The organism is Natronincola peptidivorans, assembly GCF_900111615.1.
Taxonomy (GTDB): Bacteria; Bacillota; Clostridia; order Peptostreptococcales; family Natronincolaceae; genus Natronincola_A; species Natronincola_A peptidivorans.
The window spans coordinates 461,373-518,610 of record NZ_FOHU01000001.1 but is presented as its reverse complement, the minus strand read 5'-3'; the positions used below and the strand labels follow the sequence as shown (position 1 = coordinate 518,610).

Annotated in this window: 70 protein-coding genes and 9 tRNA genes (1 of these 79 running past the window's edge); 72 read left to right on the top strand and 7 right to left on the bottom strand. The window is 32.4% G+C overall.

The window, feature by feature from the left end:
- The 10 genes from BMX10_RS02735 to BMX10_RS02690 all read left to right on the top strand — a co-directional run bounded on the left by BMX10_RS02735 (position 1) and on the right by BMX10_RS02690 (position 2,404).
- A tRNA-Lys gene (locus BMX10_RS02735) sits at positions 1-76 on the top strand.
- 5 nt (positions 77-81) lie between these two features.
- Positions 82-170 (top strand) — tRNA-Ser (locus tag BMX10_RS02730).
- 22 nt (positions 171-192) lie between these two features.
- Positions 193-284, top strand: a tRNA-Ser gene (locus BMX10_RS02725).
- Between the two features lie 4 nt (positions 285-288).
- Positions 289-365: transfer RNA gene (locus BMX10_RS02720), tRNA-Pro, on the top strand.
- A 20-nt stretch (positions 366-385) separates the two neighbouring features.
- Positions 386-462: transfer RNA gene (locus BMX10_RS02715), tRNA-Ile, on the top strand.
- 27 nt (positions 463-489) lie between these two features.
- Positions 490-565, top strand: a tRNA-Trp gene (locus BMX10_RS02710).
- Between the two features lie 4 nt (positions 566-569).
- Positions 570-646, top strand: a tRNA-Pro gene (locus BMX10_RS02705).
- 23 nt (positions 647-669) lie between these two features.
- Positions 670-746: transfer RNA gene (locus BMX10_RS02700), tRNA-Ile, on the top strand.
- Between the two features lie 8 nt (positions 747-754).
- Positions 755-830: transfer RNA gene (locus BMX10_RS02695), tRNA-Phe, on the top strand.
- Positions 831-991: 161 nt separating this feature from the next.
- Positions 992-2,404, top strand: coding sequence for an S-layer homology domain-containing protein (locus BMX10_RS02690; RefSeq protein WP_090438860.1), 1,413 nt, complete (start codon positions 992-994; stop codon positions 2,402-2,404).
- Positions 2,405-2,507: 103 nt separating this feature from the next.
- On the opposite strand, the gene BMX10_RS02685 is transcribed toward BMX10_RS02690, so the two are convergent.
- Both BMX10_RS02685 and BMX10_RS02680 read right to left on the bottom strand, forming a co-directional pair.
- On the bottom strand, positions 2,508-4,010 hold the full coding sequence (locus tag BMX10_RS02685) for a sigma-54 interaction domain-containing protein (protein WP_090438857.1): 1,503 nt from the start codon (positions 4,008-4,010) through the stop codon (positions 2,508-2,510).
- A 407-nt stretch (positions 4,011-4,417) separates the two neighbouring features.
- Positions 4,418-5,410 (bottom strand): asparaginase, encoded by a 993-nt coding sequence (locus BMX10_RS02680; protein WP_090438854.1) that lies wholly within the window; start codon positions 5,408-5,410, stop codon positions 4,418-4,420.
- 417 nt (positions 5,411-5,827) lie between these two features.
- On the opposite strand from BMX10_RS02680, the gene BMX10_RS02675 reads away from it, so the two are divergent.
- The 4 genes from BMX10_RS02675 to moaC all read left to right on the top strand — a co-directional run bounded on the left by BMX10_RS02675 (position 5,828) and on the right by moaC (position 9,505).
- Positions 5,828-6,439, top strand: a complete 612-nt coding sequence (locus BMX10_RS02675) for a lactate utilization protein (RefSeq protein WP_090438851.1) — start codon at positions 5,828-5,830, stop codon at positions 6,437-6,439.
- 214 nt (positions 6,440-6,653) lie between these two features.
- Complete coding sequence (locus tag BMX10_RS02670) at positions 6,654-7,811, top strand: cysteine desulfurase family protein (protein ID WP_090438848.1); 1,158 nt, start codon at positions 6,654-6,656, stop codon at positions 7,809-7,811.
- A gap of 7 nt (positions 7,812-7,818) precedes the next feature.
- The gene (gene thiI, locus BMX10_RS02665) at positions 7,819-8,994 is read left to right on the top strand and encodes a tRNA uracil 4-sulfurtransferase ThiI (RefSeq protein WP_090438844.1); all 1,176 of its coding nucleotides are present in this window, start codon (positions 7,819-7,821) and stop codon (positions 8,992-8,994) included.
- Positions 8,995-9,022: 28 nt separating this feature from the next.
- Entirely contained in the window at positions 9,023-9,505 is a 483-nt protein-coding gene (gene moaC / locus BMX10_RS02660) for a cyclic pyranopterin monophosphate synthase MoaC (protein WP_090438842.1), read from the top strand.
- 23 nt (positions 9,506-9,528) lie between these two features.
- Here the strand turns inward: moaC and BMX10_RS02655 are convergent, their stop codons facing one another.
- Positions 9,529-10,029: a MogA/MoaB family molybdenum cofactor biosynthesis protein gene (locus BMX10_RS02655; protein ID WP_330387784.1), complete on the bottom strand. Its 501-nt coding sequence runs from the start codon at positions 10,027-10,029 to the stop codon at positions 9,529-9,531.
- Between the two features lie 241 nt (positions 10,030-10,270).
- Here BMX10_RS02655 and spoIIAA point away from each other — a divergent pair, with 241 nt between their 5' ends.
- From spoIIAA to BMX10_RS02610, 11 genes are all read left to right on the top strand, one after another.
- On the top strand, positions 10,271-10,606 hold the full coding sequence (spoIIAA, locus tag BMX10_RS02650; RefSeq protein ID WP_090438839.1) for an anti-sigma F factor antagonist: 336 nt from the start codon (positions 10,271-10,273) through the stop codon (positions 10,604-10,606).
- 14 nt (positions 10,607-10,620) lie between these two features.
- Positions 10,621-11,058 carry an anti-sigma F factor gene (gene spoIIAB, locus BMX10_RS02645; RefSeq protein ID WP_090438983.1) on the top strand — a complete coding sequence of 146 codons (438 nt, stop codon included), beginning with the start codon at positions 10,621-10,623 and terminating at the stop codon, positions 11,056-11,058.
- Positions 11,059-11,070: 12 nt separating this feature from the next.
- Entirely contained in the window at positions 11,071-11,841 is a 771-nt protein-coding gene (gene sigF, locus BMX10_RS02640) for an RNA polymerase sporulation sigma factor SigF (protein WP_090438836.1), read from the top strand.
- A gap of 141 nt (positions 11,842-11,982) precedes the next feature.
- Positions 11,983-12,141, top strand: a complete 159-nt coding sequence (locus tag BMX10_RS17900) for a hypothetical protein (RefSeq protein ID WP_170834647.1) — start codon at positions 11,983-11,985, stop codon at positions 12,139-12,141.
- Positions 12,142-12,145: 4 nt separating this feature from the next.
- Complete coding sequence (locus BMX10_RS02635) at positions 12,146-12,778, top strand: stage V sporulation protein AA (protein WP_090438832.1); 633 nt, start codon at positions 12,146-12,148, stop codon at positions 12,776-12,778.
- 11 nt (positions 12,779-12,789) lie between these two features.
- Complete coding sequence (locus BMX10_RS02630; RefSeq protein ID WP_090438829.1) at positions 12,790-13,200, top strand: stage V sporulation protein AB; 411 nt, start codon at positions 12,790-12,792, stop codon at positions 13,198-13,200.
- 19 nt (positions 13,201-13,219) lie between these two features.
- On the top strand, positions 13,220-13,378 hold the full coding sequence (locus BMX10_RS17895) for a hypothetical protein (RefSeq protein WP_170834646.1): 159 nt from the start codon (positions 13,220-13,222) through the stop codon (positions 13,376-13,378).
- Between the two features lie 4 nt (positions 13,379-13,382).
- Positions 13,383-13,838 (top strand): stage V sporulation protein AC, encoded by a 456-nt coding sequence (gene spoVAC, locus BMX10_RS02625; protein ID WP_090438826.1) that lies wholly within the window; start codon positions 13,383-13,385, stop codon positions 13,836-13,838.
- 14 nt (positions 13,839-13,852) lie between these two features.
- A complete protein-coding gene (gene spoVAD, locus BMX10_RS02620) occupies positions 13,853-14,869 on the top strand; it encodes a stage V sporulation protein AD (protein ID WP_090438823.1) in 1,017 nt (338 codons plus the stop codon).
- 21 nt (positions 14,870-14,890) lie between these two features.
- Complete coding sequence (gene spoVAE, locus BMX10_RS02615) at positions 14,891-15,247, top strand: stage V sporulation protein AE (protein WP_090438820.1); 357 nt, start codon at positions 14,891-14,893, stop codon at positions 15,245-15,247.
- An 11-nt stretch (positions 15,248-15,258) separates the two neighbouring features.
- Positions 15,259-15,822, top strand: coding sequence for a stage V sporulation protein SpoVABEA (locus tag BMX10_RS02610; RefSeq protein WP_090438817.1), 564 nt, complete (start codon positions 15,259-15,261; stop codon positions 15,820-15,822).
- 78 nt (positions 15,823-15,900) lie between these two features.
- Here the strand turns inward: BMX10_RS02610 and BMX10_RS02605 are convergent, their stop codons facing one another.
- Complete coding sequence (locus tag BMX10_RS02605) at positions 15,901-18,507, bottom strand: transglycosylase domain-containing protein (protein ID WP_090438814.1); 2,607 nt, start codon at positions 18,505-18,507, stop codon at positions 15,901-15,903.
- A gap of 305 nt (positions 18,508-18,812) precedes the next feature.
- Here BMX10_RS02605 and yunB point away from each other — a divergent pair, with 305 nt between their 5' ends.
- The 5 genes from yunB (at position 18,813) to BMX10_RS02580 (ending at position 22,851) form a co-directional block, all read left to right on the top strand.
- Complete coding sequence (gene yunB, locus BMX10_RS02600) at positions 18,813-19,487, top strand: sporulation protein YunB (RefSeq protein WP_330387783.1); 675 nt, start codon at positions 18,813-18,815, stop codon at positions 19,485-19,487.
- Between the two features lie 95 nt (positions 19,488-19,582).
- On the top strand, positions 19,583-20,866 hold the full coding sequence (hflX, locus tag BMX10_RS02595) for a GTPase HflX (protein WP_090438810.1): 1,284 nt from the start codon (positions 19,583-19,585) through the stop codon (positions 20,864-20,866).
- Between the two features lie 203 nt (positions 20,867-21,069).
- Entirely contained in the window at positions 21,070-21,510 is a 441-nt protein-coding gene (locus BMX10_RS02590) for an NUDIX domain-containing protein (RefSeq protein ID WP_090438807.1), read from the top strand.
- A 232-nt stretch (positions 21,511-21,742) separates the two neighbouring features.
- Positions 21,743-22,393, top strand: coding sequence for a YigZ family protein (locus BMX10_RS02585; RefSeq protein ID WP_090438804.1), 651 nt, complete (start codon positions 21,743-21,745; stop codon positions 22,391-22,393).
- A gap of 62 nt (positions 22,394-22,455) precedes the next feature.
- A complete protein-coding gene (locus tag BMX10_RS02580; protein ID WP_090438801.1) occupies positions 22,456-22,851 on the top strand; it encodes a CoA-binding protein in 396 nt (131 codons plus the stop codon).
- A gap of 21 nt (positions 22,852-22,872) precedes the next feature.
- On the opposite strand, the gene BMX10_RS02575 is transcribed toward BMX10_RS02580, so the two are convergent.
- Positions 22,873-23,226 (bottom strand): sulfite exporter TauE/SafE family protein, encoded by a 354-nt coding sequence (locus tag BMX10_RS02575; RefSeq protein WP_090438798.1) that lies wholly within the window; start codon positions 23,224-23,226, stop codon positions 22,873-22,875.
- Positions 23,226-23,585 (bottom strand): sulfite exporter TauE/SafE family protein, encoded by a 360-nt coding sequence (locus BMX10_RS02570; RefSeq protein WP_090438795.1) that lies wholly within the window; start codon positions 23,583-23,585, stop codon positions 23,226-23,228. Before BMX10_RS02570 ends, BMX10_RS02575 begins: the two co-directional genes overlap by 1 nt.
- Positions 23,586-23,894: 309 nt before the next feature.
- Here BMX10_RS02570 and BMX10_RS02565 point away from each other — a divergent pair, with 309 nt between their 5' ends.
- The 4 genes from BMX10_RS02565 (at position 23,895) to BMX10_RS02550 (ending at position 26,711) form a co-directional block, all read left to right on the top strand.
- Positions 23,895-24,611 (top strand): YebC/PmpR family DNA-binding transcriptional regulator, encoded by a 717-nt coding sequence (locus tag BMX10_RS02565; RefSeq protein ID WP_090438792.1) that lies wholly within the window; start codon positions 23,895-23,897, stop codon positions 24,609-24,611.
- Between the two features lie 71 nt (positions 24,612-24,682).
- Positions 24,683-24,889 (top strand): DUF3006 domain-containing protein, encoded by a 207-nt coding sequence (locus BMX10_RS02560; RefSeq protein WP_170834644.1) that lies wholly within the window; start codon positions 24,683-24,685, stop codon positions 24,887-24,889.
- Between the two features lie 51 nt (positions 24,890-24,940).
- Positions 24,941-25,399, top strand: a complete 459-nt coding sequence (locus BMX10_RS02555) for an S-ribosylhomocysteine lyase (RefSeq protein WP_170834643.1) — start codon at positions 24,941-24,943, stop codon at positions 25,397-25,399.
- A 175-nt stretch (positions 25,400-25,574) separates the two neighbouring features.
- Positions 25,575-26,711 (top strand): C40 family peptidase, encoded by a 1,137-nt coding sequence (locus BMX10_RS02550; RefSeq protein ID WP_090438787.1) that lies wholly within the window; start codon positions 25,575-25,577, stop codon positions 26,709-26,711.
- Positions 26,712-26,766: 55 nt separating this feature from the next.
- Here the strand turns inward: BMX10_RS02550 and BMX10_RS02545 are convergent, their stop codons facing one another.
- Entirely contained in the window at positions 26,767-27,318 is a 552-nt protein-coding gene (locus tag BMX10_RS02545; protein WP_208976096.1) for a lytic transglycosylase domain-containing protein, read from the bottom strand.
- A 126-nt stretch (positions 27,319-27,444) separates the two neighbouring features.
- On the opposite strand from BMX10_RS02545, the gene BMX10_RS02540 reads away from it, so the two are divergent.
- The 38 genes from BMX10_RS02540 to BMX10_RS02355 all read left to right on the top strand — a co-directional run.
- On the top strand, positions 27,445-28,344 hold the full coding sequence (locus BMX10_RS02540) for a V-type ATP synthase subunit I domain-containing protein (protein ID WP_090438784.1): 900 nt from the start codon (positions 27,445-27,447) through the stop codon (positions 28,342-28,344).
- Positions 28,345-28,369: 25 nt separating this feature from the next.
- Positions 28,370-28,726 carry a DRTGG domain-containing protein gene (locus BMX10_RS02535; RefSeq protein WP_090438781.1) on the top strand — a complete coding sequence of 119 codons (357 nt, stop codon included), beginning with the start codon at positions 28,370-28,372 and terminating at the stop codon, positions 28,724-28,726.
- A 34-nt stretch (positions 28,727-28,760) separates the two neighbouring features.
- Positions 28,761-29,183: an ATP-binding protein gene (locus BMX10_RS02530; protein ID WP_244272606.1), complete on the top strand. Its 423-nt coding sequence runs from the start codon at positions 28,761-28,763 to the stop codon at positions 29,181-29,183.
- A 209-nt stretch (positions 29,184-29,392) separates the two neighbouring features.
- Positions 29,393-29,734 carry a DRTGG domain-containing protein gene (locus BMX10_RS02525; protein ID WP_208976095.1) on the top strand — a complete coding sequence of 114 codons (342 nt, stop codon included), beginning with the start codon at positions 29,393-29,395 and terminating at the stop codon, positions 29,732-29,734.
- A gap of 2 nt (positions 29,735-29,736) precedes the next feature.
- Positions 29,737-30,444 (top strand): PHP domain-containing protein, encoded by a 708-nt coding sequence (locus tag BMX10_RS02520; RefSeq protein ID WP_170834642.1) that lies wholly within the window; start codon positions 29,737-29,739, stop codon positions 30,442-30,444.
- A gap of 137 nt (positions 30,445-30,581) precedes the next feature.
- Positions 30,582-31,127: an ATP-binding protein gene (locus BMX10_RS02515; protein WP_090438773.1), complete on the top strand. Its 546-nt coding sequence runs from the start codon at positions 30,582-30,584 to the stop codon at positions 31,125-31,127.
- Positions 31,128-31,468: 341 nt separating this feature from the next.
- Positions 31,469-32,800 carry an electron transport complex subunit RsxC gene (gene rsxC / locus BMX10_RS02510; RefSeq protein ID WP_090438771.1) on the top strand — a complete coding sequence of 444 codons (1,332 nt, stop codon included), beginning with the start codon at positions 31,469-31,471 and terminating at the stop codon, positions 32,798-32,800.
- Between the two features lie 18 nt (positions 32,801-32,818).
- Positions 32,819-33,763 (top strand): RnfABCDGE type electron transport complex subunit D, encoded by a 945-nt coding sequence (locus BMX10_RS02505; RefSeq protein ID WP_090438767.1) that lies wholly within the window; start codon positions 32,819-32,821, stop codon positions 33,761-33,763.
- Positions 33,764-33,766: 3 nt separating this feature from the next.
- Positions 33,767-34,336, top strand: a complete 570-nt coding sequence (locus BMX10_RS02500) for an RnfABCDGE type electron transport complex subunit G (RefSeq protein WP_090438764.1) — start codon at positions 33,767-33,769, stop codon at positions 34,334-34,336.
- A gap of 41 nt (positions 34,337-34,377) precedes the next feature.
- Complete coding sequence (gene rsxE, locus BMX10_RS02495) at positions 34,378-34,959, top strand: electron transport complex subunit RsxE (protein WP_408633560.1); 582 nt, start codon at positions 34,378-34,380, stop codon at positions 34,957-34,959.
- Positions 34,960-34,972: 13 nt separating this feature from the next.
- Positions 34,973-35,554 carry an electron transport complex subunit RsxA gene (gene rsxA, locus BMX10_RS02490; protein ID WP_330387781.1) on the top strand — a complete coding sequence of 194 codons (582 nt, stop codon included), beginning with the start codon at positions 34,973-34,975 and terminating at the stop codon, positions 35,552-35,554.
- A 12-nt stretch (positions 35,555-35,566) separates the two neighbouring features.
- The gene (locus BMX10_RS02485) at positions 35,567-36,553 is read left to right on the top strand and encodes an RnfABCDGE type electron transport complex subunit B (protein ID WP_090438758.1); all 987 of its coding nucleotides are present in this window, start codon (positions 35,567-35,569) and stop codon (positions 36,551-36,553) included.
- Positions 36,554-36,708: 155 nt separating this feature from the next.
- On the top strand, positions 36,709-37,227 hold the full coding sequence (locus BMX10_RS02480; protein ID WP_090438755.1) for a Gx transporter family protein: 519 nt from the start codon (positions 36,709-36,711) through the stop codon (positions 37,225-37,227).
- A gap of 28 nt (positions 37,228-37,255) precedes the next feature.
- Positions 37,256-37,504 (top strand): DUF4321 domain-containing protein, encoded by a 249-nt coding sequence (locus tag BMX10_RS02475; RefSeq protein WP_090438752.1) that lies wholly within the window; start codon positions 37,256-37,258, stop codon positions 37,502-37,504.
- Positions 37,505-37,512: 8 nt separating this feature from the next.
- A complete protein-coding gene (locus tag BMX10_RS02470; RefSeq protein ID WP_090438749.1) occupies positions 37,513-38,091 on the top strand; it encodes a Maf family protein in 579 nt (192 codons plus the stop codon).
- Between the two features lie 68 nt (positions 38,092-38,159).
- Positions 38,160-38,822 carry a RadC family protein gene (gene radC / locus BMX10_RS02465; protein ID WP_090438966.1) on the top strand — a complete coding sequence of 221 codons (663 nt, stop codon included), beginning with the start codon at positions 38,160-38,162 and terminating at the stop codon, positions 38,820-38,822.
- A 29-nt stretch (positions 38,823-38,851) separates the two neighbouring features.
- Positions 38,852-39,874: a rod shape-determining protein gene (locus BMX10_RS02460; protein ID WP_090438747.1), complete on the top strand. Its 1,023-nt coding sequence runs from the start codon at positions 38,852-38,854 to the stop codon at positions 39,872-39,874.
- Between the two features lie 15 nt (positions 39,875-39,889).
- Positions 39,890-40,726 (top strand): rod shape-determining protein MreC, encoded by an 837-nt coding sequence (gene mreC, locus BMX10_RS02455; protein ID WP_090438745.1) that lies wholly within the window; start codon positions 39,890-39,892, stop codon positions 40,724-40,726.
- A 17-nt stretch (positions 40,727-40,743) separates the two neighbouring features.
- Positions 40,744-41,235, top strand: coding sequence for a rod shape-determining protein MreD (gene mreD / locus BMX10_RS02450; protein ID WP_090438742.1), 492 nt, complete (start codon positions 40,744-40,746; stop codon positions 41,233-41,235).
- A 14-nt stretch (positions 41,236-41,249) separates the two neighbouring features.
- Positions 41,250-44,039 carry a penicillin-binding transpeptidase domain-containing protein gene (locus BMX10_RS02445; RefSeq protein ID WP_090438739.1) on the top strand — a complete coding sequence of 930 codons (2,790 nt, stop codon included), beginning with the start codon at positions 41,250-41,252 and terminating at the stop codon, positions 44,037-44,039.
- Between the two features lie 188 nt (positions 44,040-44,227).
- Positions 44,228-44,860, top strand: coding sequence for a septum site-determining protein MinC (gene minC / locus BMX10_RS02440; protein ID WP_090438736.1), 633 nt, complete (start codon positions 44,228-44,230; stop codon positions 44,858-44,860).
- A 26-nt stretch (positions 44,861-44,886) separates the two neighbouring features.
- Positions 44,887-45,684 (top strand): septum site-determining protein MinD, encoded by a 798-nt coding sequence (gene minD / locus BMX10_RS02435; protein WP_090438733.1) that lies wholly within the window; start codon positions 44,887-44,889, stop codon positions 45,682-45,684.
- Between the two features lie 21 nt (positions 45,685-45,705).
- On the top strand, positions 45,706-45,993 hold the full coding sequence (gene minE / locus BMX10_RS02430; RefSeq protein WP_090438730.1) for a cell division topological specificity factor MinE: 288 nt from the start codon (positions 45,706-45,708) through the stop codon (positions 45,991-45,993).
- Between the two features lie 16 nt (positions 45,994-46,009).
- Positions 46,010-46,411 (top strand): methylglyoxal synthase, encoded by a 402-nt coding sequence (gene mgsA / locus BMX10_RS02425; RefSeq protein WP_090438727.1) that lies wholly within the window; start codon positions 46,010-46,012, stop codon positions 46,409-46,411.
- Positions 46,412-46,714: 303 nt separating this feature from the next.
- Entirely contained in the window at positions 46,715-47,425 is a 711-nt protein-coding gene (locus tag BMX10_RS02420; protein WP_170834641.1) for a murein hydrolase activator EnvC family protein, read from the top strand.
- A gap of 25 nt (positions 47,426-47,450) precedes the next feature.
- A complete protein-coding gene (locus BMX10_RS02415) occupies positions 47,451-48,335 on the top strand; it encodes a site-2 protease family protein (protein ID WP_090438722.1) in 885 nt (294 codons plus the stop codon).
- Positions 48,336-48,529: 194 nt separating this feature from the next.
- Positions 48,530-50,368: a TIGR03960 family B12-binding radical SAM protein gene (locus BMX10_RS02410; RefSeq protein ID WP_090438718.1), complete on the top strand. Its 1,839-nt coding sequence runs from the start codon at positions 48,530-48,532 to the stop codon at positions 50,366-50,368.
- Positions 50,368-51,102, top strand: coding sequence for a TIGR03936 family radical SAM-associated protein (locus BMX10_RS02405; protein ID WP_170834640.1), 735 nt, complete (start codon positions 50,368-50,370; stop codon positions 51,100-51,102). Before BMX10_RS02410 ends, BMX10_RS02405 begins: the two co-directional genes overlap by 1 nt.
- Before the next feature lie 88 nt (positions 51,103-51,190).
- Positions 51,191-52,693, top strand: coding sequence for an Rne/Rng family ribonuclease (locus BMX10_RS02400; protein WP_090438712.1), 1,503 nt, complete (start codon positions 51,191-51,193; stop codon positions 52,691-52,693).
- A gap of 116 nt (positions 52,694-52,809) precedes the next feature.
- Positions 52,810-53,121 (top strand): 50S ribosomal protein L21, encoded by a 312-nt coding sequence (gene rplU / locus BMX10_RS02395; protein ID WP_090438709.1) that lies wholly within the window; start codon positions 52,810-52,812, stop codon positions 53,119-53,121.
- A 10-nt stretch (positions 53,122-53,131) separates the two neighbouring features.
- A complete protein-coding gene (locus BMX10_RS02390; protein ID WP_090438706.1) occupies positions 53,132-53,464 on the top strand; it encodes a ribosomal-processing cysteine protease Prp in 333 nt (110 codons plus the stop codon).
- Between the two features lie 3 nt (positions 53,465-53,467).
- On the top strand, positions 53,468-53,749 hold the full coding sequence (gene rpmA / locus BMX10_RS02385; protein ID WP_090438702.1) for a 50S ribosomal protein L27: 282 nt from the start codon (positions 53,468-53,470) through the stop codon (positions 53,747-53,749).
- Between the two features lie 224 nt (positions 53,750-53,973).
- Positions 53,974-55,257: a GTPase ObgE gene (obgE, locus tag BMX10_RS02380; RefSeq protein WP_090438699.1), complete on the top strand. Its 1,284-nt coding sequence runs from the start codon at positions 53,974-53,976 to the stop codon at positions 55,255-55,257.
- Between the two features lie 23 nt (positions 55,258-55,280).
- Complete coding sequence (locus BMX10_RS02375) at positions 55,281-55,463, top strand: hypothetical protein (RefSeq protein ID WP_090438696.1); 183 nt, start codon at positions 55,281-55,283, stop codon at positions 55,461-55,463.
- 16 nt (positions 55,464-55,479) lie between these two features.
- Entirely contained in the window at positions 55,480-55,776 is a 297-nt protein-coding gene (gene yhbY / locus BMX10_RS02370) for a ribosome assembly RNA-binding protein YhbY (RefSeq protein WP_090438693.1), read from the top strand.
- Between the two features lie 61 nt (positions 55,777-55,837).
- A complete protein-coding gene (gene nadD / locus BMX10_RS02365) occupies positions 55,838-56,578 on the top strand; it encodes a nicotinate-nucleotide adenylyltransferase (protein ID WP_244272605.1) in 741 nt (246 codons plus the stop codon).
- A gap of 32 nt (positions 56,579-56,610) precedes the next feature.
- Complete coding sequence (gene yqeK / locus BMX10_RS02360) at positions 56,611-57,189, top strand: bis(5'-nucleosyl)-tetraphosphatase (symmetrical) YqeK (protein ID WP_244272604.1); 579 nt, start codon at positions 56,611-56,613, stop codon at positions 57,187-57,189.
- Positions 57,190-57,218: 29 nt separating this feature from the next.
- Positions 57,219-57,238, top strand: the 5' portion of a protein-coding gene (locus BMX10_RS02355) for an LCP family protein (protein WP_090438687.1). It continues 1,126 nt past the right edge of the window; only the first 20 of its 1,146 coding nucleotides appear in the window; its start codon is at positions 57,219-57,221; its stop codon lies beyond the right edge, outside the window.

Sequence of the window (57,238 nt, the reverse complement as noted above, 5' to 3'; positions counted from 1 at the left end):
GACCCATTAGCTCAGTCGGTAGAGCACCTGACTTTTAATCAGGGTGTCCCGCGTTCGAGTCGCGGATGGGTCACCATTTATGGAGAGGTGTCCGAGCGGTTTAAGGAGCTGGTCTTGAAAACCAGTGACTCCGAAAGGGGCCGTGGGTTCGAATCCCACCCTCTCCGCCAATTAATTAAGTTTATAGAATTAGGAGAAGTACTCAAGTAGGCTCAAGAGGACGGTTTGCTAAACCGTTAGGTCGTGTAAGCGGCGCGCGGGTTCGAATCCCGCCTTCTCCGCCATTTTCCGGGTGTAGCGCAGTTTGGTAGCGCACATGGTTTGGGACCATGGGGTCGGGAGTTCGAATCTCTCCACCCGGACCATTAATAAACTTAAATAATAGGGGCCTTTAGCTCAGTTGGTTAGAGCGTCCGGCTCATAACCGGCAGGTCCGGGGTTCGAATCCCTGAAGGCCCACCATATTTCAATTAAATAAGCAATAGTAGTAGGGGTGTAGTTCAGTTGGTAGAACGTCGGTCTCCAAAACCGGATGTCGTGGGTTCAAATCCTATCGCCCCTGCCATTTTCCGGGTGTAGCGCAGTTTGGTAGCGCACATGGTTTGGGACCATGGGGTCGGGAGTTCGAATCTCTCCACCCGGACCATTACAAATTTGATATTACTATGAGGGCTCATAGCTCAGCAGGTTAGAGCGCACGCCTGATAAGCGTGAGGTCGGTGGTTCGAGTCCACTTGAGCCCACCATAAGATATGCCCAGATAGCTCAGTCGGTAGAGCAGGGGACTGAAAATCCCCGTGTCGGTGGTTCGATTCCGCCTCTGGGCACCATAACCTAAAAACTAGTACAAAAGTGCTAGTTTTTTTGATTAATGACAATAAGATGCTTGTTATGCTGAAGCATGGATATAAAGACTATATAATAGGTAAGTAAGAGATAATAAACAATATGACTATACTAAAATATGTTATGAAATAGGGGGGATATATTTATGAAGAATAAAATAATAATATTTTTATTAACATGTGTCTTACTAACTAGTTATTCCTACGGATTAGATTATTCGGATACTAAAAATCATTGGGGAAATGACTACATATACTGGGTCAGCAACGAGATTAATGCTTTACAAGGATATCATGATGGAACATTTAGACCTGATGAATATGTGACTAGAGGGGAGTTTATAAGTTTAATCAATAAAATTATACATATTCAGAATAAATACAATGGAACGATCATAAAAAAAGAAAACGATACCTATTCAGATATAGCCCTAGATTATAAGAGGTACGCCAACATCTTTTCATTAAAAGAGTACATTGACAATCACTCTACCACGGAGATTAAATTTGATGAAATTTTCTCAGGCAATATTTTTAATTTAGGTAGAGAAATTACTAGATATGAAGCAGCTCTTTTAGCCAGAGCTATTACCACACCTCCTTTAGTAACTAATTACATATCTACATATAAAGATTTACCACTAAACACGAAATATTATACTGAGATCAATGAACTTGTCCAGAATAATATCATAAAAGGTTACAATGATAATTCTCTAAGACTAAATAATAAAATTACAAGGGCAGAAGCTTCAGTATTGGGCAGAAAAATATATGATGACTTAGAATATCTTCGTATAAACCAACTAAAGATTACTTCTATTAAAGAAAGCATTAGTATGTTAGATTCCCCATTATTCCAAATAAATGATACTGATTTAGAACAAACAGATCTAAATCAGAGATTCATCAATGCTATTACATCATTAGAATATTTAGATTTTATAGGATATATACCATATAATGAAGAACATTTATATGATATAAGTCCTTTGGAGACACTTTGGGAACTTAAAAATAAAGACTATTATAATGTAATAGGAGTTAATTATTATTTATTAATTTGGGACAAAAACTTGGTTTTAGAAAGAAAAGAAGAACTTATTATAGAAGCTATAAACCATTATTATACAATAGACAGCAAAGAAGTTAATGACTTGTACTTATTTTTAAAAATAGCTAGTAAATACATTTCTAAAGATCAGTTTATCGAGATTGCAGAAAGTGTTTTTTATGATACAAAAAATGCAGAAGAAAAACTACATATCGGTGAAATACTGGTGCTTCAATATTTAGAAGAGAATAAAATTAGTGAAGCCATAGGAATTTATGAAAACATGTTAGAAATAGAAACGGATATAATAACCTCTGCAATTTTAGTAAAAAATTATGCCTATTTAATGTATAAAAATAGCGATTTTAATAGTGCAATACACTATATGAATGCTTCTTGGAGCCGTTTAAGAACCCATAAAGAATATGCAGCACATAATGAAGAAGTTGATTATATATTTACATCCTTTTTTAAACAACTCAAGATGAGAGAAAATCTATCATAAGTGCTTTTAGTTATGAATAGCTATGTTCTTAAAAACCTCGCTATATAGAGTTTCTTATGGCGAGGATTTTATTAAGCTAAGAAACTATCAATATTATGAACTATTACGAATCGGCATTATTATTGGAGTCATTAAAATCACCGTCAGTTATTTTGAATTTATTCATTTTTCTTACTATAGTTGGTTGACTTACACCTAATGCTTTAGCCACTTCTCTTGTAGTTTTATATTTAATTACTGCCTTATGAATAATTTGTTTTTCAATTTCTTCTAGAGTATCCTTAAGATTTCTAGTTGTTGAAGGAAAAACAATATCAGATGAACCGTCCCCTACATTTAAAATGTAGTTTGGCAGGTTTTGAGGTATAATTAGATCCTGGCGTGTAGTAATAATTGCTCTTTCAATAATATTCTCCAATTCTCTGACATTTCCAGGCCATGGATATTTCATTAAAATAGCTACACTATTAGAATCTAATCTTTTTGCCATATTAAACTTTTTATTATATTTACGTAGAAAATGGCGTATTAAAGGAAAAATATCTTCAGGTCTTTCTCTTAGTGGTGGAATATGAATAGGTACAACATTTAGTCGATAAAATAAATCTTCTCTAAACTTCTTTTCTACTACCATATTTTGCAAGTCTTTGTTTGTTGCTGCGATTATTCTTACATCAACAGGGATAGAAGTTAAGCCTCCAACTCTTTGGATTTCTTTATCTTGAATAACCTGCAATATTTTCACTTGCAGATTTAGGGGAAGTTCCCCAATCTCGTCTAAAAATATAGTACCCTTATGAGCCAATTCAAAAAGTCCTACCTTACCTTGTTTTTTTGATCCGGTAAAAGCACCATACTCATAGCCAAATAACTCTGACTCTAACAAGGATTCAGGAATTGCTCCACAATTTACTTTAATTAAAGAATGCTTTTTTCTAGAGCCACATTGATGTATGTACTTAGCTATTTCTCCTTTACCCACCCCTGAATCCCCAGTTATTAATACTGTCGAGTCAACCTGAGATAGGCGTTTCGCTAGCTGTAAAATATTTTTCATTTCTTGACTTTCTATGATAAAATCATTGAAGATAACTTGTTGCCTTTCTTTTAACTCTTCAAGTTCGTTTTGTATATCCTCTAAATCATTTTTTAAAACAATTAATTCTGTAATATCCCTAGAAGTACTAATCACTTGCTTTATAGTACCATCATTATCTAAAATAGGTGTACCAGTTGTTAAAATTCTCTTCCCTTTTTTGTTATTATGTAAAATAGAAACCTGTTGATTTTTTCTAAATACTTCTTTGGCAACGGAGTGGGAAAATACGCCCATTTTTTCAAGGGTATCAATATTTTTTCCTATTAAATCCTCTCGCTTAATTTCATATAACTGCTCGCATGCTCTATTAACCCAAACTGTATTTCCATTTTCATCATCAATAGTGATAGCTTCTTGAACAGAGTCTAATATTAATTTAGCATCTTGAAAATTCACATTAGATATAAAGCTACATATTTTCTCGCAGTCATATACAACTATGCCATAGATAATCTTATTACCTTGTCTTTCTAATACAAATGAATTTAACATATATTCCTTTGACATGTTTAGAGAAAGCTTGCTAATCTGCTCCTTTTCTGCAAGCCTTATAAAATCATTAATAGGATTAGTATTTTTATTAAGTCTAACATAATCCTCTAAAAAATCTATTGCCTTTCTATTTTTAAAGTAAACATTATCGTGGCTATCAAAGACAATGATCCCTATTGGAATGAGGTTTACTAAAGGTTCAATGTGTTTTAAAATAAAAAGCCCTCCTTATATTGATATGAAAACAATGAGATTACATGAAAAATGTAACAAAAAAACTAAATAATTGCAATTAACCTAATGCTATTAGAATTTCTATAAAATTCTAATAATTCCTGCAAAATTTTTACATAAAAATATACTTTATTAACTAAGAATAGCAATAAAGTATATCTCAAAATTATGTAAAGACAGCCTTACTATTACTGATACTGATTATTTTCTAAAAGACTTCTTAAGGTTTCTAAGTCAGAAGATATGCTTAGTGCCAGCATTAATTTAATACGTGCTTTTTGGCCAGGTAAATCTCCACCTAGAATAGCTCCTAAAATTCTTAACTGTCTGCCTCCGCCTTCGTACCCATAGGTATCTAACACTCGCCCAGTTGGACATCTGGAAACAATAAAAATTGCTACATTCTTTTCTAGAGCATACTGAATACCCTCTAACATTTTTGGAGGGACATTACCTCTTCCTAAAGCTTCAATAACAACACCTTTAGATCCAGAATCAACACAAAACTTCAGTAAAGCAGAGTCCATACCGGAAACACATTTGATTAAATTAACATTAGGAACAATGGTTGTAGCAGGTATATACTGCCTATCAACGATTTGTCGATGAAAAATAACTTTATCATTATCAACAATACCTAAAGCACCAAAATCTAAAGATTTGAATGTATCCAAACTCAAGGTGTTAGTTTTAGTAACCTCACTAGCAGCGTTAACTTCATTATTCATCACTACTAAAACACCTTTATTTTTTGCGTGGGGAGATATAGCAGTACACACCGCTGAGGCAAGGTTGCTTGGGCCATCATAACCAAGTTCTGAGCTATTTCGCATAGCTCCAACAACAACAATAGGTTTAGTACAATTGATTGTTAAGTCTAGCAAATAGGCTGTTTCCTCTAGTGTATCTGTTCCATGAGTTATCACAACCCCTTCAATGTCTTCTCTTTGAATAATATCAACCACAAGGTTACGCAAATCCATCATTAATAAAGGATCAATATGAGGACCTGGAAGCTTAGAAAAATTAATAGTTTCAATTTCAGCAAATTTATCTATATTTGTTACAAGAGACATTATTTCTTCATTAGATAACGAAGGAATAGCGGCACCAATTCTAGGATCAATAGACATAGAGATTGTTCCACCGGTAAAAATAATAGCAATTTTTGGCCTTGTCATATAGTACCTCCTAAAAAATTCTTATATATTTATTAAAACTATAATTAATCATGAAAAAAAGTTGGATAAACAATAAAATTATTGATATTCTTTTCTTAATTATATACTAACAGATATATTTTTTACATTAAAATAAAAAAAAATCCGGGTTATTCCCGGATACAATAAAATCATATAATTTGTTTAAAAGGGGTATTGGAATAGAGATAATATTTACGAGGTTATCAGGGGGATAACCATAGAAAGATTATAACAAATTTCGACATGGACTGCAACAGCAAATGAATATTTATTTAAAATAATTAGCAATAAATAAAAACTATCAATAAAATAAAAATTTTTTCAATCTCTTTGTTTGGAATAATTATCTATATAGTATATAATTAATATAAAGTAATTTTAAAGGTGGGATTATTGATGAATGATACAATAAAGACATTAATGAATAACCTAGAAAAAAGAAAGATAAAGACTAAATATTTTGCCACCAAGGAAGAGGCAAAAAAAGAAGTATTAAATGAAACTGACCTTTACACTACTATTGGAATAGGCGGTTCTATGACTATTAAGGAAATGAATTTATATGAAGAATTAGTTAATAAAGAGAAAAAAGTTATTTGGCACTGGTTAGTAGAACCAGAAAAGAGATACGAAGTAGGTAAACTTGCTTCAAATGCTGAAGTATACTTAACAAGTACAAATGCTTTAACAGAAAAAGGAGATTTAGTTAATATAGATGGTGTAGGCAATAGAGTCAGCAGCATGTTTTATGGACCTAAAAAAGTCATTGTTATATGCGGTGTCAATAAAATTTGTAGTGACTTGATTACAGCAATGGATAGAATAAAAAGAGAAGCATGTCCACCTAATGCAAAAAGACTAGGACTAAATGTCCCCTGTGGCATAACAGGAAACTGTAATGATTGTTTAAGCAATGAAAGAATGTGTAATGTAACAGTGATTATTAATCATAAACCAATGTCTGTAGATTTACATGTATATATTGTTGGAGAGACATTAGGATATTAATAATTTTAGCCTTACAAAGCACTCACTATCACTATGATAGTGAGTGCTTTGTAAGGCTGAATAAATGATGTTTAATAAAGAATTTTTACTTTATATTCAATATGCATTCCTTTGATTTATTAGGATACACTAAAAGTAGTAAAATGAAAGCTTTACAAAATGATTGTATTTATATATGATAATAGCTGTAAAAAACAAATGAGGGTGAAAGACAATGGAAACATATTTAGATAATGCTGCTACCACAAAGCCAACTGATAAAGTAATTGAAGCAGTAGTAAAATCTCTTAAAGAAATGTATGGAAATCCTTCTTCTCTTCATAGAAAAGGTATAGAAGTAGAAAAAGAAATTAAAAAAACACGAAGATTGGTAAGTAAAGCATTAGGTTGTAATGAGAAAGAGATAGTTTTTACATCAGGTGGCACTGAGGCCAATAATCTAGCAATAAAAGGATTTGTTAAAGCAAACAACAGGCTTGGTAATCATATTATTACATCTAAGATAGAGCATAAATCTGTTCTTAGTTTGTATGAAGATTTAGAAAAAAGTGGATATAACATTACTTATTTAGATGTGGATCAAGAAGGTTTTGTATCGTTAAAACAATTACAGGAAAGCCTATCAGATGATACTATATTAGTTAGTATTATGCATGTTAATAATGAGGTAGGTAGTATACAACCTATAAAGGAAATAGCAGAAATAATTAAAGAAAAGAATCCTAAAGCTAGATTTCATGTTGATGGTGTACAATCTATAGGAAAAATAGTTTACTGTGTAAAGGATTTACAGGTAGACAGCTTATCAATAAGCGGGCATAAATTTCATGGTCCAAAAGGGATTGGAGCACTATATATCAATAAAGATACAAGAATTTCACCTATTTTTTTAGGTGGCGGTCAAGAATTTAATTTAAGATCAGGTACTGAAAATGTTCCAGGAATTTTTGGCTTAGGAGAAGCTGTCAAAGAATTGATAGAGAATCAAGAGAACAATATTAAAACTTTAAATAATCTAAAAGCTTATTTAATAGATTTAATAGAAACAGAATTAGAAGATATTATCATTAGTAGTAAATTGGATGATAGATATGCACCCCATATTATTAATGTTGCTTTATTAGGTGTAAAAAGTGAAATAATGCTGCATAGCTTAGAGATGGATGGTGTTTTTGTATCTTCTGGTTCAGCATGTTCTTCAAAAGGAAAAGGCTATAGTCATGTTTTAGAAGCAATGCAGATGAAGAGAAGTCATATAGATAGTGCCATCAGAATCAGCTTAAGTCACTTTAATACAAAAGAAGAAATTTTTTTTGCTGTAAAAAGAATAAAATATCATGTAAATAGTTTAAGACAAATAATTAGGAGGTGAGTTTAGATTGGAAAAAGTCATTATAATACGTTACGGAGAAATAATGTTGAAGGGATTAAATAAAAGCTATTTTGAAAATAAATTAGTAAAACATATTCGACATGCTTTATCAGACTTAGGCAAGCTAAAGGTCTATAAGGAGCATAGTAGAATCTATGTGAATGTAGAAGAATATAATGAAAATCAAATTATTGAAAGGATAAAAAGGGTTTTTGGAGTTGTTTCAATTAGCCCTGCAAAACGTTTTCCTGTAGATATGGAGAATATAAAAAAGGTGGTATTAGGAGAGTTACAAGATAAACTTCAAAAAAAGGTAATAAAAACCTTTAAAATAGAAAGCAAAAGAGGAGACAAAAAATTTCCAATGAAATCTCCAGAAATTAGTAGGGAGATTGGAGGATTTGTTCTAGAAAACATAGATAGTATTTCAGTAGATGTACATAGGCCGGACATTGCTATAAATGTAGAGATACGTAATAATGCCTTTGTATTCAGTGAGAAAATCAATGGCTTTGGAGGACTGCCATTGGGAACTAACGGAAAAGGTTTATTACTACTGTCGGGGGGGATTGATAGTCCTGTAGCAGGATGGTTAGTTGCCAAAAGAGGTGTTGCACTAGAAGCTATTCATTTTCATAGTTATCCATTTACTAGTGAAAGAGCAAAAGAAAAGGTTATAGATTTAGCTAGAATGCTAGCTACCTATTGTGGAGAGTTTAAATTACACTCAATTAATCTATTACCAATCCAAAAAGAAATCAATGAAAAATGCCCAGAAGAAGAGATGACAATTCTATCAAGAAGGTTTATGATGAAAATTGCAGAAAGAATAGCATTAAAATCAAAATGTGATGCTCTTATAACAGGGGAAAGTATTGGACAGGTTGCTAGTCAAACTGTAAATAGTCTACAGGTAACAAATGAAGCTGTTAATTTGCCTGTGTTTAGACCATTAATCGCTATGGACAAAGTCGACATCATTCAGATAGCAAAACAAATTAATACTTATGAAACTTCAATACTACCGTTTGAAGATTGCTGCACCGTATTTTTACCTAAACATCCAGTAACAAAACCAAAGCTAGAAAAGATTCTATATTCTGAGACATTATTAAATGTTGAAGCATTAATAAATGAAGCAATAGAAAATATGGATGAAGAAATAATTGAATTAGAAATATAATTTTATAGGATATAAAGGAGGAGAACCAATGGATAAATTTACACATTTCAATGAAGAAGGCAGGGCTAAGATGGTAGAAGTAGGCAATAAATTAAATACAAATCGCGAGGCAGTTGCTAGAGGTAGTATTTATATGATGCCAGAGACTTTAACCAAGATTATTGATCAAAACATTAGCAAGGGAGATGTTTTAAGCGTATCTCAGGTAGCAGGAATCATGGCAGCAAAAAAAACTAGTGATCTTATTCCAATGTGTCATAATATTACTTTGACAGGTGCCGACATACATTTCAATATTGATAAAGAAAACAGCAAAATTGATATTAAAGCCACTGTTAGAACAACAGGGAAAACTGGTGTAGAAATAGAAGCTTTATCAGCAGTTTCTGTAGCAGCTCTGACTATATATGATATGTGTAAAGCGGTTGATAGGGGGATGAAGATTACAGAGGTCAGATTAGTGAAAAAGACTGGTGGAAAATCTGGTGATTATATAAATGAAGAATCATAAAAAACAAGCACTGATGTCAGTGCTTATTTTTTATGATTACCACATTCACCCTCAATACCTTTTAAAATGCCAATACCGTGCTGAAGCACAGGCAGAATAACTTCCAGGCTTTCCTTTACACCTTTAGGACTTCCAGGCAAATTAATAATAAGGGTTTCCTTTCGCATACCAGCTACAGCACGAGATAACATAGCCTTTGGGGTAATAGAAAGACTTCTCATACGAATAGCTTCTGAGATACCAGGTGCTAATCTATCTACTACATCCAGTGTAGCTTCTGGTGTGACATCTCTAGGAGAAAAACCTGTTCCTCCAGTAGTAAACACTATATCCAGCTTTGCTTCATCACACATGTATTTAAGGGAATCAGCAATCTTATTACGTTCATCTGGAATAATCAAATATTCTTTTAATACTCCTCCACTATCTTGTAGCATTTCAGCAATCAAAGGCCCACTTGTGTCTTTACGCTCTCCAATAGAACCTTTATCACTAGCAGTAATCACGCCAACAGTAAATATCATTATATATAGCCTCCTAACTATTTATGTATAATAACAGTATAGCTGATATTTAAATAATGTGTAAAGTCTAAAAGCAAAACCTATAAAATAAAACTAATCAGCATATAAATAAATCCATTGATACGCCTACAATATTCAACAAATTATATGTCAAAGTTACAAAACTAGTGTTTATTCTATGAAGGAGATAAGCTATTATGAGGCGAAGATGTTAGTATAAGATAATAAGGAGGGAAGTACTTTGCAATTATTCTATGAAACTAATGATAATACACTTATTGTAAAGCTGAAAGGTGAATTAGACCACCATGTAGCTGAAAAAATAAGGGTGGAATTAGATGAAATGATTTCAAATAAAAGAGCAAAAAACTTGATTTTTAATTTAAAAGAAATGAATTTTATGGATAGTTCAGGTATAGGAGTAATTATAGGGCGTTATAAAAATATCAATAAATTAGGGGGGAAGGTAGCCGTTGTTGCGGTGTCTGAAAAAGTAGATAAAATATTTAGTCTAGCTGGTTTATATCGTATTATAAGTAAATATAAAAGCGAAAAGGATGCTCTTAAATGCATGTAAAGGAGTGTAAGAATATGGAATACAAAAATTATATGAAGTTGGAATTACATAGCAAATCTCAAAATGAAGCTTTTGCAAGAGTTGTGGTTGCAGCTTTTGCTGCTCAATTAGATCCTACTATCGAAGAAATATCTGATATAAAAACAGCGGTTTCTGAAGCCGTGACTAACGCTATTATTCATGCCTATGAAGAAAAAAATGCCATGGTTACTATAATTTGTAGAATAATTGATAACGAATTGGAAATTATAGTAGAAGATAGAGGCAAAGGAATTGAAGATATAGAGAAGGCTAAAGAACCATTATATACATCGAAACCTGAACTAGAACGATCTGGAATGGGATTTACAGTAATGGAAACTTTTATGGATAAAGTAGATGTATATTCTGAATTAGGAGAGGGAACAAAAATTATTATGACTAAAAAGTTCAAAAGCCTGGATGCAGATTAAGGGGTAGATAAAATGAATATGCCAGCGTTTTCTGGGGAGTATAATGAGATATTAGAACATGAAAAAACAATGGAGCTTATTAAAAAAGCTCAAAATGGAGATATGCAGGCACAAGAAACTTTGGTAAGCCACAATCTTGGATTAGTGCGTAGTATGATTAACAGATTTGCTAATAGAGGTTATGAAAAAGAGGATCTTTTTCAATTGGGATGTATAGGCCTTATTAAAGCAATAAAAAAGTTTGACTCAAGTTACGATGTGAAATTTTCCACTTATGCAGTCCCTATGATAATAGGTGAAATCAAAAGGTTTTTAAGGGATGATGGTATTATTAAAGTCTCAAGAAGCTTAAAACAAACTGCATCTAAGGTAAAAATGACGAGAGAAAGACTATTTAAAGAGCTAGGTAGAGAAGCTACATTGCAAGAGATATCAGATGATTTAAATCTAGACAGAGAAGAAATAGTTATGGCATTAGATTCAAATGCTCATCCGGAATATTTATATGATATAATACACCACGATGATGGATCGCCTATATATCTAATGGACAAGATAAGCAAAGATGAATCATTAAATGACACAGATGTGATTGATAGATTATTGTTACAGGATACATTAGCTAAGTTAGATGCAAGAGAAAGACAAATAATTGTACTAAGATATTTTAAAGATAAAACACAAACAGAAATAGCAAAAACTTTAGGAATATCACAAGTACAGGTCTCAAGAATTGAAAAAAAAGTTTTGCAGGCAATGAAAGAATTAATGAAGAAGACCTAAATAAGGGTCTTCTTTTTTTATTGTCTATAAGAATATTGAGTCTTTAAGGGAAGGCTGTTTGGTGATACAAGGGTCTAGGTAATTTTTCCATAAGAATTAAAATGGAATTTTAGATAATAATATAAATAGGAGGATGATATTATGATGGACTATATAAGAAGATATAAAAAAGTCATGATAATTATTAGTATTATACTACTTACAATTGGATCTTGGTACTATTTAGCTACAAGAAAAATAGAAGAAGAGCCTCAAAAAGCAGATTTAGTTTTTTTTATAAATACTTGGGAAGATGTGTAGAGAAATGATAGAAAATATTGAAATATTTATACAATCAAAAGGAAAAGTACAATTAAACATTCAAAATGTAATCTCATTAAAAAATATTCTTAACATATATTCAGATGACTACAATATAAAAGTAGAAATCGAAAATTTAGTATACAATCTTAAAACAATAGGTAATAATAACACGTATGTAATAAATATTATATCAATCATTCCAATAATAAAAAGAAAATTTCCTAACTCTACTATAAATATAGTTGGAGAACCAGATATATTAGTAGAGTTTAAATCAGCAGAAATGAAAAATAATGATAATAAGCATTTTAGAAAAATTTGCAAGGTTACTATAGTTTGTTCATTGTTATTTGTAGGAGCAGCAACTGCAATTATAAATTTTCATTCTGATGTAGATATGCTTCAGACACAAAAAACCATATATCGTATAATTACAGGAAAAGAAACAGAAAACCTTTTGCTTATGCAAATACCTTATTCATTAGGTATTGGGGTAGGAATGTCAGTTTTCTTTAATCATATCTTTAAGAAAAAAATTAATAATGAGCCAAGTCCATTAGAGGTAGAAGTTCAATTGTATCAGGAAAGCTTAGATCAATATGTAAAAAAAACTAGCAATAATTACTATAAATAGAAGGGATGACAATGGAATATTTAATAGTTCCAATAATAGGCTTTTCTAATGGCATTATTGTTGGTAGCGGCATAGTTGCATTAATAACACTTTTGGATATTGTTCCAAGATTGACTCAATTAACAAAAACATATGATTCTATAAAAATCTATGAAAATATAATAATATATAGTGCAACAATAGCAGCATTTTTATCGTTGACTACACTAGGGATAAAACTAGGTATTATCATCATTGTTTTGACAGGGTTTCTAATGGGAATTTTCATAGGACTTTTAGCTTCTGCACTAGCAGAGGTTATGAATGTAATACCTGTAGTGATAAGAAGGTTTCAAATAGAAGAATATGTGATTTTTATAGTATATTCATTAGTATTAGGTAAAACCCTTGGGTCATTTTTACATTGGCTTTTTCTACATTAGAAAAAAGGAGAAAACTAACATGGAAAAAAAATATACCTACTATAAAAAAATCCAAAGAAGTCCTTTAGAGTTTGTAAATATTGAAGAAAAACAATTAATACACGAATTAGAAAATAAGGATTTAGAGATTAACTTAGAAAGACTAGAGGGCAAAAAGAAAGTAAATGAGATAAGGTGAAAGCATGGATAATAATCAATATCAACAAAAGGATAAATATCAGAAGTTAGTAGAAAAAAGAGCACCTAAGCCAAACTATTGGAAAAATGGTATCTGGGCTTTTGGTATTGGAGGTGCAATTTGCGTTATAGGTCAATGTATACATAATAAAATTGAGCTTATCATGAATCTTAGCCATTTAGATGCTACCAATGCAACAATACTTATTATGATACTAATTGGTGCACTATTAACAGGCTTAGGGTTCTATGATCTAATAGGTAAAAAAGCTGGAGCAGGTTCTATTATTCCAATTACAGGTTTTGCAAATTCTATTGTAGCTCCTGCAATGGAATTCAAAAGAGAAGGCTATGTTTTTGGTGTAGCAGCTAGAATGTTTATTTTAGCAGGACCTGTACTTGTTTATGGGATTACTTCATCAGTTATAGTAGGTATTATTTATTATTTTTATAATAGTTAGTGAGTGATTACAGTATGGCTAACAATAAAATTGGAATACAGACAATTAAGCTAACAAATCCTCCATCAATAATTGCTGCAAATGCTATTGTAGGACCGAAGGAAGGAAAAGGGCCACTGGCAAAAAACTTTGACATAGTTTTAGAGGATGATTTATATGGAGAAGCAAGCTGGGAAAAAGCAGAAAGCAAGATGGCAATAGAAACTGTTAAATCAGCTGTTTTAAAAGCTAAAGTATACTTAGAAGACATAGACTATTTCGTAGCTGGTGATTTATTAAATCAGTTAATGGCTTCATCTTTTGCAGCAAGAGAACTTCAAATACCATACTTCGGATTGTTTGGCGCTTGCTCAACAATGACTGAAGCCTTAAGCTTAGCAGCAATGATGGTTGATGGTGGCTATGCAGATTATGTAGTAGCAGCAACTTCCAGTCACTTTTCAGCAGCGGAAAGGCAGTTTAGATTTCCATTAGAACTAGGAAACCAGAGACCACTAACTGCTCAATGGACAGTGACAGGTGCTGGTGCTGCAGTGCTAACTAAAAATTCTGGGGGCCCTAATATAACCCATATTACAACAGGTAAAGTGATAGATTATGGTATTACTGATGCATATAATATGGGGGCAGCTATGGCACCTGCAGCAGTAGATACAATTAAAGCACATTTAAGAGATACGGGTTTTACCTCAGAAAGCTATGACTTAATCATAACTGGAGACTTAGGTATAATAGGTATGGATATTGCAAAGGAAATGCTAGTCAAAGAAGGTATTAATGTTAAAAATAATTTTAGTGATTGTGGAGTAGAAATTTTTAATCATTTTGAACAAGATACACATGCTGGAGGTAGTGGGTGTGGATGTTCAGCAGTAGTATTTTGTGGGTATCTTTATAGATTACTGAAGGAGAAAAAAATAAGGAAACTATTACTGGTCTCTACAGGAGCCTTATTATCCCCTACAAGCCTTCACCAAGGCGAATCAATACCAAGTATTGCTCATGCAGTAACAATTGAAAGTAATCTGTAGAGCAAGGAGGTGTATAAGTCCATGGGTTATTTCAATGCATTTATTGTAGGTGGATTTATTTGTTTAGTAGGACAACTTTTAATGGATGCTACAAAGTTAACATCTGCACATGTGTTAATTATATTTGTAACTTCAGGAGTTGTATTGACGGCAGTAGGGCTTTATGAGCCATTGGTAAAAATAGGTGGAGCAGGAGCAACTATTCCTTTGCCAGGCTTTGGGTACAGTTTAGCTAAAGGTGCATTTAAAGGAGTAGATCAAAATGGATTATTAGGTGCATTTTTTGGAGGAGTGGAAGCTACATCTGGAGGCATTACAGCTGCTATAGTATTTGGTTATCTTATGGCAATTATATTCAATCCAAAAACTAAACCATAAAGGAGTATAATATGAAAGAAAAGAGAAAAATCATATTAGTTACGGATGGAGATATGTGTGCGAAAAAAACAATAGAAGTAGCTGTTAAAAAAATAGGTGGACGATGTATCTCAAGGTCTGCTGGAAACCCAACGCCTATTACTGCACAAGAAATTATTAGTTTAATAGAAGAAGCGAAAAATGACCCTGTAGTAGTAATGGTGGATGACGAAGGTAACGAAAATATCGGGATTGGTGAAAAAATATTAAAAGAGCTAATAAATCATCCTTTTTTAGAGGTATTAGGAATTGTAGTAGTAGCATCTAACACAAAAGATGTAGATGGTGTACATCCAGATTTTTGTATTGATGCCTATGGAAATATTGTTGATGAAGCCGTGGATAAAGATGGTAATCCTACTAATGATAAAGTATTATATGGAGATACAGTAGATGTAGTAGACAAATGCAATGGTCCAATCGTAGTTGGAATTGGTGATATCGGAAAAATGAATGGTAAGGATGATCGAAGAAAAGGAGGACCAATCATTACAAAAGCACTAGAAGAAATACTCAATAGAAGTGAACGCTTTTAAGAAGGAAAGGATAGTGAAAGAAATAAATAAAATTAAAACAATAGAGCAGAGAGTTTTCTCTGCTCTATTGCTATATTATTAATAACTTAAGATGGAATCAATGATTAAGTCTTCATCATATTCTTCATAGTAATCTTCATAGTAGTCTTCATCTAAATTATTATCAGGCGGATAAGGCCAAAAATCATTAGGATAACCATTATCGATTGAACCATCTATAGAATCGTCCAAAAAAGGGGGCAAACTACCTCCGTCTTCCAATGGATCATAATATTCTTTGGGTAAATCATAAGCATAATCATCTGGAACAATACCACCATGCTCTTCAGGATAATAAGGTATAGGTCTATCAACAAAAATCCTAGACTCTATTTCCCAAGGCGGTGTATATTCTGTAGCCAGTTTGCCTGTAGGAACATGAATATCTGCCATAACATGCAGATCACAATATTCTGTAGGTTGTGTTCCGCGAATAAATATTTCAGAAATAACTGTATTTCCTTCAGGAGCTTCTAAACAGTACTCAGTGGGTAGTTTTCCTGATTTTCTACATATATTTGTTGCTATGATATTATCTGGTCTTTGAAAATTTTTAGCACTCAGTTCACTATGAATGCGATCCATAACACTTTGCCAAATTGGTGCTGCTGTTGATCCGCTAGTACCAGGAAGGGTTTTTTCATTGGTATCATAACCAATCCATGTAGCAGCTGTATAATAAGGCGTATAACCTACAAACCAAAAATCTTTAGCATCGTTGGTTGTACCAGTTTTACCCGCTACAGGTATCTGTCTATTGCTAAGATTAGCATTAGTACCAGTACCAGAAGTAACAACTGTACGTAACATGTCTGTCATAATATAAGCAACCTCAGGTGAAACAACACGATTCCTTTCAGTAGTATTTTCTATGATAAGATTACCATGACGATCTGTTACCTTTGTGAAGGTAATAGGCTGTGTATAAACACCTTCATTAGCTAATGTCCCATAAGCAGCAGTTAAGTCTAATGGAGATACACCGTAGGTCATACCTCCTAAAGCAGTGGAGTAGGTAGCATCATGGGTCCTACCACGACTATCAATATGGGGATTATCCGGAGTTACCACAGTAGATATCCCCATTTTTTGCATATAATCAAACATGATATTGAAGGCTGCATTATCGTTATAATTGCCCAATTGTTCTATAGTTACCACAGCCCCTACATTACTAGAATGGCGTACAGATTCTCTGATGGTTATTAGACCTCTATACCTATTTCGCTCAAAATTAGTAGGATAACGTCTTGTAGGGTCACCTCTATCAAAATATACTGGGACATCATCTATTACTGTACCAGCTGTAAAGCCCATATCAATAGCTGGAGTATAAACAGCGATAGGTTTAATAGCAGAACCCGCTTGTCTTGGGTTGATGGCCCTATTGTATATCCTACGATCTGTACTTCCCCGACCACCTACGAGAGCTTTTATCTCACCAGAAGTATGGTCTAAAACTACCATAGCTGATTGTGGTTGAACATTGCCATCTTCTCCAACCTCTAGTAATACTTCTCCTGTTCTAGGATTCTTAAAGTTATCTTGTTTTGCATACTCTTCATCTAATATACGTTGAAGATTAGGATCCATTGTACTATAGATTCTTAGCCCTCCTGAATGAAGCATAGTAGATGCTTCTTCTCTAGAGTAGCCTTTATTTACTAGAGACTTTAAAACATCAGATTGTATTAAGTCACCAAAATAACTAGTAAATTCCTCAGCAACCATTCGATTAGGCTTTAGACTAGATTTTATATCTTCATCTAAAGCGGCTTCATACGTAGCTTCATTAATCATACCTAATCTTTTCATATTATTTAGAACAAGCCTTTGTCTAGGCTGAAAACTATCTTGGTAGATTATAGTAACGATAGAATCTCTATCATCCAAGATATAGTGTTTTTCTTCATCAACGTTTTCTTTGTATATACTGATCATTGGTGAAAACCTTAGAGGATTCCTAGCTATACCTGCTATAAGAGCAGATTCAGCAACAGTTAACTCTGAAACATCTTTAGAAAAATATATTTGTGCAGCAGCTTGAACACCATCAGCCCCGCTACCTAAATAAATAGTATTTAAATATGCTTCTAATATTTGTTGTTTAGAAAGTTGTTTTTCAAGCTGTATACCATAATACATATCTTGTATTTTTCGAGTATAGGTTTGATCATGGGTTAGATAAATATTTTTTGCAAGTTGCTGGCTTATAGTACTTGCCCCTTGCCTAGAACCAGTACGTAAATTAGTCCAAATAACACCAAATATACGTCGGAGATCTAAGCCACTATGATTCCAGAATCGTTCATCTTCAATAGCAATAAAAGCATCTACCAAGTGACTAGGAATTTGATTGTAGCTAACTATGTCCCGATATCCAGTGCTTTGTACTTTTTCAAGAACTTGTCCTTCACTATCTAAAATAAAGGAGCTTTGGTCTAGTAAATCATAGATGTTGGATGCATCAATCGGTTCAGTATCTTTTATTATTCCTGCCACTATACCAATAGCAGCACCAGCTGCGATAAATCCTATCAATACTATGATGACAGTTAATAATAAAATAATTTTCTTTATATTTTTCTTTTTGGTCTTTTTATTAGATTTATTGTTTGTATTTTCTGGTTGTCTATTTCGTGACATCAATTTACCTCCATCCTTATACTTTATAAAGAAAATAATAATAGCAACAAAAGTCAATGAAAGCAATTCAATATTTTTTAATCTGCTGCTCCAACAACTAATATTATCTACCCAATTTATGCAAAGATTTTATGCAACTATACTGATGGCTCTGAGCAGATAATACTAACATTATACCACAAAAACTATTAATAGTTAAACATCTATCCTACTATACACAATTAAGATAAAAAAGTCAAAATTCCTATATAAAATAGCACACTATTCTTTGCATTACATATAATGTATAGAAGGAGATGATTATTTTGTACATAAAGAGAAGAAAAAAACATTTAAAGTACAAACTATATATAATAGTCATCTTTATTTTTATGATTCTTAGTGCAATATTTTTGTATATTGATAGCAAGATTATGCCTACAGTACAAGCAATAGGTGAACTAAGAGCACAGGATATAACTACTAGAGCTATCAACGAATCAGTAAGTATTGTAGTAAAACAAGATATTCGATACGAAGATTTGATTTCTATTAAAGAAGATGACGAGGGGAATATCACTTCTTTACAGGCCAATACCATGATGATGAATAAGGTGGCTTCAGATGTAGCATTAACTATACAGGAGCATCTTAAACAAATTCAAACAGCATCTGATCGTATTCCACTAGGAAATGCTTTAGGAAGTCAGTTATTAGCTCAATATGGTCCGAAGCTTAAATTAACAGTTACTCCCTTGGGAATGGTAAATGTCAACTTTGGGACCGAATTTGAACAATCAGGAATTAATCAAACGAGGCACCGTATTTTCTTAATTGTTAATACTAACGTACGAGTAATTATTCCTTTTAGTTCTAATACTATTGGAGTAACAACTCATATTCCAGTAGCTGAAACTATAATAGTAGGAAGAGTACCAATGAACTATATTCATGTTCCTAAGGATCAATTTTTAAATATAACACCTCTATATGGTCAATAAAGTCTAAATTGTATTTAAATAGAGTATTGTATTTTATATAGCAGTAGGATTATTATATAATAGGAAAACAGAGGATAAATATGGGAGTGGATAAAATGAAAACAGAATTACCAGTAGAAACTAATAAAGCTGTATTAGTTGCCCTTAATGTTAATAAGAGAGATATCAATGAGAAGTTAGATGAATCTTTGGAAGAATTAGAAGAGCTATCAAAAGCTGCTGATGTAGAAGTAATTGCGATTTCAATACAAAATAGATCAACTATTCATCCAGCCTACTACATTGGAAAAGGCAAAGCTGAAGAAATAGCTGAGTTGTGCAAAATACATGAGGCAAATTTAGTTATTTTTAATGATGAGTTATCAGGTGCACAAATAAGAAACTTAGAAGAAATAGTAAAAGTTGATGTTATTGATAGAACTGCTCTTATTCTTGATATCTTTGCCAAAAGAGCTCAAACAAAAGAAGGAAAGCTTCAAGTGGAATTAGCTCAATTAAAATATAGACTACCCAGACTAATCGGCCTCGGGAAACAATTATCTAGACAAGGTGCTGGAATAGGAACGAGAGGACCTGGAGAAATGAAATTAGAAACTGATAGAAGACATATTCTAAGAAGAATTGATGAGATAAAAAAACAGCTTAAGGAAGTGAAGAAAAATAGAGAGACACAGCGATCTCAAAGATTGAAATCAGAACTTCCTATTGTAGCTTTAGTAGGATATACAAATGCTGGCAAATCAACTCTTATGAATGCATTTTTAAAAATAAGTGAAAATCATGATGAAAAAAGAGAAGTTTATACGAAAGATCAATTGTTTGCAACATTAGATATTTCACTTAGAAAAATATCTTTATCTAATAATGAAGAATTTCTTTTAACAGATACAGTGGGTTTTGTAAGTAAATTACCTCATGATCTTGTTGATGCTTTTAAATCCACGCTAGAAGAAGTCAAATATGCAGATTTATTATTACATGTAATTGATGCCTCAAATGAAAATTATGAATTACAAAAAAATACTACTTTAAAAGTTCTCAAGGAGCTGGAAGTAGATGATAAAAATATGATTCATGTTTTCAATAAAAGTGATCTATTATCAAATACATATGAAATACCAAAAAATGAAAAAACCATATATATTTCTGCAAAAACCACCCAAAATTTAGACAAGCTTTTAGAAATGATTAGAGATGCTATAGGAAAAAGTACAATAGAGTTGACATTAGTAATCCCATATAATGAGGGACATATTGTCTCACATCTTCATGAGGAAGCAGAAGTAATAACTTCAGAGTATCAAGAAGAAGGAATAGTTTTAAAAATAAGAGTGGAAAATACCTATTATGAAAAATATGGAAAATATGAAAAAAAATGATAACCCTTCTATTTTACTAAAGAAGAGTTAAAAATGATGAACATTAAAAAAAAATGAATTATTTGACAATTTCGAAGTATACTATATAGCAAAGATACAAATACTTATCAAGATTATTTGAGTTAATATTCTGAAAAGAGATTGTAAAATATGTTAAATTAGTGTATTATATTAAGTAACAACAATTGAAGGAGGTTTTAGCCATGATTTTTAGAAATTGTGCAGGTGGAGTAGTCTTCTATGCAAACCAAGTTTTTCTCCTAAAAAATGAAAAAAATGAATGGGTATTGCCAAAAGGAAAAATTCGTGATGAGGATACTTCCATTGATGCGGCATTGAGTCGTGTTAAGATAGAAACCAGCATGGATGCTGAAATTCTATCAACAGCGGGAGAAACATGTTACGAATTTTTTTCTATTTCTAGGAAACAACCAGTATGCAATCAAATTATTTGGTTTATTATGACAACTAAAACCAAAGAGTTTGTAGTAAATAAAAAATTAGGTTTCAAGGAAGGCGGCTTTTATCCCATTGACGAAGCTTTAAATATGATAAGCTATAGTCAGGATCAATCACTTGTAAATTTGTCCTATAAAAAATATAAAGAAATGATGAAAGAACGAAAAGAAAGGGTAGCAGTATAGATAATAATAAGGAGGCAGTATAAACTGCTTCCTTATTACATTTTTTAATACATAGTGAATGTTTAAGCAAACAAGAAATCAATAAAAACTCTTATCTACAAAAAAAGTAAAATAATACTTCGCTGTATTAAACTAAAAAAACTAAAAAATTTATAGTGTTTGTTAATATGACTATAATAGAAAAATATGGTATAATAATTAATCATATATAATCAAAAGGGAATGAAAAAACATGCTAAAGGAATACCGAACTTTATACAAAAAAGGTTTGGATGAGACGATTATAGAAAAATCTAGATTTATTGGTTATGCGCAACCAGTTTTTTCTGAAGAAGCTGCCATACAATTCATTGAGGAAATAAAAACAAAGCATAAGGATGCAACACACAATGTTCCAGCCTATGTCATTGGAGACAATCATGAAATCCAACGATATAGTGATGATGGTGAACCCTCTGGCACTGCAGGTGTTCCAGTTCTAGAATTACTAAAAAAAGAGGATTTAAGAAATGTGGCGGTAGTAGTTACGAGATATTTTGGGGGGATTAAGCTAGGTACAGGTGGACTAGTAAGAGCTTATACTAAAACGGCAAAATTAGCACTAAATGATGCCAAAATAGTGGTGAAAAGGGCTTATAGACTTATGCATATCAAAATAGATTATAATTTATTAGGAAAAGTTCAAAATGAAATAATACAGAACGGATACTTAATAAAAGAGACGCAATATGATGACTCAGTACATTTTTATACATATATCAAGATCGATGAAGTAGACAGCTTTAAGAAATATATAATAGAATGGACCAACGGAAGATGTGTAATAGAAGAACAACAGCAGGATTATTTAGTTGAACTAGATGGAAAAATAATATATGAATAAGAATACTATTTAAATAAAAGGGTAAAAACATCATTAATATTATATTATTGGAGGTCAAAGATATGGATATTATAGAAAAAAATAAAAAGGAAATGCTACAAAAAAAAATATGGGCTGTAGTTGGTGCTACACCAGATACAGAAAAATTTGGGTACAAAATTTATAAAAAGTTAAAAAACCATAACTATACTGTATATGCTGTTAATCCAAAATACAAAGAAATCGAGGGGGATAAGGTATATGATAGCCTTAAAAATCTTCCGGGAAAACCTGATTGCGTAGATATGGTTGTGGGGCCCCAAATTAGCAAACAGGTATTAGAGGAAATAAAATCACTAGAGATTTCCTATGTCTGGTTTCAGCCTGGCACCTTCGATGAAGAAGTGATTGATAAAGCAGAAGATTATGGATTAAATATTGTTTACTATGATTGTGTTTTAGTAGCATTAGATGAGTAGAATAATTATTTATTCTACTCATCATTTTTTATCCTTACACATTATTTCATAAGTTCCCATGATAAATAAAAAAATACCGAATAGGCGCCTTAAACTAGCCGAAGGTATTGTTAAGGCCAATCTTGAGCCTGCCCAACTGCCTAGTAATCCAAATAAAATTATGGGTAGGCTAATTTTTAGGATAACATTTTTATTCTTAATATGAATTATCAAAGCTACAATGGCAACAGGAATAAAGGAAATTAGATTAATACTTTGAATTGTTTGTTGCTTAAAATTTGTTAGAAAAATCAGTCCTGGTATTAAAATAGTTCCTCCTCCAATACCCATACCACCAATAATGCCAGCTAAGAACCCTAGTATGATCATACTCATTATATCACCATCCTTATAGCAGCTAATATCATAAATAATCCAAAAATTTTTCTAAGCTTATTGTCGGAAAAATTAGTCAACAATCTTGAACCGAAATAGCTACCAATAATGCCTCCTAATGCTACCTTATAGGTCACATCCAAAGAAGTAAAACCATGCTTATGATAAATAAGGCTGCTAATAACAGCAAAAGGAAGAATAATAGAGATGGCGGTAGCGTGGGCCTTATGCTGTGGAACGCCAAATATAAAATTTAAAGCAGGGACAATAATCGTGCCTCCTCCTGCTCCAAATAATCCATTAATGACTCCAGCTAAAAACCCCACAAATAGTATTTTAAACCAATATAGGTGCTTCATTATGATAATCACCCCAACAAGGTAAAGGCTAATAAGATATAGATAGATATATTTAATTTAACCACATAAAATCAATCTATTCATTAGTGGGAATGATAAATAAACACTACTAATGTATTAGCCGAATAATATACATATAAGAATAGCCAGTTATAAACATGATAATCCTTCATAATATAAATAGAAAAATCTCTAAGTCCTTAGCAAGACAAACGCTATAGAAGAATTGATTAACTTAATTGGTTGTGTTAAAATTTATTTGACTATAAAGTCATATACAAGTTCATATGAAGAAGGAGAGATTATATCATGGGTCGGATTGGGAATATTAAGGATAGAAAGGCAAAACAAGATTCTAAGCGTGCAAAAATATATACAAAGCTTGCAAGGTTAATAACTGTTGCAGCAAGAGAGGGTGGAACTGACCCTGAATATAACGCTAGCTTAAAAAGCGCTATAGATAAAGCAAAGGCTGATAATATGCCTAATGATAATATAGATAGAGCTATTAAAAAAGCGGTTGGAGACTCCAGTGGAGATCAATACGAAAAAATAACTTATGAAGGATATGGACCTAGTGGTGTTGCTGTAATTGTAGAGGCATTAACAGATAACAGAAATAGAACTGCAGGTGAGGTAAGACATGCATTTGATAAATGTGGAGGAAATTTGGGAACAAGCGGTTGTGTATCCTTTATGTTTGACAAAAAAGGACAAATCATTATAGAAAAAAATGAGAATGTAGATGAAGAAACATTAATGATGATAGCTTTAGAAGCTGGCGCTGAAGATTTTATAACAGAAGAAGAAGCTTATGAAATTATTACATTGCCAGAGGATTTTCCCCAGGTAAAGGATAAACTTCTTCAAGAAAGATACTCATTCATTGGAGCTGATATTGTTTATATTCCACAAACTGAAACACAGCTACAAGTGGAAGATACTAAAAAGATGGAAAAACTAATCGATATGCTAGAAGACAACGATGATATTCAAGGGGTTCATCATAATTGGAAGGAAGAATAAAGAAGACTCTATTTTAATTATTTTAATAATACTAAAAAGATAGATAGATATGTTTTAGGAGGGTATCCTATTTGATTGTTTTAGATCGTTTAGAAGAAAATATAGCTGTATTAGAAACTGAAGGTAATTTTTTAAAAGTAAACATTAACATTATATCTACCAACGCTAAAGAAGGAGATGTTTTGGTATTCAATAATGGTTATTATACAGTAGATGCAATTCTTACTGAAAAAAGAAAGAAAATATTACAAAAAAAATGTGATTCTATTTGGGAATGAGTATAAACTATAAAGTTATACTTAAATAGATGATTGAAAGGATGAAAAAGATTGAAAATTGTTGTTGAAAGTTTCACTATGGACCATACCAAAGTAAATGCCCCCTTTGTTAGAAAGTGTGGACATATTACTACTCCTAAAGGAGATATTATAACTAAATTCGATCTAAGGTTTACTCAACCTAACGCAGAGGCTATGCCTACTGCTGCCGTGCATGCTATTGAACATTTATTAGCAGGATATATTAGAGAAGAATTATCAGACATCATTGATATTTCACCCATGGGTTGTAGGACTGGATTTTATCTTATTAAAATAGGTGAAACCTCAGAAAAAGAAGTTACCTTAGCCCTAATGAATGCACTAAAAAAAGTAATAAATACTGAAGAAATACCCGCTGTTAATCCTGTTCAATGTGGTAATTATAGAGATATGTCATTATTTAGTGCTCAAGAATATGCCAAAGAAGTATATTCTAAGCTAGAGGCAAGCGCTAAGGGTAATATTTAACAATTGAAAAATCATGCATTCCTCCAGAGGGATGTATGATTTTTTTATATATTTTTATATATTATAAAAATATATTTTAGAACTTTCCTGTAACTAAAAAAAGGATTTATAAGAAATAAGTAGAATATTGTATGGTATTAGAATTATTACTAACCTTAGGTGGTGAGAATGTATTATGAAGAGGCTAAAAATCAGTAAAATACCTGTAGTATTATCCATAGTTCTTGTTATTATTTTTATTTCAACATCTACAGCACTGGCAGATGGGAAATTAGCTATGGTGATTGCCAATCAAGGTATATTGAGAGAGAAACCAGAGGTTGAAGGAAAAGTGATACAATTGCCATCTATTGGGACTGAAGTTTTAATTAGAGAAACTAAGAATAACTGGAACAAAGTTGTGCTAGTGGATAATGGTGTTCAAGGATGGATGCATGAAGATTTTTTAGCAATAACAGGAGAAGAAAGTAAGCCTATTAAAAAAGGTATTGTTAACGTTAATAATGTACTAAACCTACGTTCAACACCATCTACAAGTGGAAGCATACTGTCGCAGTTAAGAAATGGTACAGAACTGATAGTTTTAAATCAAGCGAATGAATGGTACGAAATACAACTGAAGGAAGGAACTAAGGGGTTTGTGCACAGTGATTTTATCCTATTGATTCCTAACTATCCTCATGGTATCATCGTAGAAAACAATAGTAAAATTAAAGAAAAGGCAAATAACGAAAGCAAAACTATCATTACTTTAAGTAAGAATGATGATATATATATTAAAAAATATATGGATGGTTGGTATAATGTATTAACAAAGGATTTTCAAGAAGGTTGGCTAAAAAGTGACTCGGTTGATCTACAAATAAATATAGGCAGTCCTGTGAGCCGTTCTGGCACACGTTCTCATCCATTAAGTAACATAAAAGAACATACTGAGAAATATTTAGGTAAACCATACAGATATGCTGCTACAGGTCCCAACAATTTTGATTGTTCAGGCTTTGTTTACTATGTATTAAACAAATACTATCCTGATTATTTGAGGGACAAAGGTATAAAACTACAAAGGACATCTAGAGACCAAGCCACTATGGGAACACCTATTAACAAAAACGAACTACAGATAGGTGATTTAGTATTTTTTAATAATGGAAGAAGTAGTACTATAAGTCATGTTGGAATATATATTGGGAATGATGAATTTATCCACTCATCTTCTACTAATAATAGAGGGATTATAATATCTTCCTTAAAGGATGGTCCTGCTTCTTGGTCCTATCAAAGCAGGTACGTTTCAGCCGTGAGATTATAATTAAAAATATCGTTATGATAAAACAGGCCCACATCAATAGATGGGCCTGTTTTATTTAAGTGATTTTATGAAGTGTTTCATATGTTTTCAGTTGGTTTAATACATTTTTTATATAGTTTTGTGTCTCATTGAAGGGAGGAACCCCTCCATATCGCTGAACATTGCCAGGACCTGCATTATAGGCAGCTAAAGCCAAAGACAGGTCTCCGTCATATTGATCTAATAGTTGCTTTAGATATTTAGCTCCACCATCAATATTTTGCTGAGGATTCCAAACGTTTACAACCCCAAGCTCTTTTGCAGTAGCTGGCATTAGCTGCATTATGCCTTGAGCTCCTGCTCTTGATAAAGCCCTAGAGTTAAAATTTGATTCGATTTTAATAATAGATTTTATCAAATTAGCAGAAAGTGAATATTTTTCTGCCGCTGATTGAATATATTTATCAAAAGAGCCTGTATTTTTGGACTGAACTGTTAAAGCTGCATGATCTAAAGTTTCCAGAAAAGACATATTAGTTTTTGAGTAGGTGTGAAAAGGTACAGGAATACGACTCTGAACATCAGTAATTTTCTCGAAATATATCTGGTGAATTATATTTTTCATCATGATATCAACTCCAATTGTGGAATAATTTTCTATAGTCATAATTATATATATAATAAGACAAGTATTCAATACAAATTAAAGAAACATATTGAATTTGATTAAATATTACTATTTGGAGGTATCACTATGAGGAAGAGAAGGTTTAAAACAAAACAAACTAAAAGAAAGAATAATTATTATCTAATTTTACTATTTATAATTATCATCCCGATAACTGCTGTTTTTATTGGCTCTAGAATAACTGAAAGAGTAGTAATACCAGTATTACATTCTAACCCTACTTTGGAAGAGGGAGAATTAAATGCAATAATTAACGTCAATGAAGAAGAAGATCTATCTCAGGAGAACACAGAAAATCATCAAGAGGATGAGAGTAAAATAAGTACAACTCAAGAGACAGAATTAATAACAAATAAATTACATCCATTATCTATGTACATGATTCAGGTTGCAAGTGTATCTGATACATCTAACATTGAAGCTTTTGTAGAAGAATTAAATGAAAAAAATTTGCCTCATTTAATCTATAAACTAGATAATGCATACAAAATATATACTTTGGGTTTAACAAGAAGATCATTAGTTGAAAGCCAGTTACAAAAGATACGAGAATACTACCCAGATGCATATATTAGTGAAATCCATTTACCTTCAAAAGAGGTGAGCTATACCAAAGACATGGAAGCAGAAAGTAAAATCATCATAAAAGAAATAAATAGTTTGATTGAAATAATGGATAAACAAGCAGAAGAATGGTATAATTTTATTGAAAAAGAAAGTGAGCTAAATCAATATAAAGAACTACTAATTGAACAGCAAGAAATCATAGAACAATTAGCAGAAAATCTCAAGGAGGATCTTGTGATAGAAGGAATATCAGAAAAAAAAGAGATAGAAAAAATGATTTATCATCAAGAAAGCAATACTAAAAGAGCACTAGAATTATTAGAGAATGAAGACAACATATATCGAATACATAGTTTGTATTTGGATAGTATCTTCAGAACCCTGGAAACCATCAAATGATAAAGTAGCTATGGAGGTGTAAAAAATGACGTTAAAAGAGGTACAACGATTATTAGAGGCTGAAGTAGTATCAGGAGAAGAATTTCTGCAAAGAGAAGTAAAGACAGCTTTTGCTTGCGATTTAATGAGTGATGTATTGGCGTTTGTTGATGACAAAACATTATTATTAACTGGTTTGGTAAACTCCCATACCATAAGAACGGCAGAAATGATGGACCTCTCTGCTGTAGTTTTTGTGCGGGGTAAGAAACCAGACGACGAAACTATAGAATTAGCGAAAGAAAATAACATCGTAATCATGACAACGAATCACATTATGTATGTCAGTTCTGGCATACTATTCTCAAAAGGCCTTAAGGGAGCCAATATTGTACATAAATAATGAATGGTCTTATTTTGGATACTAGATAAAGGAAGTGAGTCCTATTAAATTAAGTTATCAAGTTGAAAAGGATGATTTTACAAGAGCTGGACAAGCGTCAAGCAGCATAAAAAAAGTTTTGAGACAGCTCGGCATTGAACCTCAAATTCTTAGGAAAATAGCTATAGCTACCTATGAAGCTGAAATGAATATCATAATACATTCAGAGGGTGGGTCCATTGATGTAGATATTAGTGCCGAGAAAATAACAATAATTATAAAAGATCGGGGTCCTGGAATTGAAAATATTGAGTTAGCCATGAAAGTAGGGTATTCTACAGCTTCTCAAAAGATACGAGAGCTTGGATTTGGAGCAGGTATGGGGCTGCCAAACATAAAAAGATGTTCAGATGAATTTAGAATCGAGTCTTCATATGGAGAATATACCAAACTAGAAATAGTTATATATATTAAGTAGAAAATATAGATTTATATTCTTACAGTGAATTCTGGTGGCACTGAAGACATTTTAACTTACCCACAGGAGAGGTAAAGGCATTATATGGATCAACTTAAGTTATAGATAAAGGAGAGAAAAACTTTCTCTAATACAATCTTGTTTTATTGGAGAAGGACGAAAATATTATTACTTTAATATTTTCTAATTTAGAAATAGGGAGATGGATTATGATCACTGTTGAAGAATTGAAAAACAAACTATCATTAGAGGTAATAGGAGGAGAAGGCAGTTTGTCCAATGTAATAAAAAATGTTTATATTGGAGATTTATTAAGCTGGGTTATGGCTCACATGAAACATCAAGATGCTTGGATTACCATTCAAACGAATACTAATGTTATTGCGGTTGCAGCTTTAGGAGAAGCCGCATGTGTAATTATAGCAGAAAACGCAGAAATAGAAGATGTAACTATAAATAAAGCAAATGAAGAGGGGATCCCACTTTTAAGAAGCAATCTAAGTGCTTATGAGTTAGCAATTGAACTTAATCATTATATTAAAGACAAATGATGATGGCTGCAGATTTACATATTCACAGTGGATTATCCCCGTGTGCCAATAAAGATATGACACCAAACAATATAATAGGAATGGCCAAGCTTAAAAGGTTAGATATAATTGCTATCACAGACCATAACTGTACAAAAAATTTACAAAGCTTCATAAAAGTAGCAGAAACACAGGACCTTATTTGTATTCCAGGAGTAGAAATAACTACTAAAGAAGAGGTGCATTTAATTGCTTTATTCAACAATTTGAATGCTAGTAATAAGTTTCAAGAAATATTAGATAATACATTACCTAAAATAAAAAACAACCCCAAACTCTTTGGGAATCAATACATATATGATGAAGAAGATAATATTCTTGAGGATTATCATATATTGACAATGAATGCTTTAGACTTATCTTTAAAAGAAGCAATCTCCCAAGTGAAAAAAATAGGGGGCATTTGTATACCAGCACATATAGATCGCCATAGCTTTAGCATACTTTCTAATCTAGGTTTTATAGAATCAGATCTGTGCTTAAATACTGTAGAAATTACTAAAAATTGCAATTATAATCTTTTACTAAAGAAACATCCATATTTAGAAAGCTATAATAAAATTATCAGTTCAGATGCTCATGAGTTAGGACAAATTTTAGAACGAGAATTCTTTATTGATACCAATAACAAAAAAATTGAAGATATTCTAAAATCTATAAATGAGAATTAGCATTATAGAAATATTTATCTCAATAGAATTGTGGGCCAATTATTTCATTGAGTGATTAGACTGCACCTATTAAAGTAAGAGGTCTTTCCAATACGTTAACAGTCTTTTATTATGCTTATGATATAGGAGGAAATAAATTGAAGGAATTAGCTTTACATATCCTAGATATTGTTCAAAATTCTGTTAGAGCAGATGCATCAATAATTGAAATAACAGTTAGAGAGGATATACAAAGAGATATACTAATGATAAGTATAAAAGATAATGGCAAAGGAATGGATGAGGAAACTCTAAAAAAAGTAGAAGATCCATTTTTTACTACAAGAACTACTAGAAAAATAGGGTTAGGAATATCTTTATTCAAAACTGCAGCACTTCAATGTAACGGAAGCTTTAATTTAGTATCCAAGCAAGGGGAAGGGACATGCCTGACTGCAGCTTTTCAATATAGTCATATAGATAGAGCCCCTTTAGGAAATATAGTAGATACCTTAGTAACTTTATTAATGATGGAAAAGGAAATCGATTATAGATATGTTCATTATTATAAAAATAACCAATTCAGTTTTGATACTCATGAAATAAAAAAAGTACTGGATGGGGTTCCGATTACAGATATAAATGTTGTGGAATGGATTAAGGAATATATCACAGAGGGACTAAAGGAAATTGTTAATTTTTAAATTAAAGTAATAGCATAGCAATTGTACTTAAAGTATTGTATAATAGTTTTTGTTATGTACTGCAATTGATAATTTAGTAATTAACAATTACAACTTTACTTAAATTTCAGAAAAAGACACAAAGTTTTAAAAACTTTTCAAGACAATTCAACACAGAACATAAAAATCCTATTTTAACCAAATACTATATAAGATAAGCAGAAGACTGGTAAAAATCATATTAGAAAAATATTGTTCAAGATATACAGTATACAAGATTATTTTAAATACTTTTATCTTATATACTATATCAATTCTTATTATGAGTGTGCTTTTAAAAAATATATAAGGGGTGAAAACAAATGAAGTTTTTAACTTTTAGAGGGGGTATACATCCACCAGAAAAAAAAGATGCTACTGCTAATATCAAGATTGAAAAAGCAGAAGATCCCAAATTGGTGGTAATACCATTGCAACAGCATATAGGTGCACCCTGTGAACCTGTTGTGAAAGTAGGTGATTATGTAAAGGTTGGGCAAAAAATTGGTGAAGCTCAAGGCTTTGTTTCTGCTCCAATACATTCCAGTGTATCTGGGATAGTAAAATCAATAGAAGATGTGCCTATAGCAACAGGTAATGAGGCACAGGCAATTACAATTGAATCTGATGGAGAAAATCAGATAGATGAATCAATCCAACCAAAAGGAAACATAGAAAGCTTATCCCCTAAAGATATTATCAATATCATAAAGGAGGCTGGAATTGTTGGAATGGGTGGAGCTACATTTCCAACCCATGTAAAGCTTTCACCACCGCCTGAGAAAAAAGTGGATACTTTAATATTGAATGGTGCTGAGTGTGAACCTTACTTAACAGCTGATCATCGTTTAATGTTAGAAAATCCAGAGGATATTGTATATGGTTTAAAGGCAATGATGAAGGCTGTAGGAGTTCAAAAAGGATATATAGGGATAGAGAATAATAAGCCAGATGCGATTGATACTATGCTGAAGGCTATTGAAAAAGAAGATGATGTACAAGTTGTAGCTTTAGAAACGAAATACCCTCAAGGGGGAGAGAAACAGCTTATTTATGCTATAACCAATAAAGAGGTTCCTTCAGGGGGACTACCAATGGATGTAGGTGTTATTGTAACTAATGTTGGTACAGCTGCGCAAGTAGCAAAAACCATTAAAACAGGAATACCATTAATTGAAAGGGTCACTACAGTAACAGGAAAAGCTATTAAAAACCCTAAGAACCTATTGATAAAGATTGGAACACCTGTTAAATCTTTAATCGAGGAATGTGGTGGTTATGCAGTAACGCCAGGTAAACTAATACTAGGTGGCCCGATGATGGGGAATGCTCAACATACAGATGAGATCCCAGCTGTAAAAGGAACATCTGGAATACTGGTTTTTGATGAGGTAGAAGCAGAATTGCCTAATCCTTCGAACTGTATTCGGTGTGGGAGATGTGTTGAGATCTGTCCAGCCAACCTGCAACCTGTATACATTAGCGAAAATTCCTTAAGTAACAGGATGGAACAAACTGAAAAATATAGAGCCCTAGACTGTATAGAATGTGGTTCATGTTCTTATGTTTGTCCTTCAAGAAGACCTTTGTTACCATCAATTAGAGTAGCTAAAAATCAAATTATTGCAAAAAAAAGAGAACAGAAGAATAAGTAAGTAATGGGAGGGAAATCAATGGATGAAAAGCTAATTGTATCTTCTTCTCCACATGTTTTGGATGATGATACAGTACAGAGAATTATGTTAGATGTCGTAATCGCTTTATTGCCAGCCACCATAGCAGCCATTTATTATTTTAGAACTAACGCCGCTATCTTAATTCTAATATCAGTATTAACTGCTGTTATTACTGAAGCAGTTGTGCAGAAACTAATGGGACGTCCTGTTACAATAAATGATTTGAGTGCTGTCATAACAGGACTGTTATTAGCATTAAATATACCTGCTTCGGCAGCATGGTGGATGCCGGTTGTTGGGTCTTTCTTTGCTATAGCTATAGTAAAACAAATATTCGGTGGAATAGGGCACAACTTTATGAATCCTGCATTGGCTGGTAGAATATTTTTAACTTTGTCTTGGACTGACAGAATGACGGCTTGGATTAGTCCTGGTGTAGATGCCGTATCTACTGCAACACCTCTAGCGGCCATGAAAGCCAGTGGAAGTGTGTTGCCTACTAATATGCCACCTTTAATGGATACCATTTTAGGTAATACAGCAGGTAGTATGGGTGAGACATCTGCACTGTTATTAATATTAGGCGGTATTTATCTTATTTATAGAGGGGTTATTTCTTGGAAAATACCTGGAATATATATTGGAACCGTAGCTGTATTAACCTTAGCTTATGGCGGATTTGACCTAAGTTATATGCTGTATCATGTTTTCTCTGGTGGATTAATGATAGGAGCTATCTATATGGCAACTGATTATGCCTCTTCTCCTGTAACTCCAAGAGGAAGAGTATACTTTGCTGTGGGATGTGGCGTATTAACCTCAGTAATAAGATTTTTTGGAGCTTATCCAGAGGGCGTTGCTTTCTCGATATTGCTAATGAACGTAGCATCTCCTTTAATTGATAGATATACAAGCCCGAGAGTATTTGGGGAGGTGAAATAGGCAATGCGAGAAATAATAAAATTAGGATTAATTCTATTAATAATTACCTCTGTAGCAGGGTTGATTCTAGGCATTACAAACGATATTACTCAAGAAATTATTCAAGAAAGAGCGTTGGAGGAAACAAGAGAGGCACTGGTGACCCTATTGCCAGAGGCAGAAGAATTTGACATTATCGAAGAAGCTGAACTACTAGATAGAAGATTTATTCAAGAGATTTACAGCGGCAGTAAAAATGGTGAGATAGTAGGATATACAATTAAAGTGAACCCACAGGGTTATGATGGAAGAATAGAAATGCTTGTTGGTATCTCCAGCGAAGGAACAATTACTGGTGTAAAAATAGGAGATCATACTGAAACGCCAGGTTTAGGCTCAAAAATTGCTGATGCATCCTATATCGATCAGTTTGTGGATAGAGGAACCGAAGAAGAATTTATTTCTACACTGGGTGGAGAGACTGGTGAACAATATATAGAAGCAATTTCAGGAGCTACAGTTTCCTCGGATGCTGTTGTGGATGGAGTAAACAGTGCCCGCAGCCTATTTGTAGAAGAATTACAAGACCGTTAAATAATTGGAGGTGAAATCCTGTGAAACCAAATAGAATATTTATGAAGGGAATCCTATATGATAATCCAGTCTTTATACAAATGCTAGGAATGTGTCCTGTTTTAGCCGTTACCAATACAGCATTTAATGGATTTGGTATGGGAATGGCAACAACTGCAGTGTTAGTAGGTTCAAATACAGTTATTTCTTTAATAAAACAATTCATTCCTAGCAAAATTAGAATACCCTCCTTTATTGTGGTTATTGCTACTTTTGTAACTATTGTTGGAATGCTGCTAAGAGCTTATTTACCGGCATTAAATGAAGCATTGGGCATTTTTATTCCCTTAATCGTTGTAAACTGTCTAATTCTTGCTAGAGCAGAATCCTTTGCTTCAAAAAACTCAACTCCTGGATCAATTATTGATGGTCTAGGAATGGGGTTAGGCTTTACAGCAGCTTTGGTAGTCTTAGGAATTGTAAGAGAATGGTTAGGTGTGGGAACAATATTCGGTCAAGCTGTAATGTGGAGTACTTTTGAACCAGCTAGATTTATGTCAATGCCTCCAGGTGCATTTTTAGCACTAGGATTACTATTGGCTGGATTTAATAAGATTATGTCTAAAGACTTAAATGAATTATAAGGAGGTGTAGGATTTGAACATTTCGTCTTTGTTTGTTATTCTGATCAGTGCTATTTTAGTAAACAACTTTGTATTATCAAGATTTTTAGGAATTTGTCCTTTTTTAGGTGTTTCTAAGCAGGTTGAAACTGCCTTTGGAATGGGAATGGCCGTTACCTTTGTTATGGCTATGGCATCAATAATAACCTATTTAGTACAAATATTAATTCTAGACAACCTAGGTATACAATATATGCAAACCATAGCTTTTATTTTAGTTATTGCTTCTTTAGTTCAATTAGTAGAGATGATTATTCAGAAAACCAGCCCTACCCTCTATCAATCATTAGGAGTGTTTCTGCCATTAATTACTACCAATTGTGCAGTATTAGGATTGACTATATTAAATATTTCTCAAGATTTCAACATGATTGAAAGTATATTCCATGCAATAGGAGCTGCTATAGGATTTTCTTTAGCCATTGTGTTATTTGCTGCAATAAGAGAAAGATTAGAGCTTGCGCACGTTCCTAAAGCTTTTAAAGGTTTTCCTATTGCACTGATTACTGCAAGTTTAATGTCATTAGCCTTCCTAGGATTTGCTGGACTTGTATAAAGGAGTGATAATATGAACATAGAAAGTATAATATATCCTATTGCTAGTTTAGGCGGATTAGGGTTAGTATTTGGTGCTGGTCTTGCCTATGCTTCACAAAAATTTGCTGTTGAAATAGATCCAAGGGCACTAGCTATTAGAGACGCTTTGCCAGGTGCAAACTGTGGAGGCTGTGGAGTCCCCGGATGCGATAGCTTTGCCAAACTAGTTGCTGAAGGTAAAGCATCAGTAGATGGTTGTCCAGTTGGAGGACCTGATTGTGCAAAAGCACTAGCTGAAATCATGGGTGTAGAAGTAGATGTAAAAGAAAGAAGAGTTGCAAAGGTAATATGTAACGGTAATAAAGAAAAATGCAAAGATAAATTTGATTATCATGGTATTAATGATTGCGTTGCAGCATCAATGGTAGGTGGCGGTGGAGACAAATCTTGCAATTATTCTTGTTTAGGATTTGGTACATGTGTAAGAGCTTGTCAATTCGATGCCATTGAAATTGTTGATGGAAGAATAGCAAAAATAATTCCAGAAAAATGTACAGCCTGTGGAAAATGCATAGAAGTATGTCCAAAAGATGTAATAGATATGGTTCCTTATGAACAAAGTGTAGTTATTACTTGTAATAATAAGGAGACAGGAAAAATAGTAAGAAAAAAATGTGAGGTTGCATGTATTGCTTGCAAAATATGTGTAAAAGCATGTCCTTTCGAAGCAATAGATTTTAAAAACAACCTAGCATTTATTGATTATGAAAAATGCACACAATGTTTTGTTTGTGTAGAAAAATGTCCTACCAAAGCCATAGAAGGTGATTTGGAAAAAAGAAAAAAGGCAATTATAGATGATGATACATGTATAGGCTGTACCATATGTAAAAAGCATTGTCCCGTCGAAGCTATTGAAGGTGAGTTGAAGGGAAAACATAAAATACTAGCTGATAAATGCATAGGCTGTGGGGTATGTGAAGCAAAATGCCCAAAGAAATCTATTAAAATGAATTAATTATTAACCCTTTAGTTATATAAATAACTGGAGGGTTAGTCTTTTTTTCCAGTTGATTCTACCAATTATTTTACTTGTAACTTCAATGCTTTAGTGGTAAACTTTTAATGGGTTAACTAACAAATTAACAGACTAAATAGAAAGTGTGATGATTAATGGATACAAAAAGACTAGTACATTTAGCAATGTTAACTTCATTAGGTCTAGCTCTTCATATTTTCGAGGGCTTTATCCCTAATCCATTTATTGGAATTGCTCCAGGAGCAAAACTAGGATTAGCCAATATTATTGGATTAGTAACTTTGGTTATTTATGGATTTAAATATGCACTAACAGTAAATTTATTAAGATGCTTTATTGCTGGCATAGCAACAGGGGCGATAACTTCTATGATGTACAGTATGGCTGGAGCTTTTCTCAGTACTTTTTTAATGTGGATGATATATGTCAACGCAAGGAAATATTTCAGTTTAATCGGTGTAAGCGTATTTGGAGCTATAGGTCACAATATAGCTCAATTAACTGTTGCAGCCTTCATTATCAATAATATTAGAATATTTATATATTTACCAGTCATGATGCTAGCAAGTATTTTTACAGGAATTTTTATTGGATTTACTGCAAACTTGACACTCACAAAAGGAAGTATCATATTAAACAGGAGTATTAAATAAAACTTATGAAACTTTAAGGGGGATAAGTATGAATAGATATCGTAATCCTTGGATTTTAGTATTGCTTATTATTACTGGAGTTGTACTGGGAAGCTTAATTAGTTCCACTTTGGGCAATACTTTACCTATACTGTCGTATGGACCGGGATCCCTAGGTTTAAATGATTTAGAGGTTAATTTAGGTGTGATATATTTTAATCTTACACTTTTAGTCAACATAAACATTTCTAGCTTAATTGGTTTATTGTTGGCAGTATTAATATTTAACAAAATGTAGGTGAGATGATGTCAAAAATTATTTTAGCTTCAGGTTCTCCTAGAAGAAAGGAGATATTGACAAGTTTAGGTATTAAGTTTGATATAATAACAAGTAATACTAAAGAGAAGTTTGAGGAAGATGAATCCCCATATAAAGTAGCTTGTGATTTAGCATTAGAAAAAGCCAAAGATGTTTCTCAAAAAATTAATGAAAATGCTATCATCATAGCTGCAGACACTCTAGTATTTCAAGATAATATTCTTGGCAAACCACAGAACAATAGTGACGCTTTTAAAATGCTTAAAAGCTTATCAGGGAATCAACACGAAGTAGTGACAGGAGTAACTTTGTTTGATGTTCTAAGCAAGAAAGAAATAACTGATTTTGAAGTGACAAAAGTCTTTTTTAGAGAATTAGATGATGATGAGATAGAAAAATATATTGCTACTGGTGAGCCTATGGATAAAGCAGGAGGGTATGGCATACAAGGAAAGGCATCCTTGTTTATTGAAAAGATTGATGGAGATTATTTTAATGTAGTAGGGTTACCTATATATAAGCTAGGGAGTATGTTAAAAAAACATTTTAATATCAGTCTTTTATAGAGGGCTAGCCATAAGCCTATGGGGGAATAAAAGTGAAAAAGGAAAATGCATATACTACGATTAAAAAAATGCCACCTTGTGAAAGGCCTAGAGAAAAGCTATTGGCTAATGGCGTAAATGCATTATCAAATACAGAACTATTAGCAATTTTATTGTCTACTGGAACTAAAGAAATGTCGGCTATTGATTTAGCTAAAAATATTATTTGCTCTTCAAAAGAAGGTATACGTTTTTTTGCAGACTGCACAATGGAAGAGTTAAGGAGTATTAATGGAGTAGGAATGGCAAAGGCATCTCAAATAATTGCGGCAGTAGAACTTGGGAAACGTATAGCTTTAACAACAAAAGCAAATAATTATAAGATAAAGAGTCCTGATGATGTTAGTCTTTTAGTTATGGAAGAAATGAGATATTTGAAAAAAGAATACTTTAACATTATTCTATTGAATACAAAAAATGAAGTAATTGATATAGAAAATATTTCTATAGGTAGTTTAAATTCATCTATTGTTCATCCAAGAGAAGTATTTATTCGAGCAATAAAAAGGACAAGTTCTTCCATTATTCTTGTTCATAATCATCCTAGCGGAGATCCCACTCCTAGTCCAGAGGACGTAAATATTACAAAAAGGCTGGTGGAATCGGGAAAACTTATTGGAATTGAAGTATTAGATCATATTATTATAGGTGATAATATTTATAGTAGTTTAAAAGAAAAAAATATGATATAAATATTGAATTTGAGGAAGGAGCATTATTCATGGGAATTTTCAAACTATTTTCTAAAGATATGGGTATCGATTTAGGTACTGCCAATACGCTAGTATATGTAAAAGGGAAAGGTATTGTACTGAGGGAGCCTTCCGTTGTAGCTATACAAAATGATACAAAAACCGTTTTAGCAGTAGGAGAAGAGGCTAAAAGGATGATTGGAAGGACGCCAGGGAATATTGTGGCAATACGACCAATGAAGGATGGAGTAATTGCTGATTTTGATATTACTCAAAATATGTTAAAATATTTTATAAGGAAGGTTTATTCAAGAAAAACTTTAGTTTCTCCTAGGGTTGTAGTATGTGTACCTTCTGGTGTTACAGAAGTTGAGAAACGTGCTGTAGAGGAGGCTGCACTGCAAGCAGGTGCTAGAGAGGCTTATTTAATAGAAGAACCTATGGCAGCTGCTTTTGGTGCAGGTCTTCCAGTAGAAGAACCTACTGGCAGCATGGTAGTTGATATCGGTGGAGGAACCACAGAAGTGGCTATTATTTCTCTAGGAGGAATAGTTACTGCTAAATCTATCAGAGTAGGCGGGGATGAATTAGATGAAGCGATTGTACAACATATAAAGAGGCAATATAATCTAATGATCGGGGAGAGAACTGCAGAGGAAGTAAAAATAACTATAGGCTCAGCCTTCCCCAAAAAAACCGATGCAAAAATGCTTATTAGAGGACGAGATTTGGTTTCAGGGTTACCAAAAACCTTAGAAATAACTTCCAGTGAAATATTAGAAGCATTAAGAGAGCCCGTTAGCCAAATTGTTGATGCTATTAAATTTACATTGGAAAAAACTCCTCCAGAGTTAGCAGCAGATATTATGGAAATAGGCATTATGTTGACAGGTGGTGGAGCATTACTAGAAGGGTTAGATCAATTGGTTAGAAAAGAAACAGGGATGCCTGTACAAATAGCCGAGGAACCGCTGGATTGTGTTGCATTAGGAACGGGAAAAATGATAGAAGATATCGATAGTATTAGAATGGCTCGAAGAAAAATGAAATAGAAAATGGTGAGGTAGATGGCTAATAGAACTGTTAAGGATAAATCCATAATGATAGTGACAATTGTCGCTATCATTCTCATTATTGTTATAGGGTTTACATCTAAACAAAGAGAAGAATTATTTATAGTGGAAAAATGGATAGGAAATGTATTCAGCCCTGTTCAAAAAGTGGTGAATACCACTACTATTACTGTGGGAGAAGGTATTTCTTCAATCTTTAATTTTACTAAAGCTACTAGAGAAAATGAAGAATTAAGAAATGAAATATTAGTGCTACAGGAAGAAATTATTACCACAAGATTAAACCGTGATGAACTTGAGGAATTACGAGGATTAAGATTTGCGTTAAACTACATTGAAGAAGAAATTGGATTTTATCCAATTGCAGCAAATGTAGTTGCGAAGTCTCCAAGTAATTGGTTTGATACTTTCACTATTGATATTGGAGCAAATAGGGGAATAACAAAAGACAGTATTGTTTTAGCTTCCAACGGCTTAGTGGGGAGAGTTTATGAAGTAGGAGGTAATTGGTCAAAGGTTATTTCTATTATTGATAATAATAGTTCGGTAAGCTTTCAAGTATTAAGAGATAGAGATTTTCAAGGAATAGTATCAGGAAGTATTAGCAATGAATTATCGGGGTATTTATTTGATCCAATGGCTGAAGTAGTGGTAGGAGATAAGCTAATCACCTCTGGATTAGGAATATATCCTCAGGGGATTATGATTGGTGAAATAATAGAAGTATCAAAATCAAGTGATCAATTATTAAAGACTATTACTGTAGAGCCAGCTGTGAACTTTAAAAAGATGAACAAGGTATTAGTTATAACTCCGAATACGAGAGAATAATAAAGGGGTTTAAAAAAGTGAAGATATTAGTTATAGGATTAATTATTGTTATAAACTTAATTTTGCAGCCTACTTTATTTCAATTTATAAGAATAAACAATGTACTACCCAATACAAGTCTCATTTTAGTAGTATGTTTTGCTATTAATAATAACAAAACTAAAGGAACTGCTATAGGTTTTACTATAGGAATACTACAAGATATTTTATTTAGTAAAATGATTGGAATAAATGCCTTAATATATATGCTAATAGGTTATTTTATTTCACTTACTAATCGAAATATTTTTAAAGACAACTTAATTATTCCAGTTGTATTAACGGGTTTGGCAACAGGTTTTTATTATATTGTGGGAACATTTTTAGTTTATTTTTTAGGTTTTCATATGGAGTTTTTTAATATTTTTAAAAATATGTTATTTGTAGAAATAGTGTATAACGCTATTATTTCCATATTTATATATATTTATGTATCAAAATTATATAAATCTAAAAGAAAAAGGTATTAGAATGGTGATGATATATGATTTTTAAAAAACTTAAAGATAGATATAATATTATTACTTTAATATTCATTATTCTTCTTATTGTTATTGTTTTTAGATTAGCTACAATTATGATAGTAGAAGGAGAACAGTACAGAGAAGAAGCAGAAAATAGAATATTTAAAACATTACCTTTGCCAGCGCCAAGAGGGGAAATTCGAGATAGATATGGAAGATTGATAGCTGGAAATCGACCCAGCTTTACTGTTCAAATAATGAAAAGTGAAGTCGTAGATGAAAAGATTAATGAAGTAGCGCTGAATATTATTGAAATCTTAGAAAAAAATGAAGATAGATACCATGATGATTTTCCTATTATCTTTACAGAAGAAGGAGAATTTGCCTTTACCTATGATTTAGATCTGCAGGATTGGAAAGAGCGTAATGATTTACTAGAAATAGATAATGCAAAGGAAGCCTTTGAAATATTAAGAAGAAGATATAATATTGAAGAAACAGATCCAGTAGAAGTGCAACAACAATTTATAAAAATACCAAACTTAAGTGTGCCAATTTCTATTTTACACTGGAAGTTTACTGATGAAATGAGAAAAGAACAATGGTTACAGAGCTATAATATACAAGACCTTGAAGTGACAGCAAAAGGAGCGTTTGAAATCATTAGAAATAGAATCTATAGAATACCTGAGGAGTATTCAGATATCGAAGCTAGGAAGATTAGTGTTGTTAGAGAACAACTTAGAAAACAAGGCTATTTACAATATCAACCTGCTAGAATTGCTCAGGATATTTCTCAAGCCTCCGTCACGGCAATAGAAGAAAATCTCTTAGATTTACCGGGTGTAAACATTGCTATTGAGCCTATAAGATATTATCCTGAAGGAAAAATGGCAGCACATATATTAGGATATTTAGGTAAGATATCTCAACAGGATGAGATTGACAGATATATTAAAGAATTAAACTATTTACCCAGTGATATCATAGGAAAAACTGGAGTAGAACATAAGTTCGAGGAGACGTTAAAAGGCGATGATGGTTCTCAAGGCGTAATTGTTGATTCTTTTGGCAGGCTTATTAGGGTACTAGAAAGACAGGATCCTATTCCAGGAGATACCTTGTATTTAACAATCGATGCGAACTTACAAAGAGTAGCAGAAGAAACATTGAAGGATGTACTAGAAACATTGCAGGTTGGTGGAACCTATGAGACACGATGGGGTACCAATGTCCTATTAAACAGAGGTGTTCCTATGGTGAATGCAACTTCGGGATCTGTAGTTGTTACAGATGTAAAAACAGGCGAAGTTCTAGCTCTAGCAAATTATCCTGCATATGATCCAAATCTATTTGCAACGGGAATTAGTATGACTGACTGGCAAAGCCTTATTCCAGAAAATGAGCGAGATCCATTAGCACCAAGGCCTCTTTTAAATATTGCTACAAATACAGCTATACAACCAGGGTCAACATTTAAGATGATTGTTGGATTAGCTGGTCTAGAACAGGGATTGAGTCCTAACTACAGAATATTAGATAGAGGCTTTATCCAAGTGGGAGGACATAGCTTCGGTAACTGGTTGTGGAATCAAAGTAGGAGAACAATGGGTTATCAAGGTCTTCATCAGGCTATTGCTGATTCTAACAATTTTTATTTTTATTCAGTAGCCAATGGTTATGATTATGGAATTGGTAGGTCTTTACCTATAAGAATGAATATGGATATTTTAACGGATTATACAAAAATGTTTGGACTAAACGATAGAACAGGTATAGAAATAGACATTCCCAGAGAACGATCTGGAGGTGTACCAAGTATTGAAAACAAAACAAGAACTGTTAAGGCTATGCTAAGAAACCATCTGAATAGACAAATGACTATAAACGACCTAGATGAAACAATAGTTGATCCTACCCCAGAATTGTTAACTGAGATTATTGAAGAAATTGTCAGTTGGGCAGAAGAAAATCCTGCAAGATCTGTGATCTATAATAAAATGGTAGATCTAGGTGTGAAAGAGGAAAAAGCAGGCATATACACAGATATAGCAAAATATTCCTACTTTAATCAAGCAAGATGGAGTGTAGCCGATACTATGAATTTCTCTATCGGCCAAGGTGAGCATTCTTATACTTCTTTGCAAATGGCCAACTATATGGCGATTTTAGCTAATGGAGGGTATAGATATGACTTAAGTTTAGTTAGAAAAACACAGAGTTATGATGGAAAGAATGTTGTAGAATATCCTCCTGAACTGGTGGAACGTATCGGACTAAAAGATTATAATAATCTAGACGAAATTAACTATGGAATGAACTTAACAACAGTGGCAGGAAGTGCTGCTGCTACCTTTAGAAGATTTCCTATAGATGTAGCTGGAAAAACAGGGTCTGCTCAAAGGGAAGGTAAGATTCCTCCGGTTGATGAAGTTGAATACCTTAAAAGGTACCTTAGACAGTTTGGAGTAACTGAAACTGCTGTTGAAGAGAAAACATCAAAACTAATGGAAGAGAATAAAGATAATCCAAGATATCAAGATGAAGGTTATGCTATGAGAGAAGCAATCAGAAGTTTAAACCCTCGAGTGAATCTAGATCAATTTAAAGATGATTATAACGCCTACGCTTGGTTTACAGGGTTTGCACCTTATGAGGACCCTCAAATAGCAATATCTGTTTTGATTTTTCAAGGGGGGTCTGGGGGTTTCGGTGCGCCTATTTTTAGAGAAATTGTTGCAGAATATATGGGATTAAATATAGGCAATAATGAAGAAAATTTTGCAATAGAAAGCAGACTAGCTAGATAAAGGCTAGTCTGTTTTTTTGTACCCAATTGTGGTAGTGATTTTTTAAAAACAACAATTTTGCTACTGTAGTCCCTAAGTTTTTTATAAACTATAAGAAGGATTTGTCTCATATGTGGAGAATGTATATAAAGGTAAAAAGAGATTTTGTAAATAGAAAAATTCTAATTCACTAGTGGAGGTACTAATCCATGACTGAAGACAATGCCATTGAGATTAAAGGAACCAAAAAAGGTTTATTGATTTACATTAAACCTGATTATGATTTTATTACCATAAGAGAACATCTGATTAATAAACTTGAAAAGACTCAGTTCTTTTTTAAGGGAGCAAAAATTTTTGATATTAAGGGTGATATGTTAAGTAATGAAGAAAAAGAAGAATTAGAAAATATTATGACAACTAGATATAAAATGCATATTATAAAAAATGAAACAATGTCTAATAACGATGTTGAAACTCAAGATATGTTTCAAGGAATCAATGAAGGAAATACTAGATTCCTCAAAGGTACAATAAGATCAGGGCAAAAAATTGATTTTTGTGGCAATGTAGTTATTTTAGGTGATGTAAACCCAGGAGCACAGATTATTGCGGCAGGTAACATAATTGTTATGGGAAGCTTAAGAGGAATCGCTCACGCGGGATCCGATGGCAATATTGATGCATGTGTAGCCGCCATGTACTTAGACCCTACTCAGTTAAGAATTGCTGATGTAATCGCTAGAGCACCTGACGGGGACTATGAAAAACCTAAGAATCCTGAGCTAGCAAGGATTAAAGAAAACATGGTATATATTGAACCTTACTTAAATAAAAAATAAAGCAAATAATTAGGGGGTTAGCAAAAATGGGAGAAGCGATTGTTATTACTTCAGGTAAAGGTGGTGTTGGAAAAACAACTACTACTGCCAATCTAGGAACAGGGTTATCACAATTGGGTTATAAAGTTGCAGTTGTAGATGCTGATATTGGCTTGAGGAATCTAGATGTAGTTATGGGATTGGAGAATCGAATTGTATATGATTTAGTAGATGTTGTTGAAGGGGTATGTAGGTTAAAACAAGCTCTTATTAAGGACAAGAGATATGAAGGACTATTTCTTCTACCCGCTGCCCAAACAAAAGATAAAAATTCAGTTACACCTGAACAGATGAGAAAACTGACAAATGATTTAAAAGAAATGTTTGATTATGTATTATTGGATTGTCCAGCGGGTATTGAACAAGGCTTTAAAAATGCTATAGCTGGTGCAGAGAAAGCAATAGTTGTTACAACACCAGAAATATCAGCTGTTAGAGATGCTGATAGGATTATTGGATTGTTAGAGGCTTCCGAATTAAGAGATCCTCTTTTAATAGTCAATCGTATTAGAATTGACATGGTAAGAAAGGGTGATATGATGAATATTGAAGATATGATTGATATTCTAGCTATTGACCTTTTAGGAGTAGTGCCTGATGATGAAGCCATAGTAATATCCACTAATAAGGGAGAACCAGTAGTAACTGAAAACAACTCTTTAGCGGGACAAGCATATAGGAATATTGCAAAACGTATTACAGGAGAAAATGTTCCATTTATCAATATGGAAGTAACTGAAAACATTGTTACAAAGCTAAGAAAAATTTTTGGTTTAGCTAAATAATTTACCGGAGGGAGGAAAACAATGGATTTTTTAAAATTTTTTAATAAGGATAGTGGACCAAGTAAAAATGTTGCAAAAGAACGACTTAAATTAGTATTGGTTCATGACAGAACAAATTGCTCTCCTCACTTTCTAGATATGGTTAAAGGTGATATTATTAGAATTATATCCGACTATGTTGAAATCGATGAAAGTGGCTTAGATGTTAAACTTACTAAAACGAAAAGTGACATTGATGATACAATGATACCGGCATTAGTAGCTAATATTCCTATTAAAAAAATGAAGGATAAAAGTGGAGGATATTAAGTACAGGAGGTAATATATGAATATTGCGCTAATTGCTCATGATATGAAAAAGGATATGATGATACATTTTACTACTGCATATGAAAATATCCTAAAGGACCATAAATTGTTTGCTACAGGCACAACAGGTAAAAGAATTATGGAAAATACAGACCTAGAAATTGAAAGATTTCAATCTGGGCCATTGGGGGGAGACCAACAAATAGGTGCAGAAATCGCTAATAATAGAATGGATATGGTAATTTTTTTAAGGGATCCATTAACAGCTCAGCCTCATGAACCAGATATTCAAGCACTTATAAGATTATGTGATGTATACATGATACCTGTTGCTACCAATATAGCAACAGCTGAGCTTTTAATTAGGGCACTAGAACGGGGCGATTTACAGTGGAGAAACTTTGTTAGAGAATCATAGGGATGTAATAGATAAGCAATAAAACCATTTGTCTTGTGATAAAAGACAAATGGTTTTATTTAATTTATGCCTAGAAAATTATGCATTTATTTTCTAGACCTGAGGTGTGAAGAGGGGATTTCCCTGACTGGTTTAAGGTGAGTACTCAGACTGTTGACGCGATTGTTTCATTCAGCCAATACGGACTAATGAAGTCAATTGGTTATTCTTTATATTTTACCTCGGTGTTTTGTTATTATGTAATAAAACATGGAGCCTCAAAATATATTTATACTAAATCTAAACAAAGGAGGTAGTATGAGAATGAATGAGCGAAGAGATTTAAACCAAATGCAATCAGGAGCGATCTATAGGAATAGAGGATATATCAATAATAACCCCCTTAGAAATATAGACTATAAATTATGGATACAAAGAAGCATCTATAGACTATGTATATGTATTGCACTGTTTTTTATAATTTTAATAATAAAAAATATTAATACTACTACAACTAACTATGTTATGGATCAAATAAATTACAGGATAAATCAAAGAGTTACCATAGCAGAAAGCTATGATATTGGAAAAAGTGCCATTACAAATATTTTGAAAAGAGGTGAAAAAGCAATAGCAACAATAAGCTTTGTTAACACTGAAGAATTTCATTTAATCATGCCCAACACAGGAGAAATTGTGACTTATTTTGATGAAGAAATAAGTAATAAAAATAAAAATTCACGAGGCATTATATTAGAGGGTGTTGAAGGAGAAAAAATAGTAGCAACGCAAGAAGGTGTAGTTATGGAGGTAGGAAATAATGCATCAGTTGGAAATTATATTATTATAAAGCATAGAGGAGAACTATTAACTGTTTATAAAAATGTAGAAAATTGTATAGTAAAACAAAACCAAAAGGTTGTTATGGGAGAAACAATAGGCAGCAGTTCAGGTAAATTAATTTTTGAAGTGTGGAAAGATAGTAAACCCATAGATCCTTTACTATATATCAATATAGAGATAGAGGGATTATAGACAGTTATCTAAGGTAGGCAAAAAAATGAGATTATTTAAATTGTTTGACATTTATATAAAAATTAACTATATGATGATACCAATTCTCATATTTAGTTTATACTTTGAGTATTTTATAGAGCTTGTGATAGTAATATTTATTATTATAATCCATGAACTAGCACATTCCCTTGTATCTATTTACTCTGGTATTAAGGTAGTAGAGATAGAATTGTTTCCATTTGGAGGTGTTGCTAAAACAGAAAACTATTTTGAAATAGATTCCTTTAAAGAAATAGTAATTGCTATTATTGGACCTGCTTCAAACTATGTTATGCTATTTATGGGCATTATTGCTGAAGTGTATATGAAGGTGCAATCTAGTTATTTATATTTCTTTATTGTTACAAATCTTACTATTGGTCTATTTAATACTTTACCCATTTTACCATTAGATGGCGGTAGAATACTAAGAGCTTATCTAAATAGCAAAATAGGGTTTAAAAAAGCTACCATAATCACAATAAAACTAAGTAAAATTCTTACAGTTTTTATTTTTTTTATGGGGATCTATTTTGGTGTTAAATCAACAGAATATTTCTTTCTATGCGGCATAGCAGTCTTCCTATTTATTAAAGTGGATAAAGAAAGAGAAAAGATAGGTTATACTTTCATATATCAAGTTGTAATGAAAAAGAAAAAATTGATTGAAAAAGGAATAATGGATGTAAAATATTTAACAGCATTAGAGACACTGGATTTGAATACGATTCTTTATGAATTATCATCAAACAAGTATCATTTTATTGCAGTAATCAATACTAAAGGAAAGGTAACAGGTAATTTATCAGAAAGCCAAATACTGGATGCTATAATTAGAAATAATAATAAAATAACTTTAAAGAAACTTCTAGAAACAATTGAAAAATAATGAAAGAATAATAACATAATTTTAAATCAGATATGTTATCATATACTTATAGCATAATTGCTCCTTAAAATTAAAATTTTTATTTTTTAAAAACAAAAGATTATCAACCATCTATATTTATTATTATAAAAATTTTAATAGATTTTTAAATCTTATAATAACAAAAGAAAAATAAAATGGAGGTACCTTGATTAATGAATAAAATTGAATTACAAGACTTGTTGTATAAAGTAGAAAAACCAGCAAGATATCTAGGGAATGAGCTAAATAGTATTCATAAAATAATAGAGAATAACACTATACGTTATGCTTTTTGCTTTCCAGATATTTATGAGGTAGGGATGAGTCATCTAGGCATGAAAATTCTTTATCATCTTATGAACACAATAGAAGATGTCTACTGCGAAAGAGTTTTTGCTCCAAGTATTGATATGGAAGAAGAAATGATAAAGCATAAAATCCCTCTTTTTGCACTAGAAAGTAGAGAAGCCATTAAAGACTTTGACTTTATAGGGTTTACTCTACAGTATGAATTGAGCTATACGAATATATTAAACATGCTAAGCCTAGCTGGAGTACCTATCTATAGTAAAGACAGAAGCAGTGATAACCCTATCGTTATACTAGGTGGACCTTGTACTTATAATCCAGAGCCTATAGCAGATTTTGCTGATATCATTATTCTTGGTGAGGCTGAGGAAGTACAGATAGAATTACTAGATTTATATAGGCATTACAAGGCAACAGGTTATACTAAAGAGTTATTTTTACAAGAAGCTGCAAAAATAGCTGGTGTATATGTACCAAGCTTATACCAAGTAAAATATCATGAAGATGGAACAATCAGTTCTTTCAATCCTAAAATGAGTGGTATACCTTCTAAGATAAAGAAAAGGATTGTTGAAGATTTAGACCACGCTTATTATCCGGAAACAATGATTGTCCCTTATTTAGATGTAGTTCATGATCGAGTAGTTTTAGAGGTGTTTAGGGGATGTACAAGAGGATGTAGATTCTGTCAAGCTGGCATGATATACCGACCAATAAGAGAGCGATCTTTAGAAAAACTAGCAGAATTAGCTGAAAAACTACTTACATCAACCGGTTATGAAGAAATATCACTAGCTTCCTTAAGTACTAGTGATTATTCAGAATTACATAACCTTGTAAGACATTTAATTGATGAATATAGTAAAAATAGAGTTGGGATATCTTTACCTTCCCTAAGACTTGATAATTTTTCATTAGAACTAATAGAAGAAATACAGAAAGTAAGAAAAACAGGATTAACATTTGCACCTGAAGCTGGAAGTCAAAGGCTAAGAGATGTCATCAACAAGGGATTGACAGAAAAAGACTTAATGCAAGCAACACAAAAAGCCTTTGCATCTGGATGGAGTAGTGTAAAACTATATTTTATGATGGGTTTGCCTACTGAAACAGAAGAAGATTTATTAGGTATTAAGGAATTAGCCTTTAAAGTAGTAGACTTATTTTATGATACACCAAAAGAACAGCGGGGAAAAGGCTTAAATGTAACAATTAGCACTGCTACATTTGTTCCTAAGGCTTTTACACCATTCCAATGGGAACCGCAGTTAACCTTAGAAGAGATACATACCAGGCAGCAACTTTTAAAGCAACAATTAAAACGTAAAAATGTCATATATAACTACCATGATGCCAAAACTAGTTTTTTAGAAGCTGTATTTGCTAGAGGTGACAGAAAACTTTCAAAGGTGCTTGAACTAGCAATGAATGAAGGGTGTAAATTTGATGGATGGATGGAGCACTTTAATTATAGCAAGTGGGAAAGTGTATTTAAAAAAGCAGGAATCAGCCCTGAGTTTTACGTGAACAGAAAAAGAGAATATGACGAAATTTTGCCTTGGGATCATATAGATGTTGGTGTTACAAAGCAATTTCTTATAAGAGAAAATGAAAAAGCAAAACAAGGTGAACTAACGCAAGATTGCAGGACGAATTGTTCTGGATGTGGAATCAACGAAGGATTTATAGGAGGTATTTGTTAATGTATAGAATACGCTCAAAATTTTATAAAACTGGTGATATGGTGTTCATTTCACATTTAGACCTAGTACGTCTTTTGGAAAGGGCTTTTAGGAGAGGTAATATTCCTATTTCTTATACACAAGGATTTAATCCACACCCAATTATGGCATTTGCTACAGCTTTAGGAATTGGGACATCTAGTGAAGGAGAATATATGGATATCGAAGTGGATGAAAAAATACAACTAAGCAAATTTATGGACAGCCTGAATATGGTGCTACCTAAAGGTTTAGAGGTGATTACTAGCAAATATATAGCAAAGGACAATAAATCTCTAATGTCAATTATTCAATACTCAAGTTATACTGTAAAAGTAGTTTTTCAAGAAAAAATGAAAGAGGAAGTAGTAAACAACATATTATGTAAGTTCTTATCATTAGAAGAAATAATAGAGATAAAAGAAAAAAAGAATAAAAATAAGTTTAAAAAATCATATAAAAATGAAATACAAGAAAAAAATATACGAATGCAGATCAAAAATCTTGAAGTTCTAAGAATACAAGATAATGAGGTTGTACTAAAGATGCTACTGGCTACTGGAAGTAGTGGCAATCTAAAACCTGAAACAGTAATAAAAAAACTTCAAGAAATTATGGGATTACAAATAGAACCTGAAAAAACTAGAGTTCATAGATTAGAGTTATTAGTTGAAATTGAACCAAAGAGTCTTACACCTTTAGATATAGCAGAATAGTAATTTTAACATTCAGCTTGATTTTGAAAATTAAACAACTAAATAAGTTTCTTTAGATAGATTTGTTATATAATTAGGAGTTGGTTAGATGAATAAAATCGTTGTAGATGTAGGCATTAATGAAACGAGGTTAGCTTTACTGGAAAATCAAGAGCTAGTTGAAGTTTATATAGAGAGGAAAAACAATAAAAGAATAGTAGGGAATATTTATAAAGGTCGGGTTACAAATGTATTGCCAGGGATGCAAGCGGCTTTTGTTGATATTGGTTTAGAGAAAAACTGTTTTCTCTATGTAAAAGATGCTATACCTCAAGAATATGAAAACGATAGAAATGAAAGATATAAAGATGTTTGTATCAAAGATATCGTAAAAGAGGGTCAGGAAATAATTGTTCAAGTCATAAAAGAACCAATTGGATCTAAGGGCGCTAGAGTAACAACACATATCACTTTACCAGGCAGATATTTAGTATTGATGCCTCAAACAGATTATCTTGGAATTTCTAGAAGGATTACAAAAGAAGAAGAAAGAGAAAAATTAAGGGATGAAGTAAAGGAAATTAAACCCCAAAATATGGGAGTTATTGTGAGGACAGCTGCTAAAGGCAAAAGAAAGGAAGCCTTTAATGATGATATTAAATTTTTATTAAAGCTTTGGCAAAGAATTGAGAAGGAGAAAAAGCTTGGATTTGCACCAAGAATGATTTATAAGGACTTTGATTTAGTGAATAAGACAATGCGTGATATTTTTAGTAAAGAAATAGATAGTTTTATTATTAATAATAAAACGGAATTTAAGAATATAGTAGAATTAGCAGAACTAATCTCACCTTCACTAATAGATAGAATAAAACTTTATGATGATGCTTTAGAAATTTTCGATTATTACAATATTGAAACTCAAATTAAAAATAGCATTTCAAGAAAAATATGGTTAAAAAGCGGTGGATATATTGTAATTGATAGTACAGAAGCATTAACAGTAATAGATGTAAATACTGGTAAATACGTAGGGACTATCAATTTAGATGATACAGTCTTCAATACAAATATTGAAGCTGCCAAAGAGATTGCAAAGCAATTGAGGTTGCGAGATATTGGTGGAATCATTATTGTAGATTTTATTGATATGATAAATGAAAATTTCAATCAAGAGGTACTAGAAATTTTAGAGAAATCTTTGGACAAAGATAGGACTAAAACTAAAGTGCTGGGGATGACAGCACTTGGCTTAGTAGAAATAACACGAAAAAAGGTAAGACAAAGACTAGAATCTTTACTACAAAAAAAATGCCCCTATTGCGAAGGTACAGGCAAAATCTTAAGTGAAGAGGTTTTGTTATACAAAATAGAAAAAGAAATTAGAAGAATGTACCATCATACAAATACAGAGGCTGTAATCTTTCAAGTGCCTCCAGAAACCTTAGATGAATTACTACAAAACAAAATTATTATTAAAGAATTAGAGGAGGAATATCATATTAAGATATGGATTTTACCACAAGAGAATATTTATTACAACGATTTAAGTATAAAAGCTATGGGCAGATTAGATGCAATTGAAGTATTGGCAAAGGAACTAAGCACTTAAAAGCTTGACATGAAGAAGATGCTATGGTAATATATATATCTGTAAGTAGCCGCACGGATCGGGTTGTAAACGAAAGTACCTAGGATTCGGCGAGACTGGGCTGAGGAGGTGTAAATATGTACGCAATCATTGAAACAGGTGGAAAACAATACAAAGTACAAGAAGGAGATACATTATTCGTTGAAAAGATAAATGTTGAAGAAGGCGATATAGTAACTATCGATAATGTATTAGCTGTTTCTAAAGAAGGCAATCTGACTTTGGGAAATCCATTAGTAGATGGAGTAAAAGTTGAAGCAAAGGTTGTTGAGCAAGGAAAGGCCAAAAAGATTATCATTTTTAAGTATAAGCCTAAGAAAGATTACAGAAAAAAGCAAGGTCATAGACAACCGTACACAAAGCTTATTATTGAAAAAATTAATGCTTAGGACATAAATTATGATCATAGTAAATATTAAAAGAGATAAAAATAAGAACATTCGTGAATTTATTATCTCAGGGCATGCATATGCTGATGTACCTGGTAAGGATATTGTATGTGCTGCTGTATCAGTATTAGGCCAAAGTGTAATTATAGGATTATATGAGGTGATAAAAATTAGTGCACCTTATGAAATCAAAGAAGGTTACTTAGCTTGTACTATACCAGAAGCTATTAGTCAAAATGAAAGAGAGCAAACTAATGTTCTTTTAGAAACAATGGTTAAAGGATTAAATAGTATTAAAAATAATTATAACAAATATATTGATATTCATGACAAGGAGGTGTAAGTCATGTTACAAATGAATTTACAGTTATTTGCTAGTAAAAAAGGAGTAGGTAGCTCCAAAAACGGTAGAGATAGTATTGCTAAAAGATTAGGTGTTAAAAGAGCCGATGGGCAATTTGTAACAGCAGGGAATATTTTAGTAAGACAAAGAGGCACTAAGATTCATCCAGGTACAAATGTAGGCAAGGGTGGAGATGATACTCTGTTTGCTCTAATAGACGGTGTTGTTAAGTTTGAAAGAAAAGGTAAAGATAAAAAACAAGTTAGCATTCATGCAACTAACTAATCTTAAAAACCGCCGAATTTCGGTGGTTTTTTTAATGGTTGAAGAAACCATAAGGCTTTCTAGGATGGATGTTAATGGACAGATTTCTTAGTTTAATTTCTTTTCTTTTTTGGAATAATAAATGGAGTTGACAGACTAGTGTAAGTTGATATAATTAAATTGTTAAATTATAGTAAATCTAGGTATAGAGGAATAATATTAAAACAATAAGGGTGAAAAAAATTATGTTTGTAGATAAAGCTAAGATTCATTTAAAAGCTGGTAAAGGTGGCGATGGTGCTGTTGCCTTTAGAAAAGAAATATATGTACCAGCAGGAGGTCCTTCAGGAGGCGATGGTGGTAAAGGTGGCGACATTATATTTGAAGTTGATGAAGGTATGAGGACATTAATGGATTTCAGATATAAGAAGAGCTATACTGCCAGTCATGGAGAAGATGGTAAAAAGAAAAATATGTATGGAAAAGATGCTGAGGATCTAGTACTGAAAGTTCCTCCTGGTACAATTATTAGGGAAGAAAAGAGCGGTAAAATTATTGCAGACTTAATAAAGGCTGGCGATAGAAAAATAGTGGCAAGGGGTGGCAAAGGTGGCAAAGGTAATGTTCACTTTAAAACCTCTACCAGACAAGCCCCTAGATTTGCTATAGCAGGAGAATTTGGTGATGAACTTTCCATTATACTAGAATTAAAAATGATTGCTGATGTAGGACTTATTGGATTTCCTAATGTAGGAAAATCCACGATTTTATCTATCGTGACAAGCGCAAATCCTAAGATAGCTGATTATCATTTTACTACTCTTACACCGAACTTGGGAGTTGTTAAAACAAAGTATGGAGATAGCTTTGTTTTAGCAGATATACCTGGGCTTATTGAAGGGGCTCATGAAGGTACAGGATTAGGACATGAGTTTTTAAGACACGTAGAAAGAACAAAGCTATTAATTCATGTTATAGATGTTGCAGCCTTAGAAGGAAGAAGTCCACTAGAAGATTTTACAAAAATCAATGATGAACTAAAACTCTATAGTCCTAAGCTGGCAGATAAGCCTCAAATTATTGCTGCAAATAAAACAGATATACCTGAATCACTAGAAAAATTTGAAGTATTAAAAGAAAAGATTATAGAGATGGGGATGGAAATTTTTGCAGTTTCTGCGGCTACTAATAATGGATTAGAAGAATTATTTACCTATGTATCTAAAAAGCTAAAAGAAGTTGAAGAGAACTATCATGAAGAGGACATTGAAGTCGAAGAAAAACTATATAAATATCAAAATGAAGAAAAAAATCAATTTACAGTAGGCAAAGAAAATGATATCTTTATCATTGAAGGGAAATTTATTGAAAGATTAATTCATTCAACTAATCTAGATAATATGGATTCTTTAAGTTATTTTCAAAAAGTACTAAAAAAGAGAGGGATTATTGATGAATTAAAAGCATTGGGTATTAAGGATGGAGATATTGTAAAAATTGATGATGTGGAGTTTGAGTATTATGATTAAGGGATGGGGGTTTATAGATCATCATGAATTGTATACATTGTGAAAATTGCAAATTGAATACAAAATATTTTTATTGTATTGCCAAAAATGACTTTGTGCTTAATGAACAACCCACTATTAGTGAAAAAATAAGAACAGGTTGGAAAAAAGGCGTTAAGGAGTATGAGTTACATAGAAGAAAGCTAAGAAAAGAAGTAGAAATATAAATAAAGGAGTTTTTCAATGTTGACAGGAAAGCAAAGAACATATCTTAAGGGGATAGCCCATAACATAAAGCCAATTACTCAAATTGGTAAAGCAGGTATTACGGACAATTTCATACAACAATTAGACGATGCACTTGAGGCTAGGGAAATTGTTAAAATAAACATCTTAGATAGTAGTCTATTAGATACAAAAGAAACAGCTAGCGAAGTAACCGCTACTTTAAATGCAGAGTTCGTTCAGGCTATAGGAAACAAATTTACTATCTACAGACCATCAAAAAATAACCCTAAGATACAGTTACCAAAAAATTAATAGACAAAGACACCTATACATAAAGTAAAGGTGTCTTATACATTTTACTAGCAATGACGCAATGAAGAATGTGCACATTTTAGAATTAATGAAAAATTATGTAGAGCTATGTATCACGATAGCAATACCAAAGGAAGGAAATCTAATGTATAACATAGAAATAAGTAATAAACCTAATAAAAGGGACTCTGGAGATAAAAAATATGGGATCGTAGGAGGAACATTTGACCCTATACATATTGGTCATTTATTTATTGGAGAAACAGCTTTAGAACAGTTGAATCTAGATAAGATATTTTATATACCTACTGGCAATCCTCCCCATAAGGACCAGCAAAAGGTTACTTCTAGTTATCATAGATTATCCATGACTTCATTAGCTATAAAGAACAATCCAGGATTTGTATTATCAGAAATAGAGATAAATAGAACCGGCCTTTCTTATACTGTCGATACAATATACAATATGCTAGATAAATATGGTGAAAACGTAGAATTATATTTTATTATTGGCACCGATGCGTTTATGGAAATAGAGACATGGAAAAATTATGTTGCGTTATTCAATATGATTAAGATTGTTGTTGTGACAAGGATTGGATTTAATAATAAGGGGTTTCAGGAAAAAATCCAATTTTACAGTAGGGAATATAATGCAGAGATTATTAAAATGCCGATCCCTATATTAGAGATATCTTCAAGCGATATAAGGGAACGAATTAAAAGAGGGAAATCAATTAAATATTTGGTTTCTGAGAGTGTTGAAGCATATATTAAAAGCAACAAATTATATGAGAGTTGATAATACAAAAAATGTCTACAGGAGTGTATGCAATGAAGGACGAATTAATAGCTATTATACAAGAACGATTAAAAGGAGCAGTGAATCCTAAGAGATATATACATACCATGGGAGTTGTAAAAGCATCTGTATATTTAGCGGATAAGTATGGAGTAAATCAATACGACGCTACCATAGCTGCATTACTACATGATTTTGCAAAAGGTTATACTCGTCAACAATTAATGGATTGTGTGGCTAAACACCAATTATCTGTAGACAGTATTATGCTAGAAACGCATGAACTGTTACATGGAAAGGTTGCTGCTATAATTGCTAAACAAGAGTTTGGTATTGATGATGAAAATATTTTAAATGCTATAGAAAATCACACCACTGGAAGAGAAAAAATGAGTACTCTCGAAAAAATAATATATTTATCCGATTTTATAGAAGAAGGTAGAAATTATCCAGGTGTAGAGGAGTTAAGAAAAATTGCTGATATAGACTTAGACAAAGCTGTATTGCAAGCGCTAGACAATACAATTGTTTATGTTGTAAGCATAAACAAACCTTTGCATCCCAACACATTGCATGCAAGAAACGAAATGCTGTTAAAAAAACAAAGATAAACAAGAAAAATTTTCTTTAGAGGTGGGAGATGAAAAAGCGAAGGATAAA

Bases quoted from the DNA above. Each gene is read 5' to 3' on its own strand.
- BMX10_RS17900 (WP_170834647.1), top strand. From the start codon at position 11,983: ATGATGGACTATATAAGAAGATATAAAAAAGTCATGATAATTATTAGT.
- BMX10_RS02680 (WP_090438854.1), bottom strand. From the start codon at position 5,410: ATGACAAGGCCAAAAATTGCTATTATTTTTACCGGTGGAACAATCTCT.
- rsxE (WP_408633560.1), top strand. From the start codon at position 34,378: ATGAAGGGAATCCTATATGATAATCCAGTCTTTATACAAATGCTAGGA.
- BMX10_RS02480 (WP_090438755.1), top strand. From the start codon at position 36,709: ATGGATACAAAAAGACTAGTACATTTAGCAATGTTAACTTCATTAGGT.
- spoVAC (WP_090438826.1), top strand. From the start codon at position 13,383: ATGGATAATAATCAATATCAACAAAAGGATAAATATCAGAAGTTAGTA.
- BMX10_RS02635 (WP_090438832.1), top strand. From the start codon at position 12,146: ATGATAGAAAATATTGAAATATTTATACAATCAAAAGGAAAAGTACAA.
- spoVAE (WP_090438820.1), top strand. From the start codon at position 14,891: ATGGGTTATTTCAATGCATTTATTGTAGGTGGATTTATTTGTTTAGTA.
- BMX10_RS02585 (WP_090438804.1), top strand. From the start codon at position 21,743: ATGCTAAAGGAATACCGAACTTTATACAAAAAAGGTTTGGATGAGACG.
- BMX10_RS17895 (WP_170834646.1), top strand. From the start codon at position 13,220: ATGGAAAAAAAATATACCTACTATAAAAAAATCCAAAGAAGTCCTTTA.
- yhbY (WP_090438693.1), top strand. From the start codon at position 55,480: ATGTTGACAGGAAAGCAAAGAACATATCTTAAGGGGATAGCCCATAAC.
- minC (WP_090438736.1), top strand. From the start codon at position 44,228: ATGACTGAAGACAATGCCATTGAGATTAAAGGAACCAAAAAAGGTTTA.
- BMX10_RS02630 (WP_090438829.1), top strand. From the start codon at position 12,790: ATGGAATATTTAATAGTTCCAATAATAGGCTTTTCTAATGGCATTATT.
- nadD (WP_244272605.1), top strand. From the start codon at position 55,838: ATGAAGAATGTGCACATTTTAGAATTAATGAAAAATTATGTAGAGCTA.
- hflX (WP_090438810.1), top strand. From the start codon at position 19,583: ATGAAAACAGAATTACCAGTAGAAACTAATAAAGCTGTATTAGTTGCC.
- obgE (WP_090438699.1), top strand. From the start codon at position 53,974: ATGTTTGTAGATAAAGCTAAGATTCATTTAAAAGCTGGTAAAGGTGGC.
- spoIIAB (WP_090438983.1), top strand. From the start codon at position 10,621: ATGGAATACAAAAATTATATGAAGTTGGAATTACATAGCAAATCTCAA.
- BMX10_RS02520 (WP_170834642.1), top strand. From the start codon at position 29,737: ATGGCTGCAGATTTACATATTCACAGTGGATTATCCCCGTGTGCCAAT.
- BMX10_RS02590 (WP_090438807.1), top strand. From the start codon at position 21,070: ATGATTTTTAGAAATTGTGCAGGTGGAGTAGTCTTCTATGCAAACCAA.
- BMX10_RS02505 (WP_090438767.1), top strand. From the start codon at position 32,819: ATGGATGAAAAGCTAATTGTATCTTCTTCTCCACATGTTTTGGATGAT.
- rplU (WP_090438709.1), top strand. From the start codon at position 52,810: ATGTACGCAATCATTGAAACAGGTGGAAAACAATACAAAGTACAAGAA.
- BMX10_RS02390 (WP_090438706.1), top strand. From the start codon at position 53,132: ATGATCATAGTAAATATTAAAAGAGATAAAAATAAGAACATTCGTGAA.
- BMX10_RS02410 (WP_090438718.1), top strand. From the start codon at position 48,530: ATGAATAAAATTGAATTACAAGACTTGTTGTATAAAGTAGAAAAACCA.
- minE (WP_090438730.1), top strand. From the start codon at position 45,706: ATGGATTTTTTAAAATTTTTTAATAAGGATAGTGGACCAAGTAAAAAT.
- BMX10_RS02685 (WP_090438857.1), bottom strand. From the start codon at position 4,010: ATGTCAAAGGAATATATGTTAAATTCATTTGTATTAGAAAGACAAGGT.
- rpmA (WP_090438702.1), top strand. From the start codon at position 53,468: ATGTTACAAATGAATTTACAGTTATTTGCTAGTAAAAAAGGAGTAGGT.
- BMX10_RS02405 (WP_170834640.1), top strand. From the start codon at position 50,368: ATGTATAGAATACGCTCAAAATTTTATAAAACTGGTGATATGGTGTTC.
- radC (WP_090438966.1), top strand. From the start codon at position 38,160: ATGCCACCTTGTGAAAGGCCTAGAGAAAAGCTATTGGCTAATGGCGTA.
- spoVAD (WP_090438823.1), top strand. From the start codon at position 13,853: ATGGCTAACAATAAAATTGGAATACAGACAATTAAGCTAACAAATCCT.
- BMX10_RS02545 (WP_208976096.1), bottom strand. From the start codon at position 27,318: ATGATGAAAAATATAATTCACCAGATATATTTCGAGAAAATTACTGAT.
- BMX10_RS02460 (WP_090438747.1), top strand. From the start codon at position 38,852: ATGGGAATTTTCAAACTATTTTCTAAAGATATGGGTATCGATTTAGGT.
- rsxC (WP_090438771.1), top strand. From the start codon at position 31,469: ATGAAGTTTTTAACTTTTAGAGGGGGTATACATCCACCAGAAAAAAAA.
- moaC (WP_090438842.1), top strand. From the start codon at position 9,023: ATGGATAAATTTACACATTTCAATGAAGAAGGCAGGGCTAAGATGGTA.
- BMX10_RS02475 (WP_090438752.1), top strand. From the start codon at position 37,256: ATGAATAGATATCGTAATCCTTGGATTTTAGTATTGCTTATTATTACT.
- BMX10_RS02445 (WP_090438739.1), top strand. From the start codon at position 41,250: ATGATTTTTAAAAAACTTAAAGATAGATATAATATTATTACTTTAATA.
- BMX10_RS02675 (WP_090438851.1), top strand. From the start codon at position 5,828: ATGAATGATACAATAAAGACATTAATGAATAACCTAGAAAAAAGAAAG.
- BMX10_RS02500 (WP_090438764.1), top strand. From the start codon at position 33,767: ATGCGAGAAATAATAAAATTAGGATTAATTCTATTAATAATTACCTCT.
- BMX10_RS02420 (WP_170834641.1), top strand. From the start codon at position 46,715: ATGAATGAGCGAAGAGATTTAAACCAAATGCAATCAGGAGCGATCTAT.
- BMX10_RS02400 (WP_090438712.1), top strand. From the start codon at position 51,191: ATGAATAAAATCGTTGTAGATGTAGGCATTAATGAAACGAGGTTAGCT.
- BMX10_RS02525 (WP_208976095.1), top strand. From the start codon at position 29,393: ATGATCACTGTTGAAGAATTGAAAAACAAACTATCATTAGAGGTAATA.
- BMX10_RS02610 (WP_090438817.1), top strand. From the start codon at position 15,259: ATGAAAGAAAAGAGAAAAATCATATTAGTTACGGATGGAGATATGTGT.
- BMX10_RS02415 (WP_090438722.1), top strand. From the start codon at position 47,451: ATGAGATTATTTAAATTGTTTGACATTTATATAAAAATTAACTATATG.
- BMX10_RS02655 (WP_330387784.1), bottom strand. From the start codon at position 10,029: ATGATATTTACTGTTGGCGTGATTACTGCTAGTGATAAAGGTTCTATT.
- BMX10_RS02540 (WP_090438784.1), top strand. From the start codon at position 27,445: ATGAGGAAGAGAAGGTTTAAAACAAAACAAACTAAAAGAAAGAATAAT.
- BMX10_RS02375 (WP_090438696.1), top strand. From the start codon at position 55,281: ATGAATTGTATACATTGTGAAAATTGCAAATTGAATACAAAATATTTT.
- mreC (WP_090438745.1), top strand. From the start codon at position 39,890: ATGGCTAATAGAACTGTTAAGGATAAATCCATAATGATAGTGACAATT.
- BMX10_RS02690 (WP_090438860.1), top strand. From the start codon at position 992: ATGAAGAATAAAATAATAATATTTTTATTAACATGTGTCTTACTAACT.
- BMX10_RS02570 (WP_090438795.1), bottom strand. From the start codon at position 23,585: ATGAAGCACCTATATTGGTTTAAAATACTATTTGTGGGGTTTTTAGCT.
- BMX10_RS02575 (WP_090438798.1), bottom strand. From the start codon at position 23,226: ATGAGTATGATCATACTAGGGTTCTTAGCTGGCATTATTGGTGGTATG.
- BMX10_RS02485 (WP_090438758.1), top strand. From the start codon at position 35,567: ATGAACATAGAAAGTATAATATATCCTATTGCTAGTTTAGGCGGATTA.
- BMX10_RS02565 (WP_090438792.1), top strand. From the start codon at position 23,895: ATGGGTCGGATTGGGAATATTAAGGATAGAAAGGCAAAACAAGATTCT.
- minD (WP_090438733.1), top strand. From the start codon at position 44,887: ATGGGAGAAGCGATTGTTATTACTTCAGGTAAAGGTGGTGTTGGAAAA.
- yqeK (WP_244272604.1), top strand. From the start codon at position 56,611: ATGAAGGACGAATTAATAGCTATTATACAAGAACGATTAAAAGGAGCA.
- BMX10_RS02670 (WP_090438848.1), top strand. From the start codon at position 6,654: ATGGAAACATATTTAGATAATGCTGCTACCACAAAGCCAACTGATAAA.
- sigF (WP_090438836.1), top strand. From the start codon at position 11,071: ATGAATATGCCAGCGTTTTCTGGGGAGTATAATGAGATATTAGAACAT.
- BMX10_RS02550 (WP_090438787.1), top strand. From the start codon at position 25,575: ATGAAGAGGCTAAAAATCAGTAAAATACCTGTAGTATTATCCATAGTT.
- BMX10_RS02605 (WP_090438814.1), bottom strand. From the start codon at position 18,507: ATGTCACGAAATAGACAACCAGAAAATACAAACAATAAATCTAATAAA.
- BMX10_RS02470 (WP_090438749.1), top strand. From the start codon at position 37,513: ATGTCAAAAATTATTTTAGCTTCAGGTTCTCCTAGAAGAAAGGAGATA.
- BMX10_RS02535 (WP_090438781.1), top strand. From the start codon at position 28,370: ATGACGTTAAAAGAGGTACAACGATTATTAGAGGCTGAAGTAGTATCA.
- BMX10_RS02580 (WP_090438801.1), top strand. From the start codon at position 22,456: ATGGATATTATAGAAAAAAATAAAAAGGAAATGCTACAAAAAAAAATA.
- mgsA (WP_090438727.1), top strand. From the start codon at position 46,010: ATGAATATTGCGCTAATTGCTCATGATATGAAAAAGGATATGATGATA.